This window comes from Ruegeria sp. CDSC068, from assembly GCF_059610545.1.
In genome coordinates this window covers 164803-221242 of sequence record NZ_JBXWNV010000007.1, presented here as the reverse complement: position 1 = coordinate 221242, position 56440 = coordinate 164803, and the positions used below count along the sequence as shown (strand labels likewise).

The 56440-nt window shown below is 53.1% G+C and carries 57 protein-coding genes (1 of these 57 cut by a window edge); 28 read left to right on the top strand and 29 right to left on the bottom strand.

Features of this window, described 5'->3' with window-relative positions; translation table 11 throughout:
• Nucleotides 1–211 precede the first annotated feature (211 nt).
• Nucleotides 212–568 carry a hypothetical protein gene (locus tag AC2FID_RS15850; RefSeq protein ID WP_496698301.1) on the top strand — a complete coding sequence of 119 codons (357 nt, stop codon included), beginning with the start codon at nucleotides 212–214 and terminating at the stop codon, nucleotides 566–568.
• 54 nt (nucleotides 569–622) lie between these two features.
• Nucleotides 623–751 carry a hypothetical protein gene (locus AC2FID_RS15845; protein WP_496698302.1) on the top strand — a complete coding sequence of 43 codons (129 nt, stop codon included), beginning with the start codon at nucleotides 623–625 and terminating at the stop codon, nucleotides 749–751.
• A 33-nt stretch (nucleotides 752–784) separates the two neighbouring features.
• On the opposite strand, the gene AC2FID_RS15840 is transcribed toward AC2FID_RS15845, so the two are convergent.
• The 8 genes from AC2FID_RS15840 to AC2FID_RS15805 all read right to left on the bottom strand — a co-directional run bounded on the left by AC2FID_RS15840 (nucleotide 785) and on the right by AC2FID_RS15805 (nucleotide 5891).
• Nucleotides 785–1393 (bottom strand): transmembrane anchor protein, encoded by a 609-nt coding sequence (locus tag AC2FID_RS15840; RefSeq protein ID WP_496837626.1) that lies wholly within the window; start codon nucleotides 1391–1393, stop codon nucleotides 785–787.
• A gap of 12 nt (nucleotides 1394–1405) precedes the next feature.
• Entirely contained in the window at nucleotides 1406–2059 is a 654-nt protein-coding gene (locus AC2FID_RS15835) for a HupE/UreJ family protein (protein WP_496698599.1), read from the bottom strand.
• A gap of 123 nt (nucleotides 2060–2182) precedes the next feature.
• Nucleotides 2183–2500 carry a hypothetical protein gene (locus AC2FID_RS15830; protein ID WP_496698306.1) on the bottom strand — a complete coding sequence of 106 codons (318 nt, stop codon included), beginning with the start codon at nucleotides 2498–2500 and terminating at the stop codon, nucleotides 2183–2185.
• A 363-nt stretch (nucleotides 2501–2863) separates the two neighbouring features.
• Nucleotides 2864–3232 (bottom strand): c-type cytochrome, encoded by a 369-nt coding sequence (locus tag AC2FID_RS15825; RefSeq protein WP_282120658.1) that lies wholly within the window; start codon nucleotides 3230–3232, stop codon nucleotides 2864–2866.
• Nucleotides 3233–3309: 77 nt separating this feature from the next.
• Nucleotides 3310–4176, bottom strand: a complete 867-nt coding sequence (locus AC2FID_RS15820) for a CopD family protein (protein WP_496837624.1) — start codon at nucleotides 4174–4176, stop codon at nucleotides 3310–3312.
• Between the two features lie 2 nt (nucleotides 4177–4178).
• A complete protein-coding gene (locus AC2FID_RS15815; protein ID WP_282120582.1) occupies nucleotides 4179–4520 on the bottom strand; it encodes a copper resistance CopC family protein in 342 nt (113 codons plus the stop codon).
• 11 nt (nucleotides 4521–4531) lie between these two features.
• On the bottom strand, nucleotides 4532–4963 hold the full coding sequence (locus AC2FID_RS15810) for a c-type cytochrome (protein ID WP_496837621.1): 432 nt from the start codon (nucleotides 4961–4963) through the stop codon (nucleotides 4532–4534).
• A 538-nt stretch (nucleotides 4964–5501) separates the two neighbouring features.
• Nucleotides 5502–5891: a MerR family transcriptional regulator gene (locus AC2FID_RS15805; RefSeq protein ID WP_282120584.1), complete on the bottom strand. Its 390-nt coding sequence runs from the start codon at nucleotides 5889–5891 to the stop codon at nucleotides 5502–5504.
• Nucleotides 5892–6062: 171 nt separating this feature from the next.
• Here AC2FID_RS15805 and AC2FID_RS15800 point away from each other — a divergent pair, with 171 nt between their 5' ends.
• Complete coding sequence (locus AC2FID_RS15800) at nucleotides 6063–6311, top strand: hypothetical protein (protein WP_496837619.1); 249 nt, start codon at nucleotides 6063–6065, stop codon at nucleotides 6309–6311.
• A gap of 4 nt (nucleotides 6312–6315) precedes the next feature.
• Nucleotides 6316–6534, top strand: coding sequence for a GDCCVxC domain-containing (seleno)protein (locus AC2FID_RS15795; RefSeq protein WP_496837618.1), 219 nt, complete (start codon nucleotides 6316–6318; stop codon nucleotides 6532–6534).
• 463 nt (nucleotides 6535–6997) lie between these two features.
• Here AC2FID_RS15795 and AC2FID_RS15790 read toward each other — a convergent pair whose 3' ends face one another.
• Together AC2FID_RS15790 and AC2FID_RS15785 are read right to left on the bottom strand one after the other, a co-directional pair.
• Nucleotides 6998–7453 carry a luciferase domain-containing protein gene (locus AC2FID_RS15790; RefSeq protein WP_496837616.1) on the bottom strand — a complete coding sequence of 152 codons (456 nt, stop codon included), beginning with the start codon at nucleotides 7451–7453 and terminating at the stop codon, nucleotides 6998–7000.
• 149 nt (nucleotides 7454–7602) lie between these two features.
• Complete coding sequence (locus AC2FID_RS15785; RefSeq protein WP_496837614.1) at nucleotides 7603–8193, bottom strand: YceI family protein; 591 nt, start codon at nucleotides 8191–8193, stop codon at nucleotides 7603–7605.
• A gap of 111 nt (nucleotides 8194–8304) precedes the next feature.
• Between AC2FID_RS15785 and AC2FID_RS15780 the strand changes: the two genes are divergently transcribed.
• Nucleotides 8305–8886 carry a TetR/AcrR family transcriptional regulator gene (locus tag AC2FID_RS15780; protein ID WP_282120589.1) on the top strand — a complete coding sequence of 194 codons (582 nt, stop codon included), beginning with the start codon at nucleotides 8305–8307 and terminating at the stop codon, nucleotides 8884–8886.
• Between the two features lie 990 nt (nucleotides 8887–9876).
• Here the strand turns inward: AC2FID_RS15780 and AC2FID_RS15775 are convergent.
• Nucleotides 9877–11265, bottom strand: coding sequence for a hypothetical protein (locus tag AC2FID_RS15775; RefSeq protein ID WP_496837612.1), 1389 nt, complete (start codon nucleotides 11263–11265; stop codon nucleotides 9877–9879).
• A gap of 81 nt (nucleotides 11266–11346) precedes the next feature.
• Here AC2FID_RS15775 and AC2FID_RS15770 point away from each other — a divergent pair, with 81 nt between their 5' ends.
• Genes AC2FID_RS15770 through AC2FID_RS15745 form a run of 6 tightly spaced genes read left to right on the top strand, consistent with a single transcriptional unit; the run spans nucleotide 11347 to nucleotide 17098 of the window.
• Nucleotides 11347–11655 carry a hypothetical protein gene (locus AC2FID_RS15770; RefSeq protein WP_282170053.1) on the top strand — a complete coding sequence of 103 codons (309 nt, stop codon included), beginning with the start codon at nucleotides 11347–11349 and terminating at the stop codon, nucleotides 11653–11655.
• Nucleotides 11656–11659: 4 nt separating this feature from the next.
• A complete protein-coding gene (gene gntH, locus AC2FID_RS15765; protein WP_496837312.1) occupies nucleotides 11660–13114 on the top strand; it encodes a guanitoxin biosynthesis MBL fold metallo-hydrolase GntH in 1455 nt (484 codons plus the stop codon).
• A 38-nt stretch (nucleotides 13115–13152) separates the two neighbouring features.
• A complete protein-coding gene (locus tag AC2FID_RS15760) occupies nucleotides 13153–14307 on the top strand; it encodes an HlyD family secretion protein (RefSeq protein WP_496837611.1) in 1155 nt (384 codons plus the stop codon).
• Nucleotides 14308–14336: 29 nt separating this feature from the next.
• Nucleotides 14337–15023 carry an ABC transporter ATP-binding protein gene (locus tag AC2FID_RS15755; RefSeq protein ID WP_496837609.1) on the top strand — a complete coding sequence of 229 codons (687 nt, stop codon included), beginning with the start codon at nucleotides 14337–14339 and terminating at the stop codon, nucleotides 15021–15023.
• Entirely contained in the window at nucleotides 15023–16426 is a 1404-nt protein-coding gene (locus AC2FID_RS15750; RefSeq protein ID WP_496837607.1) for an ABC transporter permease, read from the top strand. Before AC2FID_RS15755 ends, AC2FID_RS15750 begins: the two co-directional genes overlap by 1 nt.
• Before the next feature lie 18 nt (nucleotides 16427–16444).
• Nucleotides 16445–17098, top strand: coding sequence for a DUF3299 domain-containing protein (locus tag AC2FID_RS15745; protein ID WP_271950326.1), 654 nt, complete (start codon nucleotides 16445–16447; stop codon nucleotides 17096–17098).
• 795 nt (nucleotides 17099–17893) lie between these two features.
• Here the strand turns inward: AC2FID_RS15745 and AC2FID_RS15740 are convergent.
• Nucleotides 17894–18757, bottom strand: coding sequence for an MBL fold metallo-hydrolase (locus AC2FID_RS15740; RefSeq protein ID WP_496837605.1), 864 nt, complete (start codon nucleotides 18755–18757; stop codon nucleotides 17894–17896).
• A 17-nt stretch (nucleotides 18758–18774) separates the two neighbouring features.
• Nucleotides 18775–19380 (bottom strand): DsbA family protein, encoded by a 606-nt coding sequence (locus AC2FID_RS15735; protein ID WP_496837604.1) that lies wholly within the window; start codon nucleotides 19378–19380, stop codon nucleotides 18775–18777.
• Nucleotides 19381–19476: 96 nt separating this feature from the next.
• Between AC2FID_RS15735 and AC2FID_RS15730 the strand changes: the two genes are divergently transcribed.
• The gene (locus tag AC2FID_RS15730) at nucleotides 19477–20379 is read left to right on the top strand and encodes a LysR family transcriptional regulator (RefSeq protein ID WP_496837603.1); all 903 of its coding nucleotides are present in this window, start codon (nucleotides 19477–19479) and stop codon (nucleotides 20377–20379) included.
• A gap of 367 nt (nucleotides 20380–20746) precedes the next feature.
• Here AC2FID_RS15730 and AC2FID_RS15725 read toward each other — a convergent pair whose 3' ends face one another.
• The 4 genes from AC2FID_RS15725 to AC2FID_RS15710 all read right to left on the bottom strand — a co-directional run bounded on the left by AC2FID_RS15725 (nucleotide 20747) and on the right by AC2FID_RS15710 (nucleotide 24333).
• Complete coding sequence (locus AC2FID_RS15725; RefSeq protein WP_496837601.1) at nucleotides 20747–21757, bottom strand: DUF2955 domain-containing protein; 1011 nt, start codon at nucleotides 21755–21757, stop codon at nucleotides 20747–20749.
• Complete coding sequence (locus AC2FID_RS15720) at nucleotides 21747–22811, bottom strand: HlyD family secretion protein (protein ID WP_496755635.1); 1065 nt, start codon at nucleotides 22809–22811, stop codon at nucleotides 21747–21749. Before AC2FID_RS15720 ends, AC2FID_RS15725 begins: the two co-directional genes overlap by 11 nt.
• Nucleotides 22808–23887: an AI-2E family transporter gene (locus tag AC2FID_RS15715; protein WP_496837599.1), complete on the bottom strand. Its 1080-nt coding sequence runs from the start codon at nucleotides 23885–23887 to the stop codon at nucleotides 22808–22810. The genes AC2FID_RS15720 and AC2FID_RS15715 overlap by 4 nt, the downstream gene beginning before the upstream one ends.
• Before the next feature lie 176 nt (nucleotides 23888–24063).
• Nucleotides 24064–24333: a potassium channel family protein gene (locus AC2FID_RS15710; protein ID WP_233493465.1), complete on the bottom strand. Its 270-nt coding sequence runs from the start codon at nucleotides 24331–24333 to the stop codon at nucleotides 24064–24066.
• 422 nt (nucleotides 24334–24755) lie between these two features.
• Between AC2FID_RS15710 and AC2FID_RS15705 the strand changes: the two genes are divergently transcribed.
• Nucleotides 24756–27404, top strand: coding sequence for an AsmA family protein (locus AC2FID_RS15705; protein ID WP_496837597.1), 2649 nt, complete (start codon nucleotides 24756–24758; stop codon nucleotides 27402–27404).
• A 594-nt stretch (nucleotides 27405–27998) separates the two neighbouring features.
• On the opposite strand, the gene AC2FID_RS15700 is transcribed toward AC2FID_RS15705, so the two are convergent.
• From AC2FID_RS15700 to AC2FID_RS15690, 3 genes are all read right to left on the bottom strand, one after another.
• Entirely contained in the window at nucleotides 27999–28280 is a 282-nt protein-coding gene (locus AC2FID_RS15700; protein ID WP_282170040.1) for an HlyU family transcriptional regulator, read from the bottom strand.
• Between the two features lie 307 nt (nucleotides 28281–28587).
• A complete protein-coding gene (locus AC2FID_RS15695; protein ID WP_496837596.1) occupies nucleotides 28588–29772 on the bottom strand; it encodes an aminotransferase class I/II-fold pyridoxal phosphate-dependent enzyme in 1185 nt (394 codons plus the stop codon).
• Between the two features lie 1128 nt (nucleotides 29773–30900).
• Nucleotides 30901–31863, bottom strand: a complete 963-nt coding sequence (locus AC2FID_RS15690; protein ID WP_496837594.1) for a MurR/RpiR family transcriptional regulator — start codon at nucleotides 31861–31863, stop codon at nucleotides 30901–30903.
• 164 nt (nucleotides 31864–32027) lie between these two features.
• Here AC2FID_RS15690 and AC2FID_RS15685 point away from each other — a divergent pair, with 164 nt between their 5' ends.
• From AC2FID_RS15685 to AC2FID_RS15660, 6 genes are all read left to right on the top strand, one after another.
• Nucleotides 32028–32546: a TRAP transporter small permease gene (locus tag AC2FID_RS15685; protein WP_496755632.1), complete on the top strand. Its 519-nt coding sequence runs from the start codon at nucleotides 32028–32030 to the stop codon at nucleotides 32544–32546.
• Complete coding sequence (locus tag AC2FID_RS15680; protein ID WP_299888150.1) at nucleotides 32543–33826, top strand: TRAP transporter large permease; 1284 nt, start codon at nucleotides 32543–32545, stop codon at nucleotides 33824–33826. The genes AC2FID_RS15685 and AC2FID_RS15680 overlap by 4 nt, the downstream gene beginning before the upstream one ends.
• A gap of 36 nt (nucleotides 33827–33862) precedes the next feature.
• The gene (locus AC2FID_RS15675; RefSeq protein ID WP_299888147.1) at nucleotides 33863–34903 is read left to right on the top strand and encodes a TRAP transporter substrate-binding protein; all 1041 of its coding nucleotides are present in this window, start codon (nucleotides 33863–33865) and stop codon (nucleotides 34901–34903) included.
• Between the two features lie 88 nt (nucleotides 34904–34991).
• The gene (locus AC2FID_RS15670) at nucleotides 34992–36458 is read left to right on the top strand and encodes a M81 family metallopeptidase (protein WP_496704930.1); all 1467 of its coding nucleotides are present in this window, start codon (nucleotides 34992–34994) and stop codon (nucleotides 36456–36458) included.
• Entirely contained in the window at nucleotides 36455–37510 is a 1056-nt protein-coding gene (locus AC2FID_RS15665; RefSeq protein ID WP_496755629.1) for a D-TA family PLP-dependent enzyme, read from the top strand. Before AC2FID_RS15670 ends, AC2FID_RS15665 begins: the two co-directional genes overlap by 4 nt.
• A gap of 56 nt (nucleotides 37511–37566) precedes the next feature.
• Entirely contained in the window at nucleotides 37567–38871 is a 1305-nt protein-coding gene (locus AC2FID_RS15660; protein WP_496837591.1) for a PfkB family carbohydrate kinase, read from the top strand.
• 283 nt (nucleotides 38872–39154) lie between these two features.
• On the opposite strand, the gene AC2FID_RS15655 is transcribed toward AC2FID_RS15660, so the two are convergent.
• Entirely contained in the window at nucleotides 39155–40564 is a 1410-nt protein-coding gene (locus AC2FID_RS15655) for a sterol desaturase family protein (protein WP_496837590.1), read from the bottom strand.
• A 61-nt stretch (nucleotides 40565–40625) separates the two neighbouring features.
• Here AC2FID_RS15655 and AC2FID_RS15650 point away from each other — a divergent pair, with 61 nt between their 5' ends.
• Nucleotides 40626–41549 carry a helix-turn-helix transcriptional regulator gene (locus AC2FID_RS15650; protein ID WP_496837588.1) on the top strand — a complete coding sequence of 308 codons (924 nt, stop codon included), beginning with the start codon at nucleotides 40626–40628 and terminating at the stop codon, nucleotides 41547–41549.
• A 337-nt stretch (nucleotides 41550–41886) separates the two neighbouring features.
• Here AC2FID_RS15650 and AC2FID_RS15645 read toward each other — a convergent pair whose 3' ends face one another.
• From AC2FID_RS15645 to AC2FID_RS15635, 3 genes are all read right to left on the bottom strand, one after another.
• Nucleotides 41887–42243: a hypothetical protein gene (locus tag AC2FID_RS15645; protein WP_496837587.1), complete on the bottom strand. Its 357-nt coding sequence runs from the start codon at nucleotides 42241–42243 to the stop codon at nucleotides 41887–41889.
• Between the two features lie 33 nt (nucleotides 42244–42276).
• Nucleotides 42277–43443 (bottom strand): reductive dehalogenase, encoded by a 1167-nt coding sequence (locus tag AC2FID_RS15640; protein ID WP_496837681.1) that lies wholly within the window; start codon nucleotides 43441–43443, stop codon nucleotides 42277–42279.
• 609 nt (nucleotides 43444–44052) lie between these two features.
• Nucleotides 44053–44967, bottom strand: a complete 915-nt coding sequence (locus AC2FID_RS15635; protein WP_496837585.1) for a DMT family transporter — start codon at nucleotides 44965–44967, stop codon at nucleotides 44053–44055.
• 75 nt (nucleotides 44968–45042) lie between these two features.
• Here AC2FID_RS15635 and AC2FID_RS15630 point away from each other — a divergent pair, with 75 nt between their 5' ends.
• Both AC2FID_RS15630 and AC2FID_RS15625 read left to right on the top strand, forming a co-directional pair.
• Nucleotides 45043–45921: a LysR family transcriptional regulator gene (locus AC2FID_RS15630; protein ID WP_496837583.1), complete on the top strand. Its 879-nt coding sequence runs from the start codon at nucleotides 45043–45045 to the stop codon at nucleotides 45919–45921.
• Nucleotides 45922–46090: 169 nt separating this feature from the next.
• Complete coding sequence (locus AC2FID_RS15625; protein WP_496837581.1) at nucleotides 46091–46762, top strand: HAD family hydrolase; 672 nt, start codon at nucleotides 46091–46093, stop codon at nucleotides 46760–46762.
• Nucleotides 46763–46971: 209 nt separating this feature from the next.
• Here AC2FID_RS15625 and yghX read toward each other — a convergent pair whose 3' ends face one another.
• The 5 genes from yghX to AC2FID_RS15600 form a co-directional block, all read right to left on the bottom strand.
• Nucleotides 46972–47859, bottom strand: a complete 888-nt coding sequence (gene yghX / locus AC2FID_RS15620; protein ID WP_496755623.1) for a YghX family hydrolase — start codon at nucleotides 47857–47859, stop codon at nucleotides 46972–46974.
• 86 nt (nucleotides 47860–47945) lie between these two features.
• A complete protein-coding gene (locus AC2FID_RS15615; protein WP_496837579.1) occupies nucleotides 47946–49469 on the bottom strand; it encodes a malonate--CoA ligase in 1524 nt (507 codons plus the stop codon).
• A complete protein-coding gene (locus AC2FID_RS15610; RefSeq protein ID WP_496837578.1) occupies nucleotides 49466–50764 on the bottom strand; it encodes a malonyl-CoA decarboxylase in 1299 nt (432 codons plus the stop codon). The genes AC2FID_RS15615 and AC2FID_RS15610 overlap by 4 nt, the downstream gene beginning before the upstream one ends.
• Before the next feature lies 1 nt (nucleotide 50765).
• Nucleotides 50766–51431: a GntR family transcriptional regulator gene (locus AC2FID_RS15605; RefSeq protein WP_496837576.1), complete on the bottom strand. Its 666-nt coding sequence runs from the start codon at nucleotides 51429–51431 to the stop codon at nucleotides 50766–50768.
• A 42-nt stretch (nucleotides 51432–51473) separates the two neighbouring features.
• Nucleotides 51474–51860 carry a YciI family protein gene (locus AC2FID_RS15600; RefSeq protein WP_496837574.1) on the bottom strand — a complete coding sequence of 129 codons (387 nt, stop codon included), beginning with the start codon at nucleotides 51858–51860 and terminating at the stop codon, nucleotides 51474–51476.
• A gap of 84 nt (nucleotides 51861–51944) precedes the next feature.
• Here AC2FID_RS15600 and AC2FID_RS15595 point away from each other — a divergent pair, with 84 nt between their 5' ends.
• The 6 genes in view from AC2FID_RS15595 to AC2FID_RS15570 are tightly spaced (at most 33 nt apart) and all read left to right on the top strand, a layout consistent with a single transcriptional unit that may run on beyond the window.
• Entirely contained in the window at nucleotides 51945–52829 is an 885-nt protein-coding gene (locus AC2FID_RS15595; RefSeq protein WP_282121267.1) for a fumarylacetoacetate hydrolase family protein, read from the top strand.
• Nucleotides 52826–53491, top strand: coding sequence for a malonic semialdehyde reductase (locus tag AC2FID_RS15590; RefSeq protein WP_496837572.1), 666 nt, complete (start codon nucleotides 52826–52828; stop codon nucleotides 53489–53491). The genes AC2FID_RS15595 and AC2FID_RS15590 overlap by 4 nt, the downstream gene beginning before the upstream one ends.
• Before the next feature lie 18 nt (nucleotides 53492–53509).
• Entirely contained in the window at nucleotides 53510–53965 is a 456-nt protein-coding gene (locus tag AC2FID_RS15585) for an OsmC family protein (RefSeq protein WP_109312673.1), read from the top strand.
• A gap of 33 nt (nucleotides 53966–53998) precedes the next feature.
• Nucleotides 53999–55072, top strand: coding sequence for a C4-dicarboxylate TRAP transporter substrate-binding protein (locus AC2FID_RS15580; protein ID WP_058273383.1), 1074 nt, complete (start codon nucleotides 53999–54001; stop codon nucleotides 55070–55072).
• A 30-nt stretch (nucleotides 55073–55102) separates the two neighbouring features.
• Nucleotides 55103–55654, top strand: a complete 552-nt coding sequence (locus AC2FID_RS15575; RefSeq protein WP_496837571.1) for a TRAP transporter small permease subunit — start codon at nucleotides 55103–55105, stop codon at nucleotides 55652–55654.
• Nucleotides 55651–56440, top strand: the 5' portion of a protein-coding gene (locus AC2FID_RS15570; RefSeq protein ID WP_496837569.1) for a TRAP transporter large permease. 515 nt of this gene lie beyond the right edge of the window; the window shows 790 of its 1305 coding nt (coding positions 1–790); its start codon is at nucleotides 55651–55653; the stop codon falls past the right edge of the window. The genes AC2FID_RS15575 and AC2FID_RS15570 overlap by 4 nt, the downstream gene beginning before the upstream one ends.

The window sequence follows — 56440 nt, the reverse complement described above, 5'->3', positions numbered from 1 at the left end:
CTTGCCATTTTTGCCTCACTTCCTTCACCAAGCACCTAGACCGATTTCAATGATCCTGACTTCCCTATTGGGAAAATCAGGGCTGATTTGCAGATCAGAAGCCGAAGGCGCCTGTTCGTGCTGATCTGCCACGTGGCGAACGCGGGAGGCCGCTGTCAGTTTTTCCTAAAGGCAAACTACAAGCATTTGTTAAACTGCGAGGTGAAGAGACATGACTGATGGTCGAAATGATCTTTTTGAACGCCTCAATCCAATTTGGGAGGCCGTGGTTAAGTTGGGCGAGAACACCCCCGAACTCAGTAAGAAGGCCTACCTCAATGAGATGAGGGGTGAAGTGTACAAAGCACGGACCGCTTCATTTGGGACTGAAAATAGTGCGGATCGGTGTGACGAAAAAGTAGCGGAGGATCCTGAAGCTCAGTTCAAGATGATTGCAGTCGCCTATGCCACCGGAGACATGGATAAGGTCGATCAGGTGATAAACTACCTTGCTTTTATACGTCGTATGAAAAAACAGGGCATTTATGAATTGGGGCACTGGAGTGATGAGGACTCAGATGGGCAATAATACAACCAGAGATCGCTTCACATAACACCCCTACTGCGACGTACGCGGTTTGTTATGACGCTGCAATTCATGCGGCGCTCGCGAAACCCGCCAATCGAAATCCGGATCGACGAAGACCGCAATGCGGACAAAGCACCAATTCGCTGCGCTTGCGCCAAGGTCGGCTTTCACCAGCGCGCCTAGAGTTTTAGGCGCGCCCAGTTCTCCGACCTAATCCTACCGGACTATAGCACTGTAGTCGCCGCGCAATTGAAGCGTCACCGTTACCGCCTCATCGTCCCTGTTGCGCCAGAACCAGCCGTGATCTCCGGCGAAAGGAGTTTCAAGACTACCTTCGCCTTCGGTTTGACCGCGCCCTTTCTCATAGGTCACGTTTTGGTCGCCCGCGTGTGCATGGAGGTCGAAGTTGACCCGACCACCTTCGGCCACCCACGCGTAGATTAGGGTCGCTCCCTCTTCCATGGTTGCCTTGATCTCGGTGAACTCACCCGGTTCGAGCGTGAACGTGATTGTATCCTGCCACGCCTCCTGAGCGTGTGCTGTGCCAACGAACTGACCGAAGATGTCATCGAGTAAGTTCGATGACTGATCCGCCCCGTGAACTTGCTGATCCTGCTCGGCTTCATCTGCCAGTTCCTGCTTGATTTCGCCCATCTCAGTCAGGCCAAGCACGCGGCCTGCGCCCGTTGGGTCAATCCCGTATTCAGCAGGCAAAACGACCACAACGAGTATCGCCACGGCGCTGATAGCAGCGATTGTCGTGGATCGAAGAAGCTGGGCTGAGCTCGGTAATTCTTCGAGGCTCGGTTTCTTTGCGTTAAACATTTGAGGTTTTCCTTATGCGGCCACGAAATAGCCGGTCAGTTGGTATCCCATCAGCACAAAACCGATGGTCATCATGACGACATTGACGGTGTAGGCTTGTTCGAAAAATTTGGCGCTCTTTCGCCAGTACCCCATGACGATGAGGATCGCTGCGAGTGCCAGAAGTTGGCCGATCTCGACGCCAACATTGAAGGCCAGGAGGTTGGGTAGCAGCCCGTCTGGTGCGATCTGGTAGTCCAGTATTTTCGTGGCTAAGCCGGTGCCGTGAAACAGGCCGAAGATGAAAGTCGCTGCCTTGGTGGTAGGCTGGAAGCCGAACCACCGTTGATAGGCCCCTAGGTTGTCGAGCGCCTTGTAGACAACGGACAGCCCGATGATGGCATCCACAATGTAGGAGCTGATACCCCAGCCGAACCATACTCCCGCGAGCATCGTTATAGAGTGGCCAATAGCAAAGAGGCTCACGTAGACTGCAACGTCTTTCGACCGATAGAGGAAGAAGACGACACCAAGGAGGAACAAGATGTGGTCGTAGCCCGTGACCATATGTTTAGCCCCGAGATACATGAAGGGGATGATGTGCACGCCCCAGATTTCTTGGATGTATCCAGCATCGCCGGGCGTAACATCATGCGCCAATGCTGCGCTGGGCGATAGCAGCAACATGGACAGGACGAAGAACGCGAGACGTTTAGAATTGCGTCTGACGCCTTTATGGAAGGTTCTCATGGAGTAACTCCGCTAAATATTTGGATTGATCGGTGATGCGCGTGAGCCGCGCGGTGCCGATCAAGTTCGCGGAGGTCGATCTATTCGGAACTGACGATTAGGGCCGCGGTCTGAGTTAAGCCTTCGCCATGCCTCGTCCCTGTGCCATTCAGGTGCGGTGCCTGAAACACTGGCGAGAAACGGCTGCTTGTGGTCATGATCCGCCACGTCGTGGCTATGGCCGTGCATCGCCCAAAAGAGGTCTTTTTTGAACCCGTGCGAATGGCCATGATCCTCGACCATTTCAAGATGGTCTTGGATCGTCTCAATAATCGCCGGAGCATGCGAGAATGATGGTGTTACGGACCAAACGACCAACGCCAGAAAGAGGGCAGCCAAGCCAACTCTTTGAATGTGCACGTAAGCCTGTTTCATCACATCTGTCAGCCCGGTGATTGCAGCCTCTATGCGGCTGCCACGAATTTGTTCACTTCTACCGTAGTGTTTGCCACGTGGTCAAATCCACCTATCAGGCTCTTGCATTCGTCTGGTGATCTTGGAGCTGTTGAAGCGACCTAGACGATGACTGAATAATATCTCGGGCCGACCTGCCAGATGTGCAGGTTAGTGGTCTTGTCAGTATCGCTTTCGATTGCATCGCGCATCACCGACCTTCACTCAAAGACTTGCGCGCAAGGCTTTTTCACGAAAACCCGACATGGGCGCAATGTCCTTACCGCCACGTGGCGAAGGTTGCCTTTCTTAGTCATGCGGTGGGTTGCGGCCTGCTTGAATTTCCTGAACACGTTCAGGCCAAGTGGAACGGATATAGGCAAGAATATCCCAAATATCGTCATCGGTGAGGGTATCACCAAAGCCGGGCATGCCACTTGCAAAGCCGTCGACGCCACGCGCTGCCAGCGCCGCCTCGCCACCCAACTGGGTGTACTCGAACAGAAGCTGGTTGTCGTGGTGCCATGTATGCCCAGTCTCGTCATGGGGCGGCGCAGGCAGAATGCCGTTGTTGTCAGGCGTCTGCCAATCCGGCTGCCCTTCGAGATTGACGCCATGACAAGAAGCGCACTGTTCGGCGTAGAGGGTCTGCCCATTGGTCAAGTCCCGGTCGTCCATTTCGTGACCAGCAGTTGCACCCGTTGCTAAGCTGAAAAATGGGATGATCAAAAAGTCCCGCACGTTCATGGGATACCTCAGTTCGGTAGGGTCAAAACGCTGGTGAGTGTTGCGGTTGCTGCAAGTACCATCAGAATGATCACAGTTTCGATTTCAATGGAGCGCGCCAAGTGGCGGGCGGCATTATTATCCCCGGACTGCATGGCCGGAACGAAGCGGAGCTTATTTGCGGCTGCCAACGTCAGGGCCACGCCCACAAGTGCAAGTTTGATCAGCAGGGTTTGCCCATAACTCGTTGTCATTAACGCCCGCATATCGCCCAGCAACATCCAGGCCATCAGCAGTCCCGCCAAAATCAACGCAGGGACAATGATCGAAGCTACCTGTCCAAACCGATGCCCCAACATGGCCGCGTTGTTCAAATACTCTTGCCGTTGCGACAGGGTACGCAACGGTCCAAGGATACCGACCCAAAACGCAACTCCCAGAAGGTGCAAAAGCAATAGCAAACGGACGCCAGTTATCTCTAATTTGGGGACATGCCCGATCTGGGCGAATGACCACAGGGCGATCATTCCACCGGCAAGCGCGATCCATTGGCCGACTAGGGGTGTGAATATCCCGAAGATCATCAATACCGTCCCGACAACCCGGTAGAAGAGAACGTCGCCAACCGAGGTCTGCCACAGCAGACCGAGCATTTCTGGATCGGTCATACCATCAGCTCCGCCCGTCAAGGCTGCACCGCGCAGCATGAACCCCAGGAAAGAGCCCGCAAGCGCAAGCCCCGCCAACAGAGCAATCTGACCACGCATTCTATCACCCAGAGGCGACACCAATTCGGCAAAAGCAGCCCGAATGATCAAAAGACCGGTCGCACCACTAATGCCGACATACAGCATCAGCTTGGACAAAATCGCGCCTATTCCCCAGATATCGGGCATGCTCAGTCCACTGTGAAGGTGAATTCGCCCTGCATGGCGTGCCCATCCGCACCCAAGCCCCGCCATTCAATGCGATACGTGCCTTCGCCCATGCCTTGAAGCGGGAGCGCGAATGCGCGGCCAAAACTTGTCTGGCCTCCAAGATCGAGTGCGACGGTATGTGCCTCCTGGTGGATCATGTTGACTTTTGTCAGGCGAATATCATCCGCGAAATTGAAACTGATCTCAGAGGGCACTTCGGCAACTGTCGCGCCGTTTTCGGGTGTGGTGGTGTCCACGCTCGAATGGGCAAAAGCGCTTGTGACAAGCGTGGAGATCAATGCAACTATGCTGAGCGTTTTCATTGGGGTATTCCTCAGTTTATTCCATTAGCGCGCTGGATTTCGCGGATATAGTCGATGACCATAGCCACGTCACCGCGGGTTAAGCCTTCAACCGGAGGCATGTTGCCAAACTGCCAGTGGTGGCTTCTGACGCCCATTGCGACCGCGCGTTGAAAGGACTCGTCTGCATGATGGCTGGGTTCATAGATAACATGGATCAGCGGTGGCCCTGCGCCTTCAACGCCTACCGCGTTGCTGCCGTGGCATGCGGAACACGCGTTTTCGAATATGCGCTGCCCGATGGCCGCATTTCCTTCGATAGGCGGCATCTGAATTGTCACCATTGCATTGGCCTCGGTAGGTGCCGATTGCGCTGCGTCCTCAACAGTGGCGGGACGTAGGGTGATATAGGCAGCGATGGCTACCACGGCGCATGTGCCAATCAGGAGATATTTTCGGTTCATATACTGGTCCTAACCTTATGTAACAGAGTGGTGCCGCAAACAAATCGCAGCACACCGGAACGTGTTCACTGCCATGAACAACGTCGGAAACCTGTTTCAAGAGTTAGGTGGTCTGTCCGGGTTGCCCGGTTCATTAAGCGTGGAGAGGTTTGAGGCCTGCCATACCGCTACAATCACGGATCGGTTGGGTGTGGTTTGGAAATCCTGCACCGTGAGCGCGAGAACATTGCACAGGAAAGGATTGCATCCTTCATGTGCTGCGCTGTCCGGTTCATGCTGTCTGTCTTCGCTAGGAGCGACCAACTCGTGGTTAGCGTGTTGCACCTCAACACTTGTGGCCATGTGATCAATACAATGCCCGCCAACGCACTCACTAGCTAGCGCATGCGCGACGTTCCCAAGCCCCATAACAAGGATCAGACAAACCGTAAGAAGTGTCGTGGTTATTGGCCGAAGGTACTTCACGTGGCGAGGCTACCCCGGATGCTGAGCGAAGACAATGCGCGTACCAAAGGGTCGCGCAACACCCGATGTTCCACTACCCGGTACGCAATTGAGAAAGCAAAGGGCAGGAAACATTCCCGCTGTCGCAATTGGCTGTGAGTTCAGTCAACGCCGCTTCCAAACGCTCAAGTTCCTTTATCTTTTCGCGAACATTCAGGACGTGCTGTTCAGCCAAGTCCTTAACAGATTGGCAATCATCGCCATCGCTTTCAGATAGCTCGAGGAGCGTCCTCGCATCGGCAAGCGGAAAGCCCAGTTCACGGCATTTCTTTAGGAACCGAAGCCGTCCAATATCCTGCCTGGAGTACATCCGCCGATTATTTGAAGCGCGTTCCGGTTTAGGAACGATCCCTTCGCGTTCGTAGTAGCGGATCGTTTCAATGCCGACACCGCTTTGCCGGGATGCTTCCCCAATCGCAAACATGTGAGACTTCCCAGCTTGATCCTGTAGTGGCTACAGAAGTTATACGAGACAGGGTCACTTAGACAACTCCGCGCAAAAGGACCGTTGAAAACGAAAATGCAGAGGGTGCTCAAACTTAGTTACATAGGATCGTTGTCAGCACTTGGCGTGGCGACTTGCTGTGTACTACCCATGACGATGATGCTGCTGGGATTGGGCGGCAGTTGGCTGGCAATCTTTGGGAAGATCGCAGCGGCTAGCTACTACGTGTTGGCAATTTCGACCGCGCTCGTCGCGGTATCTTGGCTGGTATCTTACCAACACGGTTCCCAAAAGCAGTTGAAATGGTGGCTTTTGGGGGCGACCGTGATGGCCGGCTTGGCTTGGGTCGTCGTATTCTATGAGGCTCGGATCAACGATTTATTGATTATGCAGATGTGAGACAATGACGGAACAAATTGTTGTGCTTGAAAGCACGCTGACTTGCCCAAACTGTGGGCACAGCGAAACTGACGAAATGCCTACGGATGCCTGCCAGTGGTTCTATGAATGCAAGTCATGCAGAACAGTCTTGAAGCCGTTGGAAGGCGACTGTTGTGTCTACTGTTCCTTTGCCACCATTCCCTGCCCACCAATTCAGCTGGGCGATGGCTGCTGCGGATAGTGTGTCATGTTGCTCGCTAGGTGAACTTGTCACCAGAGAATTTCGACAATTTGCCCAACTGCAGCCCCGGTAAATGATCGCGAGAAACCTGTCATTCAGCGCTTGCGCAGCATGAGGTATTTTCGGCTCTCCTGGCACCTTCGCCGCGATCTGCGCCAAGGGGGGCTCTGATATGGATCGACTTTCGCTGAACGCCGCATGAACAAGCAAGACGCAAACTTTGCGGCCATTCGCATTTTTGGTCCGTAGGTCAGCAGTACAGCCCGAAGCGGACCTTCGACTCTGAGCTTTGCTAATTCAACTGCGCGGGACGGGAGCTACCATTGATGCGAATGGCTTGAACGTATCGAGCGCTTCGTCACGGCGACAATGTACGAGAGAATTTGACCGCTAATAGCAAGGCGGCTGAAACAGCACTTTTAAAGGAAGCAGGCGTCACCGCAAACTTTCGGGCAAAACAGGCTTAACCCAAGGTGTTGCCGGTGACGAAGGTGTACGAACTTTCGACCAGATCGATGACGACATCCAACTCTTCTGGTGTGGTCGGTGTGTATATCATCACAAAGCCGCTCCACCCAGGACGTTGCTTGGCCCAAGGGTGTGCAGCGGCCCAACCAGCCTCAATTGCCTGCCGCGCCATTGCGGGGTGCAGCGAAGCGTGCAAGCTGCCATCAGGATGCATATGCGCAAACTCAAACCCACCGACGATAGAGTTCGGTTGAGACAACAACATGTCAGGATCAAGCTGAAAGCCAATCGCGCCAGGTAATGATATGCGTGTTGGGCCAAGTGTGACCCCTGGGAATTGCGCAACACGCTCCAGCAATAGCCGGGACAAATCGGCATTAATTTCGACACCAATCTGAGTATGCGGTACGCCGCTTGTCGTTTCGGGACGGGGCGAGGTGCGCTCCGGCAAGGAGCGCTCTTGTGCGAATACCAAAGGGCACGTTAAAGCCAGTGCTGTCGTGGCAACCGCCAGTTGCCTCAGGAACACATTCATTTTGTTGTCAGCCCGTCAAAAGTAAAGATTGAGTGCTCAGCGCCGTATCGGCGCCCCTGCACACATCATTCAGCTTTTAACGCTTCGATATTGATCAAGAGCTCTATTTCGTCGCTCACCGCTGGTGCAAAGGCCCCAAGTCCGAATTCAGACCGCACGATAGTCGCCGTCGCTGCCAGCCCCAAGGTCGGCGTGCCCTCCTTTTCGCCAAAAGGGTATGGCGCTGACTTGTTAAGCGTTGTTTCCAGAACAACAGGTTTGGTGACGCCATTCATGGTCAGGTCGCCAGAAATATTCGCGGAATTGTCCCCGGTCACTTCAATGCTGGTTGAGGCGAATGTGACCACGTCACCGTCACTCGCGCTAAAAAAGTCATCGGACATGAAGTGTTGCAAACGGGCATCCCAGCCCGTGATCATGGATTTTACAGGCATAGAAACTGTGACAGATGAGGCAGACGGATCATCTTCGTCGAACTCGATCTCACCGCTAAAACCTGAGAACATTCCATATGTTTCTGAGAACCCGATGTGGTTGTAGCTGAACAATACCTGGCTGTGTCCAGGATCCAGCTCGTAAATGCCGCTCTCGGACAATGCGGTTGTCGCGCCCATCGATAAGAGTACCGCCAGCGGGGTTGCTGCCACTTTGAACATTGATACGCTCCCGTTTTGACAAGACGTGTTTGTGGGATTTAGGTTTTGACCGACCATACTTTTAGAACAAAATGTTCTACTATGCAACAAGATGTTCTATAGGAGGGACGATTGAAAGAAGACCCTAGGCTGATCGCCACACGACAGACCGCGCTTGATGCGGCGCAAAGGATACTGATGAATGAGGGCGTATTGCACGTAACTCATGGCGCAGTTTCAAAGGCAACGGGCATTTCGCGCAGCACACTTTACAGGCACTGGCCAGATGCGCGCAGTCTGCGTGATGCAGCATTCAGGCGCATCGCAACACCGCCGAACATACCGCCCAAAACCGATGGCCCGCTGCGATCTGACCTGCGCTGGTTACTCGGAATACTGATGGGAGCTTTGAATGACACACCATGGGGCCAAATCGCGCCACAGGTGGTCGCTGCGGCGTCCACCGATGCAGAAGCGCGGTTGGTGATCACTGAATTTATGAAAGACAGGTTCGCAAGTGTTGAAGCAGTATTTGCAGCCGCAATAGGTCGCGGTGAGGTCACCGCCGACGTTCCGGTTGATCAGCTTATAGAACTAGCAGTGGCTGCACCTTATTTCCGCAAACTCATACGTCACGAAGCACTGAACGAAGATTGGTTGGATCGACATGTTGATCTGCTTTGCAGTATCGCGAAAACCAATTCGGGACAGTGACCATCGCCTGACTTTGCAATCAAAGCGACCCGCAACAGGCGCGAGATTTCGGCAGAACAGCAAATTGTGATCAATAGCTTGTCCAGCCAGTTCCTAATAGCGATTGCTCCAAAAGGTCTCGGCAAATGTTTGCTATGATCGTCCGCCGAGGTTTGAAAGGTCAGCTTTCTGTGCACTGCCGAGATTGATGCACAGTGCAGCAAGTTGCACTTTGGGCTCAATTGAGGCCTAAGCCGCAGCGTTGATGAGTGGCCGCTCTTCGTGCTGGGTCAGAAATGCTTGACGTTTGGGTTAGAATTGAATGAATCGATTTGTTCGTTTCTTGAGGTTTTGGCGGCCGATTGAGTCAAAGATCAGTGATGTTCCACATATCTGTTGAACGTCGCACGAACCAGACCCAACCGCCACAGTTGGACCAGAAAAGCAGTGAACTTTCGACATCTGATGGCGCCCCCAAAGTTGGACATCAGTTGAATTTGATCTTTGCGTCATCAACTAACACGCCGCACCATTTCATACTCCCGCAGACAGTTTGGTTTGATCTGACTTCCCTTTCGGAAAATCAGAGCTGATTTGCAGGTCAGACAGCGAAGCTGCCTGTTGCCGCTAATCTGCCACGTGGCGAACGCAGAAACTACCTTGTTTTCATACGTCGTATGAAGAAACACGGAATCTATGATTTGGGTCGTTGGAGTGATGAGAGCCAGGGTGGGTAAAGATTCAACCAGAGATCGCTTCACATAACACCCATACTGCGACGTACGCGGTTTGTTATGACGCTGCAATTCATGCGGCGCTCGCGAAACCCGCCAATCGAAATCCGGATCGGTGAAGACCGCAATGTGGACAAATCTGCCGTTAGCTACAACAATTTCCGATGACCGCTTTCGGCGTACATTAACACTACCAAGGTATGTTCTCTTGTGTTGGCGGTAAAACACACTTTACGCACGTGGGCCTGTCTCTCGCCATGGCTAGAAAGGGTATATCTTAAAACCGCCATCCCGCATCTGTTAAGGCTGAAATCACCCCTTCCGGTAAATCTGGGCTGGAGTAAAACGCACCCAGAACTAAATCTGGCCTGAACTCTGGCCAGGACTGTTTCAGTTGGTTCAGTTTTGCCTTTGCTTGGTTGATTTCACCCAACCTCTGATGGGCAGCCGCCAGATAAACCAGTGAGAGAGCACTGACAGGATCACCATTATCACTCGCAAATTCCAGAGACGAGATCGCCTCCCTAAACTCTCCAATGTGAAAGCTTGCAACTGCGTGAATGTTTCTGTGAGCAAACCGATGGCTTCCAATTTCTCGCGGATGGCTTGGGTCACTGACGTCATACGCTTCTTCAAAACGACCCAAAACCAGTAGTATCAAGCTACGAAAATCTAGGACATTTCCATCTTTGGGACGTAGCGACTGCGCGAGTGCTGAATACTCCAGTGCATTGTCATAGTCGCCAGAGACATATGACACCCATGCCAGCGCGGATTGGCTCCAGCCGTTTGAGGGTGCAAAGTCCACCGCTTTCTGTGCCATTTGTCGTGCATTCAGTATCAGCGCGTCACGCTCTTCCACGCTTTGCGTTTGAAGGGCCCGGGTTCCCAGACTATGGGCCAATCCGGCATATCCACAGTAAAAATCGGGAGCCTCATTTATTGCCATTCTAAATATGTCGCTGGCCAGGATCTGGTTATCGATAGTTGCGATTGGAAAGAGCAGGCCCCGAGCTTGATCGCAGTAGTTTGACGCCTGTACTGCAGCGGGTGATTTAGCGGATAGTGCCTGTCGCTCAAGTGAGCGCGCGGATGTCTTTGGGTTTAGATCAACAATCTGTTCCATGCGCCCGCCCAAGTTGTAAGCAAGAGCAATGATCGCTATGGTGACAGCAGGGATGCCAATCAGCCAGGGTAATCCTGGCCTGAATGGCGTGTGATCGACATTGCTCTGAATTGTACCAGAGCGGTCCTCGAACCAAGGCGCGTAGCCGCCGCTATCAATGTGAATGCGCAGATCGTCTTCAGCACCTGCCGTTTCATAGTACTGCTGAAGTTTTCGCCGTAACCGCCCCGCATCCACACGAACAACGTTGATGTGGCCGTCATCACTGGCAAAACTCTTGAAGTAAACATCCTGAGCGATTGTTTTGCCAAGAATAGCCTCGGATCTACCCGCAATGGCCTCTTCGACAACGTAGCTCAGAAAATTCCGAAGGCGTTCCGCCTTGCTAAACATGTCACTCGCCAATACCTGGTCCAGCGCGTACTTCACACGGGTCGCGTGACGTTCCGGATCAAGGGTCAATTCTCTGTCGGGCATCTGAAACTTCAAGTTTCTCTGTATTTTCAACTCCATACTGTCAAATGAATATTTGAATGTCACCCTAATTTCACGGTGTAACCCTTCCGCGCTGCGCGATGTGCCCTCAGCCTGGTGCCTAGAGATGGACTAGGCGCCAGGGCAATGACGGACATCAACTTACTAGAGCTCGCTTTTCCGGACCAAATCAGCCGCATCCGAGTCATGCGAAAGAACCATCATGGATTCGAGGCACTTTGCGGTGACTTCGAGTTGCTCTCAACCGAGTTGGAGAGGGCCCGGAAGGTCAATGAGCAGACGTCACCATGTCTGATCGATCCTGTCACCGAAAGCCTAGACGGGCTAGCCGAGGAAATCGCCGAGCATCTCTCTCGATTTACCAATTCAGAGATTGTCCCGAAAGCCATTTCAGAAGTGGTTCCCATATTCACCCAGGCTCGAACAAAGGACTGAAAATATGCTGCAAAACAGACAGAGGAAGTCAATTAAGTCACTCAGCGCACTCGCCGTCGCAGCGACATTGTTCGCCACAAATGCGTTCGGTCAGGCTCCTCCGGTACAGGAGCCCTCATCCCAAGAAGATATTGAGGCTGCACTGACTGGCGGCGTCCCAATGGGACGTTGGAAAGAGGGTCTGACCTTTGAGGGCATCTCTCCTCAACCGTGGTTGAAAAGTGCGGCAAACTGGTTCCCACGCACCGAAGATGTACAGCCCAACGAGATGAGAATTATCTTCATGGGATCTGCTCCGTTCATTCGCCCTGGACAAATGAACACGGCGATTCTTGTTGAGCTGGGTAACGGTAAGATTTTCATGTTTGACATTGGTGAGGGCTCACCAGCGAACATCATTGCCAGTGGATATGCACTGAATGAAATTACCGATGTATTCATCACGCACCTGCACGTAGACCACTTTGGTGGGCTGCCGTACCTGTGGATGTTCGGAACCTGGGCCGGTGGATGGCACGAGCAGTTGACGGTCCACGGCCCATCCGGCCGCACCAAGGAGTACGGCACCGCAACTATGGTAGAAGGCATGAAAATGATGACCGGCTGGCACCGGGATGCGTTCAGCGTCTTTCCAGTTGGCAAAGGTTGGGACATCGAAGTCAACGAATTTGATTTCCGTGACAATGGCGGCGTGATCTACGATGAAGACGGGGTCAAAGTCACACACTGGCAAAGAAGCCATGCCAAAGACGGTGCGTCCGGATACCGGATGGATTGGAATGGCATGTGCTTCATCTGGACAGGTGACGGTCGACCCAACATGATCGATATTCCTTTTGCCAAAGGCTGTGATGTCTTCGTCACGGAACAGCAGCAGGAAATCATCGAAATCTCATCTGGTGTTCAGGGCGTGCCGCCATTTCTGGGGCGTTATACAGTCGATACTCATCACACACCCAGCTATGCTGCTGGCTACATTGCCAATCTGGTGCAACCCCGGCTTTTGATGAATACGCACATGAGCTATGACCCCTATCAGATTGAAGAAACCGTCGCGGAGATCCGCGAGCACTGGAAGGGTCCCTATCACTTTGGCGCGCCAGACGGCATCGTAGTGAATGTGACCAAAGATCAGATATGGGTTCGCGAAGGCATATTGCCCGAGTTTCCAAACTCACGTGCGCCGCAGTTTGACTTTAGCAATGGTCAATTGATCGTGCCGAAGCCACCCCATCGGCGCGAAGACATTCAAGAACCCTACGTGCGCGATATGGAGATCGATCCTAAGCTGTACTATCCCGAGGGATATCATCCTGAGCTGCTGACCGAGTGGCCAGTTGATGACGATCTTGTTGTTCCTCTGGAAGCGCTTCCCGAAAACCTGAAGGAGAGTATGGGCGCGGCGTGGCGCCATCGTGAAGCCAACCGCAAAGTGTTGGAAGAGCAAGTTGACAACTAAGTCATCATGACAAACAGGGCGATCACTCGTAAGTTCGGGTGGTCGTTCGAGCTTTTCTGGAAACATCACGAAGGAATGAAGTCTTGTTAATCGTACTTGGCCTCTACTTTGGAATAGTCTGGCTGGTCTTTTCCAAGTTTCACCTTCTCCCCTGGAATGGATTCTGGAAAACTCTAGTTTACGGAGTAGCCGCTGTTATCGCTCTGGTGGTCATCGGTGCGCTGAACCACACAACTCCGACTGGCCCGGTATCCATTCAGGGTGTTTCAACGAATATTGCTCCGAACGTGGCGGGCACGGTTACAGAAGTCGTTGTGGAGCCAAACCAGGAAGTCGCAAAGGGCGAGACCCTATTTCGGATAGATAATGAGGTTTTCAAAGCCGAGGTTTCCCGGCTCGAAGCTGTCTTGGAAACTGCAAAGTCATCTGCCGACCAACTGGTATCAGATTTATCAGCTGCCGAGGCCGAGATTGAATCCTTGACTGCTCAGCTGACTTTCGGAATTCAGCGTCGTGATGACATCATCCGTTTGGAAGAACGCGGGGCATCAACCACGTTCCAACTGCAAGAAGCTGTCTCAACCATCGACCAGTTGACCGCGAATATCCGCGCAGCAGAAGCCCGGAAGACAAGCCTTGAGCGGCGTATCGCCGCGAAGATCGACGGGCGTGACGCAGGTGTTGTGGAGGCCGAGCAGACACTTGCGCAAGCTCTTTGGGATTTAGAGCAAACAGTTGTAAAAGCGCCGGGAAACGGCGTTGTCACGGCTGTATCACTACGGCCAGGTAACCGCGCAACTCCGCTACAAGGGGCAATAACTTTTGTCAAACCTGGGGACTATGCAGTAATTGCTACTCTGCCCCAATCTAGTCGCGCTAATGTTTCGGTCGGTGATGAAATCCGGCTTGCTTTTAGAACGGAACCCGGTGGAGAAATTACCGGCCGTATTTCCGATTTTCCGGTCGGAACTGTCGAAGGTACTGTTGATCTAAGATCAGGTCTTCCCTCATTGCGCGAACTAGCCGGGATATCCAGCTACATCGTATTGGTTGAACTACCTGCAGATGCAGACAGTAATTCCTTGCAATTTGGAACGTCAGGAACAGCTTTGGTCAAGACAGACAAAGCCGGAGCCATTGGTGTTTTGGCAGAGATCCTTTTCTGGATCACTAAAAAGCTCAATTATCTTTGAAAAACCAAGCCAAAGCATCTGTGTCATCAATGAAAACTGTCGAACTCAAATCCTTGGTGTTTCGGTGGCCCGGTCAACCTGACCCGGTGCTCTCAGTCGATAGCTTCGATCTTGAGGCCGGAGAAAGCGTGTTTATGAGAGGCCCCAGTGGCAGCGGAAAGACCACGTTGCTCTCGGCAATTGCTGGCGTGATCGATGTACCGCAAAGCGCGGTTCGCATTGCAGGCACGGATGTAGGGGCTTTGGCCGGAGGTGATCGTGACCGTTTTCGCGTGGATCATTTGGGGATTGTTTTCCAGGTCTTTAATCTCTTGCCTTGGCTCAGTGCGCTTGAAAACACGTTGCTGCCCTGCCGGTTTTCAGCGCAACGGCGCAATCGGTCGGGGCCAGACCCCAAAGCTACCGCAACACGGTTGCTAAGTCAGCTGGGTCTCGAGGATGCTGAGCTGATCAATCGACCTGCCAGCGCACTGAGTGTTGGGCAGCAACAACGCGTTGCGGCGGCGCGTGCTCTGATAGGGGCGCCTGAAGTAGTTTTGGCGGATGAACCCACCTCGGCTTTGGATGAGGAAGCGAAAGACACGTTTGTCCAGTTGTTGTTGAAGGAATGCAAAGCATCAGGGGCGAGTTTGTTATTTGTCAGCCATGATCGCAGCCTAGAAAAACACTTCGATCGGAGCGTTGACTTGCCGATGCTGAACGCAGGCAAAACGTGATGTTCAATCTTTGTTATAAAAGCCTTCTCAATCGCCGCTTTATCGCTGCGTTAACTGTTCTTAGCATTGCCTTGAGCGTGGCTTTGATTGTTGGGGTTGAACGACTGCGAACAGAGGCACGAGCGGGTTTTGCCAATTCTGCATCAGGGATCGACCTGATCATTGCGGCACGCGGAAACGATGTGCAGATCCTGATGGCAACGGTTTTTGGTGTCGGCACAACTGGCGCTGGTATCAGCTGGGACAGCTACGAGATGATCGAAGATCTGCCCCAGATAAGCTGGACAGTGCCAATCATGATGGGTGACAACCATCGTGGATATCCCGTGATCGGAACGTCCGAGCAATATTTTGACCACTTTCGTCATAGTGGCGGCCAGCAACTGATATTTGCTGAAGGTGTTCCGTTTAAATCTCCAGATGGCGCAGTGATTGGAGCAAAAGTTGCTCAGGCTTTCGGGTACACGTCAGGTACTGAAATCGTGAATGCCCATGGCTCAGGGGAAGTCGCCTTTGATGTGCACGACGAAGCGCCATTCACAGTGACCGGCGTGCTGGGGCATACCGGGACGGCCGTCGACAGAATGGTTTTTGTCTCACTCGAGGGTTTTGACGCCTTGCACGAAGAACCTGCATCAGAGGTTGCGGACCCATTCGTTTTGATCGAAGCACCAGAAGTCGCCGGAGAACACGAAGACCATGACCATGTGGAGTTAGACGAGCCTGACGAGCACCAAGAAGGGCATCAGGAACATGACGACCGTCATGCTCATGGAAGCGGCCATGAAGACGAGGGGCAAACTGTCACGACCTCTGACGGGCACGATCACGATGGCCATGATCATGAACCGGGGACCATCAACGCAATTTTTGCCGGGCTGGAGGAGAAAACGGCGGTGCTTTCAATTCAACGGCAACTGGCAGACCATCGCGACGAGGCACTGACCGCTGTTCTTCCTAATGTTGCGCTGTTGCAGCTTTGGTCGATTACCAGTACGGCCGAGACTGCGCTGCGTCTGATGGCAGGCGCTGTGGCAGTGGCTGGAATGATCGGCATGGTGGTCATGTTGTCTGCTTCGCTCGACAACCGGCGGCGTGAATTTGCGATCCTTCGATCCGTGGGCGCAACACCAGCCGGCGTATTTTCCCTGATCTTGCTTGAAGCCGTTTTACTGTTGTTGGCCGGCATCGTGCTTGGAGTAATCGCGCTCAGCGCTCTCACGCTCGTGATAGATCCGATTCTTGCCGCAAATTTTGGGCTTCGCATCGGTGTTGGCCTGCCGAGTTTTCGCGAGGTTCTTCTCATAGCCCTAGTTTTCTGCTCTGGTCTTCTTGCCAGTATTATACCTGCGTTAAGGGTGTACCGTATGACGCTATCAGACGGACTGTCGGTGCGGCTTTGAATAAAAGGATCCGCTGAAATGAAGACCATTGCGCATTTTCTGAATATCTTATTCGCCTTTGCGATTGCGGGGCCTCTTCTAGCAGCGGATCCGCGCAACATAAGTTGGCAGGATCTCCTTCCTGAAGAGCGGCCTTACCACGATCCTTTTGCCACCCTAGAATATTCTCAGGTCAATGCGTTGGCCATGCTTTATCGGATTGAGATTCTGCATGCGGACACTGCGGATGACGAGAAGCGCGCCGAAGCGTTTCAGATCCGCGAAGACCTCGTATCTCAAGGTCTTGACCCAGATTGGTTGTTTGAACAACGCGAAATTGTGATGAACCAACGGTTGATTGCCGCGCGCGAACCGAACCTTGACCTTTTGGGGGAGAACGTGCGTCTTCCCGGCTATCTCCTTCCCCTGGATATTGTCGACCAGAAGGCGGTCGAATTCCTTCTGGTTCCTACAGTTGGAGCCTGCATTCACACACCACCACCTCCAGCCAATCAGATGGTTTATGTGCGATACGAACAAGGCTTCGAAATCGACGAGTTATATAAGCCTGTCTGGATAAGCGGGGAAATGCGGGCACTGAGCAGGTCCCAGTCACTCAATTACGTAGACGGCCAGGCAAATATCGAAACCTCATATGCGATGGATGCGCTGTCGGTAGAAATCTATGACTGATCAGTCAGACTAGAGGTCCGTTCTATGGCTTCACCGGGATAAATCTTTGCACCGCACCCCTGTATCAGGATCTTTGGTTCGTGAAGATGTGACGCTGCAAATCTCATCCGAAGCTCCTTGATGATCAATAGGGCGATTTTTTTGTCACGATCCGCCATTTCGTGACCACACCAATCCGCGCGTACGGGTTTCACAAATACACCCGGCAACCCTCGCTGGTTAATCAGCTTTTCATAAGTAGCGAGAACTCTTTTTCATTGCTCTTGATCGATCATGTTGTCTCTTTGACCTATTGATCAGAGTTCTTAATCGCATCGCATACCGCGCTTGTAAGCCGCCTTTCGTGCGTGTCGCAGCATCCGTTAGTTTGGGCTCACAACAGACCTTAGCCGCAACGTGAATGAATGGTGGCTAGGGAAAACCCGCTGCCTCGGTCCATTTGGCATCAGGAGCCAAATGCGCCTGAAGGTTGCGACCGTTTTATTCGGAGGTTTCGCCCTCATAGGTGCTTTTGACAATTTCCAATGGAGTCATGTTTTGCTCCTGAGCGTTGACGGCACTTGTTGTCGCCGAAACGAACGCAAACAGGACAGCACCAATGATGCTGTATTGCGTAATCTTGGTATTAGTGAACTTGCAAGACATGAAATTTCTTCTCTTCGTCGCGGCGAATGCGGTGTAGTTCACAGCAAACTGAGTTTTGAACTGTTGGTGATTGGGCGCCGGATTTGGTGGGCCAGCGCCCCTTTCGTAATACAGAGACCGAATTGGACGGCCTCTGATGCCGGTTTAGACTTACGGCCAGGAACGCTCGCCTTCGATAACCTGGGCGCTTAGCTCCAGATCGCTCACGTTCTCAAAGTCGGGATAGGCTGCCTGCATCGCGGCGATCAATTCTGCGGAACCTTCCGCTTTGTCCGCGGCGGCCTCGAACGCGGCGACATATTCCTTTGTGAAATCAACGATGCTTGCGTTTTCTGCGCTGTCCCCAATGACATGACCCGGGATGATCCGTTCGGGGTTAAGCGCAAGAAGCTGATCCAACGTTGCACGCCAGCTGTCGCGGCTTTCCGGGGTTTGGTTGTCGGCCATCCAAACATGCACGTTTTCATAAAGGACAACGCCGCCCAGCACAGTTTTTTCCGAAGGCACCCACAGAAATGTATGAACCGGATCGTGCCCATCGAGGCCTATCACCTGCACGGTTTCACCATCGACCGTCAGGCTGTCGCCTTCCAGAACCTCAGGTACAATCAATTCGGATGGGGCGTTCGCGTCCAAGATCGGGCCCCAGAAATCGAATTTGAGCTGGATGGTTTTCTCGATGCCTTTGACGGTCTCAGGTGTCGCGACGATTTTGACATCCGGGTAAGCTGCACGGATCGTATCCAACCCGAAATAGAAGTCAGGATCCTTGTGGCTGATAAAGACGGTCGTCAGGGATTTACCCGTCGCCTTGATCATATCAACCAGTTGCTGGGCATCGTCCTTTTCAAACTGGGCGTCCACCAGGATCACCTCATTCGGGCCTTCGATCAGGTTCGATGAGGCCGGGAACAGGCTGCCTTCATTCGGGCTGAAGACGGTGATGGTGAGATCAGCCGCAAAGGCTGCGGTGGACAGCAGCATGGCTGCTGCAGAAGTGAGGATCGTCTTCATAGGGATGCTCCTAGCATTTAGGCGGCCAATGCCGCGATCTCTTCAGGAAAGTGGTAGTAAGTTGAGACGTCGACTTGGGTTGTTCCGTCGTCGCTTTGCATCACCAGAGTCGGGACACCTTGCGACCCGAACCGTGATTGCAAATTTGCAGCGTCCGTACTGATCTGCCGGGCGAGGCTTCTGCCTTCGTCCAACGAATGGTTCACGCTGAATTCAATCAGGGCACTACGAACCGCTTCGCTGTTACCTGCGGAAATACCGTCGACATAACGCGCCCGTTGCAAAACATTTGCCAGCTTCATCTCAGCGCTAGCGCCCTGATCATGAACGAAAGCTGCGGCGTATGTGGTCAGGCTGGAATCCAGCACTTCATCAGGGTTTCCCAGAATGTCTTGAACATAAGTGTCACTGAACACTTGCCCGGTCAGCTGTTCAATGCGTCGGTCGTATTGCAGAGCCATTCGGGCGTAGCTATCGCCCATTCGGTATGCGTTTGCGCCCTGGAACAAATAACGATGCATAACGGTGACATCAGCACCACTCTCAACCAGCGCGTTGATCACCGGTGCCGCGCCATAGCACCAGCCGCAATAGGTATCGTAGATATAGGTGAAGCGCGTCATTGCAGTCTCCGTATTGGTAAACCACAAGTAGTGCGCCGCTAATGTTGACTAAAGATAAAATATGTAGACACAATGTCAGTTAAAAAGTGACGAATGATGAAGAAATCGAACTTAAATCGCCTAGAGTACTTTGTTGCCATCGCGGAAGAAGGAACGATTACTGCGGCCGCTGATCGCATGCGTATTAGCAAGGCGGTCGTCAGCAAGCAGCTTCAGCTTTTGGAGGAAGAGCTTGGTGCAACTCTTGTTGTGCGTAACTCTCGCCATCTAAACCTCACGGAAACCGGACAATCCTTCTATGAGGCCGCACGTGCATCAGTGGCGCAGGCCGAAGAAGCTTATGAAATGGCAAAGCAAGGGCGCGCAGAACCGACTGGAAACCTGCGCATCACCGCCCCTCTCGATATGGGCGTAACATACGTTTCACCGGTCGTGGCCGAGTTTCGCATCGCCTATCCGGCTGTCACGATTGACTTGACGCTAAGCGATACGCGGTTCGATCCGGTCGAGGCACGATTTGACATTGCATATCGGGTAGGCTGGCTTGCCGATTCCGCCAACGTTGCGCGCAAGTTGGCCGACTTTCAGCAAATCGTAGTGGCGTCGCCTGATTTGGTTGAGCAACTTGGACGGCCAAACCATCCGGAACGATTGGCAGCGTTTCCGTTCGTCGAACACAGAGCCCTGCCAAACCCACTGAGTTGGAAGTTTAGTAAAGCTACCGGTGAAACCTGTGACGTAAAAATGAACCCCGCGTTGCGAGCAGACGTAACACCAGCGATCAAGGTAATGGCAGTCGAAGGGGCCGGGATCTCTATTCTGCCGGATTTTTTTGCTAAGAGAGAAATCGAAAACGGTGGACTGATCCGGCTTGTACCGGACTGGGCGCTTCCAACAGGAGGTATCTATGCTGTCTACCCCCCCACGCAGTTCCGATCAGCTGCGACGAAACAGTTTGCGGAATTGTTTGCAGAAAGACTTCGCAACAGTCTGGCGTAAGAGAAGAGTGGTGAAACTCAGTTAACGTTCGTGTCCGTCTGACATTGAAACGAGTGAATGCTTAGCAGCCCTTAGCGCGGTTGCCGCGAAAGTCGGCTTTGTCCGCGAGGCAGCCTTTCGTACTCGTACCATTGAACGGCCATCACTCAGCCAGAGATCGCTTCACATTAAACCGCTTCAGCGACGTTCGTGGTTTGTTATGACGCTGCAATTCATGCGGCGGTCCCGAAATCTGCCATTCGAGATGCCTTTCCGCGAAAAGCGCAACGCGGACAAAGCTGATTTCTTTCGGACCGGATAAATCAAATAAATGTGGTCACGCTGGAAACTTTACTTCTTTCAGAACCATGCCACATCGCAATTGACTTCATTGAGCCGTCTGGCGCTCTTTTTCCGGCCAGAATTCATCCACCACGACATATGCGATGATTACAAAAAAAGCGGCGCTGGCAACTTGCAAAACTCGAGTGATGCTTTTGACGTCAGCCTCGTCTGAAAACGGTGCAACCGACCCACCGTATACAATCAGAGCCGTTGTAATTGCTGAGCCCGCAGCGGCGGCGAGCGGGGCTTGAGATTTACCAAGTGCTCCGAGCGTCAGGCAAAAGAAAAAACACAGCAAAATGGGGGTGAGAATAACCGGAGCTATTACGTTTATTTCATAGCATATGATGGAAACTGCCGCCCCAAGTAGGTTGGCCGTCAACATAGCTTTTGCAACAGTTTTACCCGCGGCAGGCATCGCCGCAAGTTGCTGGCTTAGTAGCGCGACAAAGAACAGAACCAGCAACGCAGACGCGCCAGAAATAAAAAACGCCATAGCAAAAGGCACTGTGACAAGAGACATCCTGACTATTCGGCGATGTGGATCGAAGTTCGCTTGCGCCGCAGCTTTTTTTTGAGCCGCCGTTTGTGGTTCAGCGGGTATCAACACAAACATCAACGTCGATACGAAGCCTGCGAATAGAAGGTTCAACGGTATCCAATACACGAGTACCAAAGCCAGGTCCTGTGATTGCAGAACCAGGTTCGGAATCATCAATGCCCCCATGAGAGCTATGACACCCGGTAAAACTCCGGCGCCTGAAACTGACCATATGAAAGACAAGATTATTCCAATTGCCACCAAAATTAAAAACACAAGCGGATATGGTGAGAAGATTGACGACAACAGGAACGAAATGAACATCAATCCAATAGAGAAAACAAACAGCTTAGCAAATGCTGCCAGAGGCAATGCGGCAGGTGCTTGTAGGAAAAGGGCGGCGAACACCGCCCCAATGACGGCGAGGGGCCACCCAAGAAACAGGCCCAATGAAAAGACGCCGGTAACACCCAGCGCAAGCCGGGTGACAGAGCGTTGGTCCTCAGTACGCATAGGACAGAATTGAAACCACGCGGATGTAGGTTCGACCTACAAGGTTCAGCAACGAGTTGTCACTTAGGTACATGATCACATCGGCTTGCCCATTCAGCTGGAAGCGAAGGTCATCTTCGGTGCTTCCTGCTTCATAGCCAGGTAAAACGATCCTGACCGGGAATCTCTCAGGCTCCCGCAAAAAACCTTTAGTGCTTGGCGGGCTCGCCAATTGCCCGGGCACATCACCGCCACTTAGGGAAACAGCCGCACTAAAGCTCTCAATGACGCCCGGAATAATCTGACCTGGATGCATATCCAACACCACGTCAACCGGAGAACCTATCGAGGCTCTTCCTAGGTTGTTCTCGGTAAAATACGCCTCGATCCAGACGTCAGTTGCGTCCAGAAACGTCAATAGATCCTGGCCGGACCGCGCATATGTTCCGGGGGCTATAAGCAAGTTAGAAATGACACCCGTCGCCGGAGCACGTAGTACAGTCCACTCAAGGTTTAGCTCTGCATCTGCCAAGGCGGCCAACGCGCGCTGGATTTTCGGGTTTTCAATCCCATCTTCACCAAGCCTCTGTTTTGCTTTTTCCAGATCCGCTTTTGCGTTCTCATAGTTTGCCTCAGACTCTGCCAGTTGCCCTCGCGCATCATCGGCCTTTGTGACGGCAATCAACCCTTTCTTTTCGAGCGCAAATACGCGTTCCGTCTGAATACGCATCGTATCCAGATCGCTTTGCGCCCTTGCTAGTTTAGCCTGTGCCGCTCTCACCTCTGCCGAAGATGCACCCACTTCTTGAGTGGCTGCTTCGAGATCAGCTTCAGCCTTGTCGCGCTGAATCTCGTAGGGTCGGGGGTCGATCCGGACAAGGACATCTCCGGCCGAGACAATCTCACCATTTTCGACCAAGACTTCAGTCACAGTGCCGGTTACCTGCGGGACGATTTGGGTCGCCACGGCTTTTACTCTGGCGTTCCCAGTAAATGGCGTTTTCCGATCAGCGACCAGGTACCAAACAAGAAAAATCAGAATGACGGCCAGGGTTGTCCATATTGTCTTCCTCATTTCGCCGCACCTTCAGCAGTGCCTTCGGCTTCGGGCGAGGTATCAATCCAAACCTTGAATAGCTCATAGAAAACAGCGAAGAGAACGGGGCCCATAAAGACGCCGATTAAACCGTACGCCATCATACCTCCGAGAACACCGATGAGGATGACCAACATCGGAGTCTCAAGGCCTTTTGAAATGAACACGGGTCTCAGGAAACTGTCCATTATCATGACGGGAACGGCCAATATGGTGAAGATCAAAGCAGTTCCGCCGGACATGGAACTCCAAGCGTAGATAATTACCGGTATTAGAACCAATCCGGGCCCGATTTGGATAATCGAGAGTATCAGGCAGATAAATGCCAGAGTGGCGGCCGAAGAAATCCCGAACAAAGCCAACAGTATCCAAACGAAGACTGCCTGAATGGCTGCCACGCCAATTACGCCTTTTGTCACGTTCCGGATCGTTGCGCCTGCCAGTGTTACGAATTCACCGCCGCGTGGTGCAAAGACGCGATTGGCAAAGCGCTGAAGACCCTGGACCAAACTTGGCCCGGGGCTGAACAAAGCCCCCATAATCAGTACGGACAGAGCTAAGCCAAGCAGCCCGATTCCGATGCCCAGCACCTTTCCGAAGAGCGATTTGGTGATCTCAAGGATTTGCGTGCCGTATTTTGCAAGCGCGCCGTCAAGATTGCGCTCAAACATTCCCCAGACATCGGCTATTTTGTCTCCCACCAAGGGCAACTCCTTGAGACCCTCTGGTGCAGGTGGGACTTTCAACTCACCTTTGTCTGCTTGTTCCGCGAATTCAGACCCAAGTTCTGCAGCACCAGACACCGCGGTAGCGACTGGCCCGAGGGTCAGAACAAGACCCAATAAAACCAAGATCGTCGTGGCAAGTTTTTTCCGCCCTCCCAGCTTGGACTGAAGCCAATCAAATACCGGGTAAAGCGCCACACAGAGGATCGTTGCCCAGATAACCACACTTGCAAGCGGGGCCACCATGACCAGGGCGCTATAGAGGAATAGTCCGAGAAAGAGCAATCGTATTGCCAGATCGACAATCTTTGCGTCCTGAGTCTTTTCCATTCCATCCCTCCATGTGTTTTTCGAATGTTACACTCAAAAAACATAATATGTATATTTTTTTGAATTTTAGTGATCATCTATCAGCTTGAAGACACAAATGAATCCGGGCCACGGCTTGAGGTGCCCAGTCAAACCAATGTCTGGGCGTAAACTCGATTTGGTCAAATTGGGATAATCTACTTGTCCGCTTTTTTGTCGTCCTGGGACAATATTGTATCCGCCACTGTGGTCGCCGCGGTCACGAAGACACCGAGGCCCACGATGATGTAAATCATTGTGAAGATCTTCCCTGCCGCGGTTTCGGGTGAGAAGTCACCAAACCCCACGGTCGAAATGGTCACGACAGAAAAGTAGATTGAGTCGAGCCAACTCCAACCTTCGACAAAGTGATAAAAGACCGAGGCCCATAAAATCATTCCAACTGTGAAGGCAAGAATGCCTTTCACTCTACCGTCCTTGAAAGCGACGCCTATCCCACGTGTTATTCTGGTTAGTGAATTCATCATGTCCTCATTGCTTGATGAATTCACACATAGCAGTAATTAGATGAATATGGAAAATCGGATGCACTTGGCTGCCTGTCGGTTGAAGCTTACGTCGTGCCGCCATGTTCAAAGCTCATGCAGCGCATCCGTTTTGGCTGGTAAAACTCTCTTCGAGCCAGCTGTTTAGTAACCGGGCGTGCAGCACTAGCCGAACGTTTGTCATTTACCCGCTTCTTGGTGGTTTGACTAAATAGGCGAGAAATTCAGCAATTTGGTCAAGGTAATTCAGAGTTCAGATCATTTACCGACCATATATTCCATTAACTTGATGATTAAATGGTCTAGGCTGCCCATTGGATGAATCGGAATTTTAGGAGAAGAACGTGCGATACGTTGCAAAAGGTATTTTGATTTGTTGCGCTGTCGCGTTTGTCGCTGTGTTTGCAGCTTGGCTTTTCCTGTCTTCTGCGTTGTTTTCCTCGGTCAGGACTACTTTCGTCGAAAATCTGATCTCCAAAAAACTTGGCCAAGAGGTTAGAATTGAAGATGAGGTGCGTCTGGGTATTGGCCGGCAATTGCAGGTGTCAGCGGCAGGGCTGGAATTACCCGGTTCTCCGAATGCTGATGTGAAACTTGCAGCAATCGATGAGATCGAGTTTGAAGTTTCCGCGCGCGACCTTTGGAACAGTAAACTGTCACTGAGTGGTCTTTCGCTCTCAGGTGTTCATCTGAACCTAATCACAGACAAAGACGGCTTCGGAAACTGGCAGTCCATTTCCCAAACGGAAGACGAAGCCGGGAAACCTGCAAATTCCCCGACGCCGCTGTTAGCCGGAATTCTAACGGACCGCAAAATTGATCTGACTGATATCGCCATTCTTTATCAGAACGAGTTAAACGGACTTGAGTTGGATCTGCAGCTTCCTGAGCTGCTTTTAAAGCGCGATACGGAAACCGACGTCGCGACGGCAGTCGGGGCCGGTTCGCTGAACGGAGAGAGGTTTGATCTGAACGCGACATTCCCCGCAGAAGACCCATTTCAGTTGGCGATGAATTTCGAACAGATTTCGATTGTCGCCGAGGAAGTCCCTCAAGAAAACGGTCTGCAAGTGGCAACGACCGTAGAGATTGCCGAACTTGGCCAGCTTCTCGATATCTTGAAGCTCAATCGCGTTTTGGAAGGTACAGGGAATATTGGTGCAACGTTCACATCAGTCGACGGTGTAGCACGAATTGACGACCTATCTGTATTGGCTGAATTGGAAGGCGGACAAAGCCTTTCGTTGACGGGGCAGATCGGGGAATTGGGAAATCCGGAAGACGTATCGTTGACAACCCGCATTCGGTTGTACCCTGAAGACGCTGAACCAGCCCCTGCCGCATCGCGATATGATCTTAAACTTATCGCGGTCGACATGGTTATCGACAGCGTGCCCGGGCAGGTACCGCAGCGACAAATGGTCATTAAGACCAACGGTTTCACGTTGGACACGTCCGGCGAAGGCCCACCCCCGATTAAGTTCTCCGAGCTTTCCAGAACACCAGAAGGCGCCTTAAAAGTCGGAAACATCAACCTTAGAATTGGGAACCCTGCTGATCCGTTTGTCATTTTGAATGGTTCGGTCGATGACGCGCTTCAGTTGCAAGGCATATCAGCTGAAGGCCTAATGGATATTCCGGCCGCCAGTTTGATCTCGCCAGAATTGTTGGGACCAGACGACCAGCTTGGCAGGTTTTCTGGTGACTTCCATTTGAACGGAGACATCAATCAGCTTTCGCTGACGAACTTGGATGGAAAGACAAGCGATACGGACGTCTGGAACCTTGAGGTGCATGGCACTGTCAAGAATGTACTCAAATTCGAGGACCTGGATTTGGCAATTGACGTCGCAGTCCCATCCGGGGCGGACCTTTTGGAGGCACTATCGCTTGAACGTGTGGAAACTGGGCAGGCTCGCCTTGAAATCAACCTCGCTAGCGAAGGCACCGATTGGAACGCGAATGCCAATGTCGAAGTTGCTGAATCTGTCCTGGAAATTGTCGCCGATCTTGATGATGCAACAAGTGACCCTGTGCTGAAGGGTTCCATTGAGAGTGACCTAATAAAGATAGATCATATTCGAACTATCATTCAGGCCGCTGCACAGTTGCGGAAGCTAGGCGGTGCGGAGCCCAACGAGGAAGACGTCAATCAAGAAGCAAGTGACACTGGCCCTTTAACTGATGTGACGCTTAAACCTATTGGGCGTTCAGTTCTCTTGTCCGGTATGGATATGGATGTCGACATTGACCTTCGGCACATAGAGGGTGCCAAAGGCATCAGCAGTTTGCAAAGCGAACTGACGCTCAACAAGAATGAGCTTAAGGCTGGGCCTTTGAAATTTGAATACGGAGGCGCTCATTTCGACGTCACCGGGCAAATGGATTTATCGAACGACGCGCATCTGCTCACTTTGACCGGCAAGGCAGGTGGCTGGCAGCTGGATGAAATTCTTCATAGCCTGAACTTCAAAAAAGGCGCAAGCGGTACGATCTATGCAGATTTTTCGGTGACCGGCGGAACCGATTCACCGAAGCATTTTGCAAACAGCATGAGCGGCAATGCTACTGTTTCAATGCGTGATGGCTCGATCGAGACGCAGCTTTTGGATCTGGCAGGGTTAGGGGTGCTACCTTGGGTGTTTACCAAAGAGAAGCAAAAGGTTGCTCCAATCGTATGTTTGCGTGCTCCGATTAGTATTTCCAATGGAAGTATTTCGACGAAACAAACCACATTGGAGACAGATCATGTCCAAGTTGTCGTCTTTGGCGGCGTCGATGTGGCCGGCAAGGTTTTGGATTTAAATCTACAGCCCCGCAAGATTGGCGAACCACTTTCGAAGAGCCCTTGGCCCGTGACCTTGAAGGGCCCACTAGCAAAACCGAAGATCAAGGTCAAAGACGGTCCGAAACGACTGAAACGATCGGATGGTGCGGACAAAATGCCAGCAAAAAGAAAACTTTGCGTTCCGGACATTTTACAACTGCAGTAGTGGCGGAGGCAGTCGATAAAAGAACACTTTTAAAGTTCAAACGGAATGACATCGCTTTCTGCAAGCGTTTTTTGCATTGGGTTTTCTCTCGATGTATTCCGCACTCGAGGCGAATGGAAACTCTCGTGGAGTTCAGCCGACACGACGGAAAACCTTTGAGACGCAAATGGAAAAACGTGTGCACTATTGAAATGGAAGATAAAACGAAGCCAATAGCTTAGTTGAGCGTGAGTGGCAAAACTATGTGTTGCCCGACACTCTGATTTGATTGAAGAAATTGGCGGTATCAGCCAGCTACCCGCCATAGCTAGAATGGCTCATACACAAGAAAAACTGTTCCAAGGTGATACCTCGTCAGAGAACTCCTCTTAAGAATAGGGGCATGACGCAGCAACCGGTATTTCGAAAGCACGCTGATAACGAAATTATTGAGAACTAGTGTGCGTGAGCTCAGAAGAACTCACGCGCAGAAACATTGGATCGTGGGTCTTTGTCACGTCGTCTTTTTCGTTTTCAGCAACTGGACCTTTTCGGTTGAAGCGCACATTAAAACTCGCTTCCTGACCTAACTTAAATTTGTCGTAGTCTAAACTGCTACCGGTTTCCTGAATCGAAAATGAATTCGCCTTGCTCATCAATCACCTGCTTTGCCTTCGTGAGGCTGAAGCTCTCGGCCTGATCCCGGCTGTCAAAGACATCCGCCCGGACCATCGCATGAGTTTTGCGCTCTCCATCGATTGTCTTTTCGATACGTGCCGAAAGGCGGTACTTTCCACCCTCGGCAATCAGGTCGGGGAAGATGTCGAACCCTTTGTATGCGACCGGCTCAGGATCCGACTTTTTTCCGCCGCCGAAGAGTTTTGAGAAGAGTGACATGGACCGGCTCCTTTCAGCGTTGCTCGGATCGGAGACTAACGCTGCTCGGGGCGGGTTTGAAGTGCCCTGTGTGGTCGATTCACTGGTTCCTCGACCCAATTGCACTCTCGCTGTCTACCGGAAGCTAGAGTGCGCCCACTCAATACGGGAAGCCGCCCTGAACGACAAATGCTGCGCTCATCACCTAAGTCGTCTCTGGACTCGTAGCGTATATTCGAAGTCAACACTAAGGAGCGTTTGGTTTCGGGTATGCGCAACAAAGCTGTCACACAATCGAGATGCCTTTAACTCGATCTGATGCCAGCCTTCATTTCAGCATTTGGTTTGCGGCCGCCTGAAATGCAGGCATTGCGTTTTCTATCATTTCGTCAGTAGCTGTAAGGCAAATACGAAAATCCGTTGGGCGGTCGAAAACTGTTCCTGGCATCACATATACGCCTTGCTTTTGAAGACATTCAGCAAAGGCATCGCTATCACCGCCCGGGGCTCTCCCCCATAGATAAAAGGTGCCTTCTGGTCTTGTCATCCTGTATCCCCACTGACCCAAAGCACCAAGCATTCGTTCGCGTCGGCGAGCCAGGGCGGCAATGTCGATTGAGACGTTTTCAAGGTCCGGCAGCGCATAGATCAACGGAGCATCCGGGACATTCCAACCATCCGCCATCTGCACGGCAAACCGCAGAGTCTGAAGCTCTTTTCGTTCCGCTGCAGGCAAGGTTGGAGAGATCGCAAGGTAGCCAAGGCGCAGGCCGGGCACGAGGAGAATTTTCCCGTAAGAATAGTCGATCAGTGTGTGCGGATAGACGGCTGCTGGTGTCGTAAAGCCAATGTCGTCGAACCGAATGCGGCGGTAGGGTTCGTCAGACAATATCCAAATTCGATGACCGATCTCAGCTGACTTAGCCTCGAGCAGGTCGGCAAGCTGTTGCAGATCAGAACGCGAGTATATGCGACCCGTCGGGTTGTGCGGCGTATTAACAACCACGATTTTGGTACGAGAGGTTATGGCGCTTGCAATAGCCTCCAGGTCAAGGTCAAAATTGTCTGGATCCAGAGGCACCTGAACCTCTTTGGCATCGGCTGCGGCTAGCATTGGCCCATAGCAGAACCAGCCCGGCAGCGGCACGATGCATTCGTCTCCGGGCTCAAGAAGCATGGTGAAACACATCTTGATGGCCCCAAAAGCGCCTTTGGTCAGCGCAATGTCATCCGCCTCGAATGGAAGCCCCAACTCTTTGGATAAGGCATCTGCCAGAAACGCGCAGGGGTCCGCTTCGTTGGTCTTATACGCAAACCAATCCACACTCTGAGGTTCGGCGTGGGTCTTCAGCGCATCGACGACACTGGGCAAAGGCATTTCGTGGGGATTGCCAAACGTGAAATCTGCGACAGCTGGCGTTTCCTTCACCGCAGCATTGTAGGTTGTAAAGAAGGCTTCGACTTTCTGGATGGAATGCACAGCAGTGTTTGCACGGCGGGCCGTCATGGACATTGAACTCTCCCTACTAAGATGTCGGCATTGCGAGCACAGAAGGAATACTGGTGTGTCGAACAACATATAGATACCCGATCCACAATATTTTGCAGCCTTTTTCGCTATTTGACTTGTGCGACTTCGAAGCCAATGGCGAAAAACCAATTCCATATTTGTCTCGGACCCGGCCTCCATATCATTGAGCGGTAACGGTCATTGCCGGACAAACTTGGCATCATCGCTTTGGCGATCTTGACCGGTGAAGCTCTAACCTTTCGAAAATAGCCAGGGAGTTTTTGTTAGGTTGAAGGATGTGTTCACCAATTCCAATTAAGCCTAGGGCTCATTTGTGAAACTCACTTCTGATGGTCGTCCTGTTGCAAATTCAACCGACGCAAACGGTGGTTCTAGCTCAAAAAGGGCGTCAAATGTCTGCAATGAGATCCGAACCTGACGAATGCAGACGTAGCGATCACATAGCTCTGAAACGGCAGGTAAGGGCTCAAATCGGGCTAACGACAGCGTAGCAGCCGGACGTGCCGCATTGGGGTGGCAAATGGAGGCAACCAGGACAAAGCGCTTTTTCAACGCAAATAAGCGTTAGTTCGAAATCCGGCGAAATTCGACCAGAACATTTAAAGGTTGTTGAGCCGAAGCTACCCGTCTGGTAGCTTGCGGGACTGGAAACCCTGACAAAGGAGAGATCAGATATGCTGAATCGTCAGACTTCAATGCTTCGCGCGGAAGGCGCAGTAGCCCGTTAAAGCGGTCTGACAGGTTTCCGATCTGAAGGCCGCCTCGTGAGCGGCCTTTTTTGTGTTTTTTCACGTGGCGGCTTTCCATCATTCATGGAGAGAACAATGCCAACCTTATCACTATATATCCCCCTCAAACGGTCGCGTGGCCTCTTGCTGCGGCTGGATGCTGTATTTGCCTTGCAACCCAGCAGAGAACGGCCGGTTCTGCGCAAGTTAGCTGAACTGCCGGATTACCTTAGGGAGGACGTCGGCCTCCCGCCACAGATTGAACGCCCACCGCCTTCGCATCACCGGGTGCCATTCTGAACAGCCGACCGAGCAGGGGCAGTTCGCTGCCCTTGCTCTCAACAATCGCGCAATGTCGGGTACTCGTCTATTCGTACATAGATTAATCGCCCAATGGCTGTGGGCCGGTTCTGCCGTGGTAGGCCGTCAATGATGCGCGAATTCGCCGGAGATTCTCTTTCGTTTCGTCGGTCATCTCTTGCGCCACGGTCATGGCTAATGCGTCAACAATGGCGAGGTGGGCATATCGCGAGGCTGTAGGTTTGTAGATGTCACTGTCCTCAGGCAGCTCCGTGAGAAGAGCAATTTTAGATATGTCGGACAGTCTTGTATTGGGCTTTGTGATACAGATTGTGGTCGCGCCATAACCATTAGCGACTTCGGTCGCACTTACGATAGCGTCGGCCTCACCACTCGCCGAAACAAGGAAGAGTACGTCTTCGGTTCCGAGCGCGGCAGCACGCATTTGTAGAGCATAGCTGTCATTTACAAAGAATGACGGAATCCCAAGTCTAAAAAACCGGTTGGAAGCTTCCTGGGCGACGAGCGAAGAGCCCCCGCCTATTCCTGAGAACAGGATTTGTCGTCGACCCAGGCAAGCGTTCTTCGCTTCTTCGAGTTTCGCCGTATCGATTTGACCGCGCATAACATCCAGGGTCGCAAACAAAGCCCCAAGAACTTGGTCAATCGCGGTATCTGCGTCAGGGCTTTCGTCATCGGCGTTTCTATACAGATATTGTGCGCTGACAGCGACGTTCTGGGCCAGGCGGAGTTTGAAATCTCGAAATCCTTCGCAGCCGAGGCTGCGGCAGAATCGAACCACGGTTGGCTTGCTGACCGAGCAGCGTTGCGCGAGATCCCCGATGGTCATGGCGCTGATTTCGTTGAGGTGGTCCTTTACATAATCGGCGACCTTCTGCTCCTGAACTGCCAGTTTGGTTTCTGAATTGTGCAGTGCCGGAATCAAATCGACTGCTCCAATTCTGCCCTTAAGTGGAGGGGCACTACCATCTGATATGGGGCGAGATTCGTTCGGCAAGCCGGTAAATTCCTTATGATTGGTCATGAAACTTAGTTACATGCATTGATGCATATGGGCAAGAAATTCGTCGTGAGATCTCTTCTTCGCAGCGATCAACGAAACTAAGTTACATTTTTTCGTTGATATCTCATCAAGCATCACGCATTGTGTAACCAAGTTACAGATTCGGATCCTGGGGAGGAATACGAATGTCGGACTGGTTCGCCAGCGCAAGTTCAAAGATAAATTCAGTCGTTGAAGGCATTGTCGCAGCTTTGATGCTGTCTCTGGTTCTGGATGTCTGGCTTGGCGTAATTGACCGTTATTATTTTCACTGGCAACTCCCGTGGCCAGAAGTGTTGGCCCGCTATCTGATGATCTGGGCCGCGTTGCTCGCGGTCTCATCTGGTATTGCGCGCAGAGATCACATCGGTCTCACGGCATTCGTCATGATGCTCCCAATTCGCTTGCGGCGAGCTCTTCTTATCGCGATGGATGTATTGGCGTTGGCTTTATTTTTGTATGTTGCGTTCTTTGGTATCAGTTTCGTGGAAAGCGGAGCGCCAAGGCAGGCAATGATATTTGGGGCAAGCCTTGCTCCGTTCTACGCAGCCATTCCCGTCGCAGCGGCCTTGTCATCTGTGCAGCTGATGCTTGTCCTGTTTCGTGACTTGGGTACGCACATTGACGAACCGCCCTTTGCTGTAAAGGCGGAGGAAACACTGTGATTGTCGCAATCGTATTTGTTGCACTCATTCTGTTTGGAATGCCTATTGGTTTTGCTATTGGCCTTGCTGGCGTTGTCGGGTTGATCGAAATGGGAGGAACGCAGTTTCTTGCGATTGGTCCCAGTAAGATATTCAACGGCCTCAACATCTTTCCCTTCCTAGCCATGCCGTTCTTCATTCTGGCCGGTGAGATCATGAATGATATCGGGATCACCAGTCGTTTGGTGAAACTTGCGCAGGTTTTGGTCGGACGGTTTCGGGGTGGGCTGGCCCATACTAACATGTTGGCGTCAGTGTTCTTTGCCGGATTAACAGGCTCGGCGACAGCGGACGCGGCGGCCTTTGGCCGGACGCTTGTGCCAGCAATGGTGAAAGAGGGCTACAAGCGCGACTATGCCTGTGCGGTCACGGCCGCGGGTTCCATCATCGGCCCGACCATTCCGCCATCGGGGCTAATGGTTGTCTACGGGTCTCTAATGGGCGTTTCCATTGCCGGCCTGTTCGCGGCCGGAGTTCTGCCAGGCCTGGTGATCTGCATGGTCTGCATGGCGGTGATCGCAATTGGCGGCAAACGGGAAAACCTACCCAAAGCGTTGCGCGGAGCGACCCCGCGCGAGATCTGGGAAACGTTCGTTTCCTCTCTGACCGCCCTGGCGATGCCTGTGATCATTCTGGGTGGCATCCTGGGCGGTATCGTCACCCCGACGGAGGCAGCATCGATTGCCGTGGCGTATGCCATGTTCATCGGGGTTTTCGTCTATCGTTCCCTGACCTTCAAAAGTTTCTACGCGATGCTTGTGCGTACCGCGCGTATCACCGGGGTAATCTTCGTAATAATCGCCTTTGCCGGAATCCTTGGTTGGTGGATGAGCTTTGAACGCATTCCGCAACTGATTGCCGAAACCGTTCTTGGGCTTTCTGACAACCGGTATGCCGTAATCGCGATCATCATTGGTTTGCTTCTGATTGTCGGCATGGTGATGGACATCACAGCCATTCTGATCATCCTTGCACCTGTCCTAGTGCCGCTGACAGAGCAAGTCGGACTGGAGCCGATCCACGCCGGCATCATATTTGTGCTGGCTCTGAACATCTCACTGATGACGCCACCGGTGGGTGCTTGCCTGTTTGTTCTGTCCTCCGTGACCGGCGAAAAGCTGGAACGGATTTCAATCAAACTGTTCCCGTTTCTAATAGCAGAAATTGCGATCCTTTTCGTCTTTGCTTTCTGGGAGAACGCAGCGCTTTGGCTTCCCCGGATGTTGGGCTTTGCCCAGTAGTTTCGCCACAAAAACCAAACCAACAGGAGAACTATTATGAAAAAAATTCTGACAGGTGCGGCGCTGACCGCGACCATGCTTGCTGGCAGCGCATTGGCCGAAGGTGGGGTGATAAAATTTGGCCACGACAACAAAACTGACCCGTTTGAAAACCCAGCTCATGCCTGCACGGCAGTATTTGCAAATCTTGTTAACTCAGGCACCAATGGCAGTGTTTCGGTTGAGGTCTTCGGGTCCAACCAATTAGGCTCCGCAGCAGAACACGTTCAACAGATGCGGGACGGGATCATTCAAGCAACCTTGACCTCAACTGGTGCGTTGGCCAGCTACTACCCGCGTATCGATGTGCTAAACCTGCCCTTTGCCTTTAACGGCAACGCATCAACTTACGAGGTCTTTGATGGCGAATTCGGTGAGGCGCTGGCCGCTGATATCGAGGCAGAGATGGGCGATGTTGTGGTTCTGGGCTTCCCGGACACCGGTGGTTTCTTTGCGGTAACCAACTCGCAACGCCCCATCGCGGACCTGAAGGATTTTGATGGCATTCGCATTCGCACAATGACCTTGCCGTCACATCAGAAGATTATTCAGGCGTTGGGTGCGGAAGCCTATCCACTGTCTTGGGGTGAAGTGTATTCCGGGCTGCAAACCGGAGTGATTGACGGTCAGATGAATCCTGTACCGATCATTTCGTTCGCTAATTTTGCAGAGGTTCAGCAATACATGACGCTGACCAATCACTTGTTCTCACCCTACACCTTCATGATAAATCGTGCCTTCTATGAAAGCCTGTCAGAGGCAGAGCAAGCGACGATCCGCACAGCCGCCGAAAACTGCGTGACGGCCAGCCGTGGCTTGTCGCGTATCATTGAGGCGTCAGATCGCGGCCTTGCGGGTTTGATGGATCAGATTGAGGTCACTGCTCTAACTGACGAACAGAGAAGCTCCATGGCAGCTGCAACGCAGCCTGCATTTGAAGCACATGTTCAGGAGAACCTGGATGAAAAGGCGGCAGAGCTACTGACAAGCTTCAAAGCTGCGGTGGAGAACGCCAACAACGCGTCCTACCTCGATTGATCCTCCCTGACTGCTAGAACCAACTGGCAGCACAACTCGTCGGAGGCCAACTTTTGGTCTCCGACCCAAGCAACAAATTGGATTGAACATGCGGGTCTTCTGTGCGTCCCTCGCAACCGAAACGAACACTTTTTCTCCCCTGCGCACGGACTTTTCCGATTTTGAGCAGAGCTTTTATGCACCTCCCGGCAAGCACCCCGAAACCCCAACGCTTTGCAGTGCCGTATTTCCTGCATTGAGGAAAAGGGCGCAGTCGAATGAGCTGGAGTTGATTGAGGGAACCGCCACATGGGCAGAGCCAGGCGGATTGTTGAATCGCGAGACATGGGCACGCTTGAAACAAGAGGTGCTGGACCAGGTGACAGCCGCAATGCCTCTGGATGGTGTTGTTCTAGGTCTGCATGGGGCGATGATCTCCGAGGATTGTCTGGATTGCGAAGGCGATTTGATCGAAGCAATTCGAGCAATTGTCGGGCCGGAATCTGTTATCGGAGCGAGCTTCGATCCTCACAGCCACCTCAGCGACAGACGAGTAACCAATGCTGACGTGATCACTGTGTTTAAAGAGTTTCCACATACTGATTTTGTTGAAGCAGGAGAAGCCTGTGTCGACCTGACGTTGCGAACCATCAAGGGCGAAATCCGGCCCGTCACTTCGGTTTTTGACGTGCGCATGTTGGATATTCTGCCGACCAGTCAGGAACCTATGCGCGGGTTTGTCGATCAACTGAAGCAGATGGAAGCAAATGGCGAGGTTCTCTCTGCTTCCGTCATTCATGGATTTATGGCCGGAGATTCTCCGGACCTTGGCGCTAAGATTGTCGTTCTGACCGACGATGACCAGCCCAAGGCGGATTGCTTGGCTCAGAAACTGGGGGCTGAACTGTTTTCCTTCCGCGGGCAGACAAAGCCAAATTACCTGTCGCCCAGTGCAGCACTGAGAGAGGCAAACAAAGCAATACATGGGCCAGTGGTCGTAGCGGACGTTTGGGACAATCCCGGCGGAGGCGTAGCGGGGGATTCAACGCTCATTATTGAAGAAGCTATTGCTCAGAAGCTCACATCCGTAGCATTCGGCACGATTTGGGATCCTATGGCGGTTCGCCTTTGCCATGCAGCCGGTGAAGGCGCAGTGTTCGACCTTCGCTTTGGCGGTAAAACATCAGCTCTGGCGGGGAAGCCAATTGACGCTACGGTTACGGTGGTTCGAAACCAGCGCAATGCGGTTCAGAGTTTTGGTGCATCCGTTGTTCCGATGGGGGACTGCTCTGTCATACGTTTGGGTGGGATAGAGGTTGTTCTGAATTCAAACCGAAGTCAGGCATTTTCGCCAGACCTGTTCACGAACCTTGGCATCGACATCACCGACAAGAAGATATTGGTCGTAAAGTCCACAAACCACTTCCACGGCGCGTTCTCCGACGTTGCTTCCAAAATTATCTATGCCGCCGTCGAAGGCCCCTATCCGAATGATCCCACCAAAACACCCTACAAAAACCTGACACGTCCAATTTGGCCCATCGTCAATAACCCTCACAAGGAGGTTGTGGAATGATTTTTCCCGATATCGACACACCGGCTGTCCTGGTCGATCTGGATATCACCGAGGCGAACATCGACCGTTTTCAGGGGTATTGTGCGAAACACGGACTTAGCGTTCGACCGCACATCAAAACACACAAACTTCCCATGCTGGCTCGACGGCAGTTAGAGGCTGGTGCCATTGGCATTACCTGCCAGAAAATTAGTGAGGCTGAGGCAATGATTGCCGAAGGTGGCATTGATGATGTGCTGATCACCTTTAACATCTTCGGTAAGGCCAAGCTGGCTCGTTTGCGTGCCCTCTCGGAAAAGGTGAGATTGTCTGTTGTAGCGGACAACACCGATATTGTTGACGGCTTAGCACGGTTTTTTGCGGATGCACCTAACCCGCTCGGAGTGTTGGTTGAATGTGACACGGGCGCGGAACGATGTGGCGTAACTACACCTGAGCAGGCAAGGGACCTCGCGCGCTACATCGATGCCCAGCCGGGCGTCTCGTTTCTTGGTCTCATGACCTACCCGCCTGTAGGACAGGAGGTGAAGGTTCAAGAATGGCTCACCCAGGCCAAACATGAAATTGAAGAGATCGGGCTGCCAGTACACGTCGTATCCCATGGTGGTTCACCGGGCATGTGGAAGGCCCAAGATGTTCCGATTGCAACAGAATATCGGATTGGTACCTACATCTATAACGACCGTTCCTTACAGGCACGGGGTATCTGTACCTGGGAGGATTGTGCGTTGAGCGTTCTTGCTACGGTGATCTCAGTCCCTGCCGACAATCGTGCCGTAATAGATGCGGGATCAAAAGTGCTGACTTCAGACTTGTTGGGATTGGAAGGCCACGGACACGTGTTAGGTAGACCGGACATTTTGGTCCAGGGCCTATCAGAAGAACATGGTGTGCTGAAGGCTGCCAAAATCGATCTGAGGGTCGGAGATCGTATCCGGATCATTCCAAACCATGCCTGTGTAGTCACCAATATGGTGGATCAGATCGAAACCACTCGCGGAGACAGCGCGCTGGGGTCCGTGCCCGTCGCAGCACGGGGCAAGATTCAGTAAACAGCGTAAACTTCGCCAATGACTGATGACGGCGACGGGTATCAACAAGGTGCGATATGACTGACCTCATATGTTTAGGGGAACCCCTGTTCGAGTTAACCGCTTGCCCGGATGGTTCGTTTAAAGGCGGGTTCGGTGGTGACGTTTCTAACGTCGCCGTCGCGGCAGCGAGACAAGGGACGAAAGTTGCTTTGATCACCCGCATCGGTGGCGATCAATTTGGTAAAAAGCTCAGGAGCCTGTGGTCCAAGGAAGGTGTAAACCACGAACATGTGGTAACGGCCTCTGGCGAAGATACTGGGCTGTACTTTGTTTTTCATAATGATGACGGTCACCATTTCGTCTATCGCAGGAAAGGCTCCGCTGCGAGCCGGATGCTCCCAAATCAGTCTCCGGATGATGCGATTTCCGGCGCAAGAATGTTCTATACTTCCGGCATCAGCCTTGGAGTAAGTCCTGAGCTACGGTCAACAACTCTACATTCAATCCAAACAGCGTATAGGTCCGGCACACCATTTGCCTTCGATCCCAATTTACGCACAGCCCTTTGGCCATTGGACAAGGCACGACAGGTTACCCACGATGTAATGAAGAGGTGCAATATTGCGTTACCAGGGCTCGATGATGCCCGCCAGTTGACGGGTCTTCAAAGCCCTGGGGAAATCATCAGCTTCTACCACAATCTGGGCGCAGATATTGTGGCACTTTCACTGGGCGCGGACGGCGTATCCGTGTCTGAAGGGCAAGGCATACACACTATCCCCGGCGTGATGGTTAAAGCGGTTGATGCCACCGGTGCCGGAGATTGTTTCAACGGAATATTTCTGTCTGCCTACCTGAAAAGCAAAGATGTCCTGAAATCAGCTGAGCTTGCGAACCAGGGAGCAGCCCGATCAACCACAGGCTATGGCGCCGTGGATCCAATTCCTTACGGAAAAACCCAACAGAAGGAAATCACTTCAATGACAGAGAAAAAGATCGCGCGTTTGGGCGATGACAGAACCGGAGCAGGCGGGCAACCGCTTCCCTTTGCACCTGCGGTAAGAGCCGGAGATTTTGTGTTCATTTCCGGACAGGTTGCAATGAAAGAAAACGGCGAAATCGAAGCGGGTGGTATTGAGGCGCAAACCCGGAAAACGATGGAAAACCTGATGGCAGCTCTTGCACTGGCTGACTGCACCCTGGATGATATAGCAAAAGTTGGTGTCTGGCTGGATGATCCCCGCGACTTTTGGACGTTCAACCGGGTCTATGCAGACTATTTTCCCAACGGAGGCCCGGCGCGCTCCACAGTCCGTTCACAAATCATGGTAGACGCCAAGGTCGAGATTGATGCGGTCGTATACAAACCGCTTGGATAATCCACACGATTCTCACACCAATTGTATAGAGCTGGCGTTTTTCGCCAGCCTATTTTGTTTTAATTGAACAGATCAACATTTTAGAGATGCGTTTCTGAGACGCTCAGGGGCAATGGGGACATTTGAAGTTGAGAAAGTAATGACCGGCTTTTTGCGCATACTGTGAGTGCGGTTAGCTACTGAGTTTGCGTTGCAGCGAGTGTCTGGAATGCGGGTGCAACCGCAGCATTGATGGGCACCGGTCAACGGCAGCTCAGAGCCGTCTTTGGAGACGGCCTTGTACCTAATTCTCATGACGTTTGAGCACAGTTTTGAGGTACTGGGTCGAATGCCAGGTTTGATGTGCACAGAATACTCCAGCGCAGCCTTTAAGTGTCAACTGGTGCTTGGCCGATTGCCGGATGGATCCACGATATGTCCGTCCTGTTTCTGGATCGCGTAGTGTCCCTTCCCATACCGTGCCGTCAAAGACCAATTCGGTCAGGATCATATCACCAATCTGCGCATGAGGCGTATCGTCCTTGTTCCAAACCCAAACAAGACGTCCACACTTCATTGCTTCATTCGATGCGCAGTCTTCAAAAGCGACAATCACGCCGAGCCCGGGGGATGCGTAGTGGCCTTTAAGGTCAAAGGCATGTCCTTGGCTGGCCAACATACCGACGCCAACCACAATCACCAAAAAAGCTGTTTTGACAATTCGGACGGGCAAACGCGGTGCGACGCGGGCGAATTCGGTCAAGTATCTTGGATGCTCCGTCTTCATAAGCCGATCCCACCAAGAAAAATAGAGCCCGTGGTTATAGCGCGCATGCGCATGATGCATATCGTGATGAGTAACGCTCGTGAGCCAGCCAAAGACCGGCTTGCCTTTTGCGTTGGCGGGGAAGATTTCGATCCCGCAGTGCCCGATTGCATTGCGCAGCATCATATGGGTCACAAAGATGAACAGAGCGACTGGGTGTGTTGGCAGAATGATCAGAACCAAAGGCAAGTAGACAGCGTTCACCACGGCTTCGCCAACGTCAAAGCTGTAGGAGGTGAAGGGAGTTGGTTGGTGTGATTTGTGATGCAAGCGGTGAAACCGGCGAAACAGGGGCGGGTAGTGCAGGGCACGGTGCGTCCAATAGAACCACGCATCATGAAGGGTAATCAACACCGCGATACTGAACGCGAAATAGGTCCAGCCAAATGCGGCTATGTCTTGGTAGATTGTGATGACACCTGCCCTTGCACCAAGCACGATGGATGTCCCTGCGGCAGTAAAAATAAGCACTGTGCGCAGGCTTGTCAGTATCTCGCGGAGGATTTGACCTTGTGGCACTGCAGAGAGTCGAATTTTCTGTGCAAAAAGATGCCGTGCCAGCATGATATTGATCAATAGATACGTGCCGCCGGCGCCAAAAATATAGCGTAAGAGGTCTCCGCCGAAGACATCCGTGTAGATGGACAGGAGTGTGGCTAACTGAGTCATTGTCTGCTCCGAATGCGAATTGACATGTGGCGGACAGTGGCCAGCGAAGCAAATCAGAGCACGCTGAGTTTGAAAGCCGACCCGTTTCTTGCAAAATCGGCGAGGATTTTTCAGTTTCAGCATGGCTATACCGTTGACCGGCGGGGTAAATCCGACTTCGATTGCGCATGTGATGTCAGACCCAATGATTTTGGATATCTTCCTGCGCGGCAGTGCCATCGGCACGCTCGTGCTATGCGCCGCTGTCTTCATGAGAAACGGGGGATTCCAGCGGAAAAGCATGGCAGTAGTCTTGCTGTGCCTCAGTTTTGGCCCCTACTTGATTGTGTCCTCGCCAAGCATTGATCTAACCGACGGCCCGGTTCGGATTGTGCTTGTGATGATCGCAGGTGTGATCCCTGTCTTGCTCTATTGGGCCGTGATTGAGCTGTTCCAGGATGACGTTTTTGTTCGACCTTGGCAGATCTTGATCGCTGTGTTGATAGTCGGATTGGCATGGCTTTCTCAACTACAGCTGCAACTTGGTGTAGTTCGCGGTATCTGCGTACTGATCTTCTTTTTCCATAGCCTGTGGATCGTAGTTTCAAGTCAGGCAGGGGATCTGATCGAGGCCCGTCGCCGGTTTCGGCGTTGGTTTCTGATCTGGATCCTCAGTTTGGGAATTCTCATTACCGGATTTGAAATCACCCATCTGGATAAAGCGCTTCCTGTCTGGGTATTTGCACTACAGGCAAGTACGTTTTTCCTGTCTGCAAGTGCGTTCCTGCTGTGGTCGGTTCGCGTGGTTCCAGACATCTGGATACCGCGCCCGCCAAAGCGGGGTGACCAAGCCAACCCAGCGCAGTCCGCGCTCATGACTCGTATTGAAACCGCGATGTCTGAGGGGCTGTGGCGCTGCGAAAGGCTGACCGTTGCTCAAGTGGCCGCACATCTTGGGACACAGGAACACCGCATTAGGTCCGCAATCAATCAAGGCTTGGGGCACCGGAATTTTGCGAGCTTCGTGAACGCGTTCCGCATTAAAGAGGCGCAATCCATGTTATCATCGCCCGAGCTGGCAGAGCGTTCGGTCCTGAGTATCGCTTACGATGTGGGATTTTCCTCACTGGGGCCATTCAACCGCGCCTTTCGCGCTCAAATTGGGATGACACCTTCGGAATTTCGGAAAACGCATTTACATGAAACGACAAAGTCACGTTTGTAATATTTCCGCAAAGCCGCCTTCTATGCCTGCTTTCGTTCGGGCTTGGGAGTGCGCAATAATTTGAGCCAACTTGTTGCGCTTGATCGCGTTGGTCAGCCTTTAGTTCACCCAAAGAAGTCGAACCCCGACGCATCTGTGTCGCCAATTCTAACAGGATGTGCGCTCTGACCGACGGTCCCACGCCTCTAAACCGTCTGTATTGGGTTGTGGCACCGATGTTGGCGGTCCCCGCGTTCTTCTTTGCCGCCAAGACGATGAAACTGCTTGTTCTTGAGGGGCATGGAACTCCTGCGCCGTGGGACCCACCTCAAAGAATTGTGGTCAGCGGACCTTATCGCTATGTGCGCGACACCATGCTTTCATCGGCCATTCGAATGACACTGGCGGAAGCAGTGGCATCGAGTTGCCACTCCTGCAGCTTTGGGCGATAGTCTTCTTTCTCCTCAACACACTTTATTTCAATTTGGTAGAAGAGCCGGGGCTGGAACGACGCTTTGGACGGACAACTTGCAGTACAAGGCAAGGGTTTCGCGATGGACTCCCATGTTTCGGCCGAATACCCCCCCAAGCACCAACGACAGTTGAATAGCGGGCTTTTTTGCGACGTGTGAGTTTGCATAGACTTGATTTCGCTGTTGTCGCGAATTCCTATCAAGACAAGCCTCGCCGAGGAAGCAACAGCCTTGCCATGCATGGAACTATCCTGTGGCCTCAGTCAGGTTTGACACTAAGGGCTTTGCCACCAATCTGTAGGCTTGGCGCGCTTGCCGCGGTTCCGGTCAAGCCAGAGAGCAAATTTGCGAAACCGTGAGAACGCCATCTTCAACCAAAGACGGTGGTGCCATTGCGTGAAGTCGCGGTTAAATGGGCAGACGCGCATGCAGATGGCACAATCAGAGGACAGTTTAGCCCAGAATCCGAAGCACTTGGCTGCGTCGGAAGTCCACTTGCGCACACCTTTTATGGCCGATGGGTCCTCGGAGGTCTCAGGCGGGCCGTAGGGGAGCGCATTGACTGGACAAGCATCAGCGCATTTGGTGCAGATGTTACAGAACGCACGCACGCCTAAGGGTTTGGGTGGATCATGGACTAATGGGAGGTTGGTGAAAACCTTAGAGAACCGTAAGCGCGGCCCGTATTCAGGTGTTATCACCATTTGATTGCGGGCATATTCGCCCAGACCCGCCTTGATCGCATAGGGGATCACGAGGCCGGTGTCGTTCATAGAGGCTGTGGCCTGATAGCCCAGGTTTCGGACATAGGCCGCAAGCTGCATCACGATGCTGGCCTCGTGGGAATATTCACGTCCGGTGGCGGCCCCCGCGAGCGCGGAAGGATAAGTGGCGACGAGGTCCTCATCCATCTGATGGCCCATCACAATGACAGATGTCATGCCTTCTGGCAGGTCGTTGGGCGCGTCGGAGAAATCACGGGTGTCAACGCGGGTTGCGTAAATCCAACGGTCATCCAGATCAGTGATGCCGCAGAGATCGGCACCAAAGAATTTGGCGATGCGTTTGATTTCCTTGGCCATCGCGGCGGGATCGTCAATCGGTTGCTGTGTCGGGGCGACGGGTGTGTCGTTGTCGATGGGGGCCTGGAAGCCCTCGCGCTTACCGGTTTCGCCAGCCCTTTCCGAGATCAAGTCCGAAATTAGCCAAGAGGCGTTTCTAAGCGCGAAGTCGCGCTGGGTGAATCCGTCACCACGACGAGGGATGGCCTCCATCCGGTACGAGGCAAAGAACGCGTCGGTCTGTTTGCTGCGGATACGCTCATCCCAGAAGGCGCGGGTAAAAATGTCATTACGTTGGTTGAAACGTTCGAATTCGTCCGTGACATCGATGCCTGCAGCAGCGTCGTCCGCTCGTTGGGGTTGGTTGGAGGGGTAGGCCATGATGAGACGATGCGGTGAGGTGAAGCCGTTGTCAAAGGTTAGCGTGCGCGAAAGGTCGGTGTTGGGGATCGGCTGAATGTTGATAGTCTCTGCCAAAGCCGCTTCGGAGCAGCGAAAGCGGCTGACGACGGTCACTTGTTCAAAATGATCCAAACGTTTTTGGGGGCGGTCCTTTCGTAAGCACTCATGCCGGTCACCAGCGAATTCTCTGGGAAGGTGTGAAAATTCGATCTCAAATAGAAGGTTTGATCTCAAATAAGTGAGCGGCTTTGAGATTTGAAAACAGAAATTGGTGGCGCGGTAGCGAAATCACACTCTGTCCAGCGCTGCTGACTTCTAGCAACGTTGGAACGGTGCACTTGCAGCGAATGGCGGCAATGCGGGCTGCAAGCGCAGCATGGCAAGACCCCAACGAATGACCGCTATGTGCCGGCTTTGCTTGGGCAATTTTTCAGTGGACACGAGTTGCTGCACCGCATCCAAGCTCGGCTGAGCACTGGCCTGTCTTTATTGCTGCGGATTTTTGAACACGTTGCGATCCGCAGTGAAAGCCAGCAATCGATCTACAAAAAACCTGTCTAACCGACTGTTTCTTGGCATTTGACATCATCATCGGTTGGTGAGTGAAACTCCGGCAATCACTAGCGCACCGCCCACCAGCATGGAAACCTCAACCGGTTCGCGCAAAATAGCAGCCCCAAGGGCTACCCCGAAGACGGGGACTAGATTGGTGAACACCGCCGCACGCTCAGGCCCAAGCGAATGTACCCCTCGATAGTACCAAACAAATGGCACGACTGTTCCACCAATGGCCAGGTAGATGATGGCCAAAGTGCAGGTGAATGTGGGCAACTGAGGCACTTGCACGGGACCGACCAACGGCAACCCCAATGCCAGAAGTAAAAACCCGATCAGCGCAGCCCAAGTGGTTGCCGCCAGTGGCGAGAGGCTTCCCAGAGCTTTGCGTCCAAGAAGCGTATAGCCCACCCAACTACCCACCGCTGCCAGCATGAACAGTTCTCCCTGCCCAAAACTCTGCCGGACGTCAGTCATCAGTCCGGCAACGTCCCCTCCGCTAATCACGATCACGACCCCGGCTAGTGCCACACAAATCCCGGCAACTTGCCCAATCGGTAGGAGCCGTTGCGCGATCAGTACCCCGACTAGAGCCACGGCTATCGGATTGAAGGCAACAAACAGTGCCGTTCGCGAAGCTGGCATCTCAGCCAGAGCGGCAAAGAAGAACAGGTTGTAAAGGCAGACGCCGGACAGTCCGAGAAGCCCCATCAACACGCTCTGCCGCCAAGTGAGGCGAGGCAAACCACCTTCCGCTTTCCAGACAAGATAAAGCAATACCAGAGATGCCAGGCCAAACCGAGCGGTTGCCGCGACCAGAGGGGGCATTTCACCCGAAACGACGCGGCCGGCAACAAATGTGCCGCCCCACAGGAAGGCCACCATTGAGAGCCGGACGTAAAGCAAAGCGTTCTGCGACGCTATGGGATATGACAGGGCTTGGGACATGGAAACACCTAAAACATCGGATTGCCCATGCCGAATTTCAGTTATACTATGTTATAGTCAAATGAGTATTTACTTATGACTTTTGGTCAGCTTGATATTTTTGTCACTCTTGCCGAAACGCGCGGGTTTACGGCTGCTGCATTGCGACTTGGGATAAGTCAGCCCGCAGTGTCTCATGCCCTCAAGAGTCTTGAGGATGAGCTTGGCATCACGCTTTTTAATCGCACCGTATCCCCAATCGAACTGACCCCGTTGGGCGAACGACTTCTATCCCGCGCACGCGAAATTCTTGGGCTAGCCGACGCTATGCATCAGGAGGCCTCGGAATATCGTGGAGTGCAGACCGGCAGACTGCGCATTGGGTCTTTTGGTGCCACGTCATCATTGCAGATATTGCCGCGCCTTCTCGAAGCATTTCATGCAGCCCATCCTGGTATCGAAGTACTGATTGAAGAAGCCGCTGACGATGAGATTATCCGTTGGATCGAAGACCGGCGCATTGATCTTGGTTTTGTCGTGTTACCAGATGAACGCTTTCGGACCTGGCCTGTGGCACAGGACCAGTTTGTCGCCTTGGTTGCTGCCGATAATACTTTGGCCAGGCAATCTTCAATCCGATTGGAGCAACTGTGCGAAATGCCATTCATCATGCCGGAATCTGGTTCTGCCCGGATCATTCGCCGTTTGTTCACGCAGGCCCGTCTTAGTCCAAATGTGCGGTACCGGACATCGCAGATGCTAAGTACGTTGACTATGGTGGCGCGCAACCAAGGCGTCTCGGTCGTGGCCGAGATGGCCTTGCCGCCAACGAATGGTAAAGAGGGCTGGGTCAGCAAACCGCTGAATTCAGTCAGGACACGAAAAATTGGTCTCGCGATGCATCCGCACGCAACGCCACCCCCTGCGGCGGTCGCTTTTGTTGAGGTCGTAGAAAAATGTAGAGACGATTTTTGACGACGTGTACAAAAGAAAGAAGCGACGTCGCGATTTTAACTTTTGAGTTCAAATCGGATATTAGAAATCACTAAGTGGGCGGCAGCAATGCCCGCTTAAGGCCTTTCCACTGCGCCCGAAAACGTTCATTCAAGCTACGCACACTCGAACCTCAGCACGGCCACACCTCATGCCTCTTCCTACTCCCCAAGCCGTCGTCTTCGATATGGATGGCCTGTTGCTCGACACCGAGCGGGTATACTTCGAAGGCTTCCGCACCACGCTTGACGCACTCGGATTGCCGCAAGACGACGACCTGTTCCGGCGGCTAGTCGGCACGAACCGTGTGCTAGGACGCCGACTTTTGACCGAAGGGCTAGCGGGGCGCGTCAATCTGGAAGAGTTTAATGCCGTCTGGGACGCCGAAATCGCGCAACGGCTGGCGGATTACATCCCCGTCAAACCGGGTGCGCGCGCGATGGCAGAACACCTGCGCGAGCGGGATATACCTTACATCATTGCCACCAGCACCCAGACGAAAAAGGCGCATTTGCATCTCGAGCGAGCGGGTCTCGGCGCGCTTTTTCGCGACGTCGTAGGCGGTGATCAGGTCGCTGCCAGCAAGCCCGCGCCAGATATCTACCTACATGCCACGGCACGTCTGGGTCACGATCCGTCAAACTGCGTTGCGTTCGAGGATTCGCCCAACGGCGTCCGCGCGGCCCACGCGGCGGGCCTCATAACGGTGCAGGTCCCCGATATCGTCGCCCCCGACGCCGAACTGCGTGCGCTCGGGCATCACATCGCCAGCAACATCATCGCCGGCGCCCACGCGGTTGGTCTGATGGTAGTTCCGAAATAGAAAGCTGACTTTCACGCAACTGCAGCGAACGCGCAGTTTGTCTGCGATCTGTGAATTCGCATGGCGAACGATCTTGCGAGCGCTGCGAAAGGCCGGTTTCTCTAATCACGAAAGTCAGAGTGCTCGGACTTCACGGGATTTGTTCTCGGAGAACTGTGGGCGTCCGCAAAGCGATACCAACGCAAGGTCGGCTTCGTAGCCCGCCGCAGTTACTTCAGATAGGTATTAAACCAATCAATGGTTCGGTCCCAAGCCAGGTTTGCCATCTCTTCATCGTAACGTGGCGTGCTGTCATTGTGAAAGCCGTGGTTGGCATTTTCGTAGATATAGGCTTCGTAAACCTTATCGTTGGCTTTTAGAGCAGTCTCAAAATCTGGCCAGCCCGCGTTGATGCGTTCGTCAAGCTCTCCCATTTGAACAAGCAACGGCGCCTGAATTTTGGCCACATCTTCGGCCGCTGGCTGGCGCCCGTAGAACGGGACACCAGCGGCCAGTTCGGGATAAGCCACGGCAATTGCGCTGACCACACCGCCGCCGTAGCAGAAACCAACAGCGCCGACCTTCCCAGTGCAATCATCCCGGTTCAACAAGTATTCGAACCCATTAAAGAAATCGTTCATCAACTCGACCCGGCCCACTGTCTTTTGCAGCTCGCGCCCATCGGCGTCATTGCCTGGGTATCCGCCCACCGACGTCAAGCCGTCTGGAGCCAGAGCCATGAACCCGGCTTTCGCCAATCTGCGCGCCACATCTTCGATGTAGGGATTCAAGCCGCGATTTTCGTGGATGACCAGCACTGCTGGCAGGGGCTCTTCAACGCCTGCAGGCCGAACAAGGTAGCCCCGAACGTCGCCGGTTCCATTTGGTGAAGGATAGGTGATGTAGTCTGCATGGATATCGGGATCGTTGAAGGATACCTGCTCGGCCGAAGCATAATTCGGGCTGAGCATGTTCAGCAACGCGACCGCAGATAAACCACCAACCGCGAACTTACCGGCGCGGTCCAGGAACTGGCGCTTGGTGATTTTGCCGTGCGCGTAAAAGTCGTACAGGTCCAGAAGTTCCTGGTCGAAGTCCTTTGCCGTCATGCGAGTCATAGTGAATCTCCTGATGAATAGGCAGTTCGAAGTGAGAGGTTGTCAGATCAAAGGGTCGTGGTTGGTTTGAGTTTTTCAGCGGGCTGCTAGGACACACCCATTGGCAGTTCTTTTTGCGCGTACTGTTCGCGCAGCACGTTCTTTTGGACCTTTCCCATTGTATTGCGCGGCAGGCCCGGGACGATTTCGTAGCGACGCGGATGTTTGAAGCGAGACAGCTTGTCTCTGATGGTCACCGCGATCTGTTCCATGTCAAGTTGCGCGCTAGGCTCGGCAACCAGAGTGGCAATGATAGCTTCGCCAAATTCAGTGTCGGGAATGCCAAAAACTGCCGATTCCAGGATGCCGTCGATGTCGTTCAAGACGTCTTCAATTTCTTTGGGGTAGACGTTGTAACCACCAGTGATGATCAGGTCTTTTGACCGACCAACGATCGACAGATAACCATCCTCGCTGCATTGACCCAGATCTCCGGTGATGAAGAACCCGTTTTCCCGTAGCTCTTCGGCGGTTTTCTCGGGCATTTGCCAATAGCCTTGGAACACATTGGGCCCTCGTACTTCGATCATTCCAACCTCGCCCCGGGGCAGCGGTTCTCCAGTTTCGGGTTTGGTAACGATCACCTCGGTGCTGGGAAGCGCCAAGCCGACAGTTCCTGCGCGACGCTCACCGTCATAGGGGTTCGAGGTGTTCATGTTCGTCTCGGTCATTCCATAGCGCTCAAGGATGCGGTGGCCGGTGCGCGTTTCGAACGCTAGGTGGGTCTCGGCTAGCAATGGGGCCGAACCAGAAATGAACAAACGCATGCTCTCTGTGACCTCTTTGGTGAAACCGTCATCCGCAAGCAATCTGGTGTAGAAAGTGGGGACACCCATCAGAAGGGTCGAGTGGGGCAACTCTTCCAAGATCATGCCAATGTCGAATTTTTCCATAAGCCGAACTTTGGCACCTGCGAGCAATGACGTATTCATCGCCACGAAAAGCCCATGTGTGTGAAAGACTGGCAGCGCATGAAGCAGGCGATCGGCGCTGGTGATGGCCCACAATTCCACAAGAGCTTGGGCATTGGACAGCAGGTTTCGCTGACTTAGCATTGCACCCTTCGAACGGCCCGTAGTGCCTGATGTATATAGCAAAGCCGCAAGGTCGTCCGGTGCGCGCTCCACGGTTTCGAATACGCAGGGTTGTACGTCAGCCTCTAGGCTTAGGCTTGGACTATCGCCGCCGAGGGTCAGCAGCTTTGCGCCCGATTGGGCTGCCAATTTTTTGATTTCAGCTTCATCGTCGCTGTCGCAAATGATCATCGCCGGTTGAGCATCAGAGATGAAGTAGTCCAACTCTGCCATGGTGTAGGCAGTGTTAAGTGGCAGGTAGACAGCACCTGCCTGAACCGAAGCAGCATAGAGCGCAATCGTATCAGCCAGCTTGGGGGCCTGCACGACGATGCGATCCCCAGGAGAAACTCCGCTGTTCTGCAAAACATGCGCGATCTGTGCGGCGCGCTTCAGAAACGCGTCATAGGAAACCACCTTGCCATCATCAAGTTGCAGGAATGGAGCTTTGTTGCCCTCGTGGAGGGCAAACAAGCTGTCGTAGAGGGTATTGGTCACGCTGTATTTTCCCTTGGTTTGATCGCAAGCGCCGCAGTTGAAGCCGCACGAACTGAACGCGAGGCTTGGATCGTGGCACGTGTCGCGAATTCTTCGTGGTGACGTTCGGTTTTGTTCAAATCGTAAAGGTAGTTGACCATCGCGCCTCCGGACTGGGCGCGCCCATTTGGCGACTGATCTGCGTCAGCGTGCAGCTCATGAAGTTCAGCGCCATTGCCCAGATGAAAGCGGGCCACGGGATCTAACGGCATCCCGTCTTCGCGCTTCGCAAGCAACAAATACCGGGCAGCCATCGCGCGCACGTCCTGCGCTGAGGCTGTCGCTGCCAGTACGGCCTGGGCGGTATGGCCGTGCTCTGGATGTTCTGTTTCGCCGGCCAGCCAACGGCTAAGCCCTGGTATAGGCGATAAGGTCACAAAGGTGTCGAGACCTCTAAGCTCTCGCGAAAGTTCGGTCACAACCTGTTTGATCAACAGGTTCCCAAAACTGATTCCTGCTAAACCCTTTTGGCAGTTTGAAATGGAGTAGAACGCCGCGACTTTTGCATGCTCGGCTTCAATCGGTTCTCGAGCTTCAGACAAAAGCGTATCGATCGCGCCCGGGATTTCAGTTGTAAGGGCCACCTCGACAAATATCAGCGGCTCATCGGGCATTGAAGGGTGGAAGAACGCAAAACAACGACGGTCAGGTGGGTAGAGCCTGCGCCTCAAGTCGTCCAGATCGTTGATCTGGTGAACCGCCTCATATGCGACGATCTTGTCCAGAACGCGGGCAGGCGTATCCCAGCTGATTTGCTTGAGAACAAGAAAGCCTCGATTGAACCAGCTTCTCAACAAATGGACAAAATCAATATCGGTTCGCTTGAGTTCGGCATCAGATTTGAGAAATCGCAGTAGATCAACGCGCATAGCCACAAGTTCTTGCGTCGCACCAGACGGCTGGTTCAAGCGACGCAATAACTCTTGCCGCCTGGGTTCTGCGGATTCACTAAGCTTTTGATATAGATCGACACTTCGATCATTGGCATAGAGGCGCGCCGTGTCAGTGAGTTTTTCTGCGTCTAACTCAAGCTGGTCATTCAAGTAGACAAAAAAGTCCAGTTTTCCCGCGTCATCTAGGGTCTGGTAGCGATCAAGAATGGTGGACGCGAGCGTGAAGCCTGATACCTCACCTTCTGTGGACAAAAGCGCCTCGCAAAGTTCAGCAATGGATCGTATGTCATCCTTGCCACGCCTTTTGTCAGGACGGTCCAGCAATTGGTTTAATAGATCGCCCAGAAACCAATTCCGTTGCATTTCAGGAATCCATCTGGCTGCTCAGGTACTCACCCGTTCGACGGTAGTGATCGATCAAGTGCTTGGTCGCGCTGTCTGCGTCATGATCTAATGCGGCGTCCAGAATGTGATGATGTTCGGCGGCGATGTCCCGCTTTTTATAGCTCGACCCGCCGGCCGCCAGATAGCGGTAGCGGATGTTCAGGTCGTAAAGCTGCGAGCAATATCGCAGTAGCAATGGCAGTTTCGAATTGTCCAACAACGCCATGTGAAACGCTTTGTGAGCGTCTTCAAAGTCGTGTGCCCCATTTTGGCTGGCCTTTTTCATATGGTGGTGACGCAAAACAAGCCGATCCTCCCAGGCCGCATCCGCGTTGGCGATGGAGGCACGCAACGCGGTTTCCTCGAGGTTGCATCGCAACAGAAGAATTTCCTCGAAGTTACACTTGCTCACTGGCGCAGCCCTAAACCCGCGCTGGTCCATCCGTTCGACCAACATGTCTGAGGTCAAAAGGCTAAGAGCCTCGCGAACTGGACTTGCGCCAGTGTTCAGAAGGCTGCGGAGTTGCTCGATCTTAAGTTTTTGTCCGGGTGGCAATTCGCCGGTCAGGATCATTTCGCGCAGCCTTCGATACGCGCCATGAGTGGCTGATGTCTCTTTGCCCTCGGTATCAAGCATGGCGTCCATATCCGACTGTTCCTTTTTGGCGGCAAAAACTCTTGAGTGCTCTTAACTGAGGGCGCTCGTGCCAGTCGATAGACCAACTGAAAGGTTCAGCGATCCTTCGTTTATCATCCAGCGCCGAAGTACAAAGCTGCGCGCCCCGCTTTTGTGCATGGGGTCGCCCTCGGCCAACTTCCGCGCGGCTTCAAGACTGTCAGCGCGATAGATGATCAGGCCAACCCCTTGCATATGCTCACCGGTCTCATCCGACATCGGCCCAGCAAAAGCCAACTTTCCCGCGCGTTCAAGATCCGCCTGATACGCCAAGTGATCCGGAAGGGATGCTTTTACGTCGTCTGGCGCTTTGGTCGGTGTGCTGAGTGCAACATAGAGTTCCAGCGCCAGCGCGCCACGGCTTTTCGCTTCTGATTTATAATCTGCCCAAGCAACCATCGTGGATCTCCAAAAATATCGATATTATTTGACATATTGCAAAATAGTCGGCAAAAATCAAGCGAACTGACATGGATGGTGAAAATGAAATACCTGGTGGGAGAAACCTCGGAAGGCACTGCGGTCTTTGCTGTGAACGGTGAAAACGCAGTGAATTTAACGGCTTTGGACGCTACCGTCGGTTCCGATCTGATGGGTTTAATAGCCAAGCCTGAGCTGGCCGACTCACTGTCTGACCAAATCGCCGCCGCAGACAGTGTGCCTGTGTCGTCTATCAAGCCAGCATTGCCGGTGGTCGCGCCTGGCACGATCATTTGTATGGGTTTGAACTACACGGACCACATCAAGGAAGGCGGATATGATATTCCGGAGTATCCGACGCTTTTCATGCGCGGGAAAAACTCGATCATGGCGGCGGGGCAGCCCATGGTGCGGCCTACCTGTTCTGAGAAGCTAGACTACGAAGCCGAGCTTATGCTGATCGTTGGAAAAAGAGGTCGGCATATCTCGGAAGAGGACGCACTGGCTTATGTCTTTGGCTACACCGTGTTCAACGACGGGTCGCTGCGGGACTATCAGCGCAAAACCGTTCAATGGACGCCTGGCAAAAACTTCGATGATACGGGAGCGATCGGTCCTTTCACCGTAACGCCGGACGAACTGCCCGAAGGGGCGTCCGGTCTGAAGATCGAAAGCCGCGTGGGCGATGAAATCCTACAAAGCTCGAACACCGCCAACATGATCTGGGGCGTTCGTCAGGTCATTGCGACGATTTCGGAATACACCACTCTGGAGCCCGGAGACTTGATTGCGTTGGGCACACCACCGGGTGTCGGTCACGCCAAAAAGCCCAATCCACGTTGGCTGAGGCCGGGTGAAACCGTCGAAGTCGAAATTGAAGGCATCGGAATCTGCGCTAGCCCGATCATCGACGAAAAGGACTCCAAGTCAAAGGTCGCCGCAGCATGAGCGCACCAACCGGGGCAGAGCTGGAGGCACTTCGCGCCAAGGCGCAGCAGGATCATCGCGATCTGCGCGAACGGATTCCACGTTTGTCGGATGACGCGATTGCCTTGATCCTGCGCGAATCCAGATCGCACTACGCGTGGACCGACAAGCCTGTTTCTGACAACATACTTGAAGAGATCTACGACATCACGATCAACGGCGCGACCAGCATGAACACGTTGCCTGCGCGCTTTATTTTCGTGAAAAGCGCAGAGGGAAAAGAGCGGCTTGCCAAGTCGCTAAAGCCGAAAAACGTGCCAAAGATGATGGATGCACCGGTCACGGCGATCATTGCCTACGACTTGGACTTCTGGAAGGAACTACCTTTTCTTTTCCCGCACGAAGATCGGCGGCCCTTGTTTGAAAACAAACCCGAATACGTAGCGGACACGGCCTACCGAAACGGCACTCTGCAGGGCGCGTACTTCATGATTGCGGCCCGGGCTGTCGGGTTGGACGTCGGCGCCATGTCAGGTTTTTCGAACAAGATCGTCGACGAGGAGTTCTTCGCGGGCACGACGCTCAAGTCCAATTTTCTTTGCAATTTGGGCTACGCAGACGAGACCGGTTTGTTCCAGAAGCTTCCACGTTTTCCATTCGAAAAGGTTTGCTCGTATGCATGAGGAGGTAACACCGTGGCCATGAAAGTAAAACCTGTCGTGACTTACCGAACGACAGCTCAATGCCCGACACATGCGCGTACCGAGATCCCAATTCGCGACCTTGATGTGGTTGTCGACGAACCCGTCGAACGCGGCGGAACAAATCTTGGCCCGTCTCCGACCGAAACCGCAATGGCAGCCTTGATCGCCTGTACGAACGTCATCGGGCACAAGAATGCACACCGGTTGGGAGTTGATCTCGGCGCGGTGACAATCGACGCGAAATGCAGGCTGGATCGGCGCGGTGTCCTGATGGAGGAGGAGATCGATGTTCCGTTTCCGGAAATCGAGCTCACCGTGAAGTGTGACACGCCCGCCAGTCAGGAGGAGCTGACACGGGTGGGCGAAGAGACAGCCAAGTATTGCGCCATCGCAAAACTATTTGAAGCGGCAGGCACGGACCTGACCGTCAACTGGGTCAAAACAAACCAATAAAGACAAAAGGCCCGACTTTCTGGGAGGAGAGAAATGAAAATCTGGACCAAACGCAGCCTTATCGGAGCTGCTCTGGCAAGCGTCATGGCGCTGCCCGCCGCAGCAGAGGAAACTATTTCTGCCGTTGTCATCGATGGCTACCCAGACCGGGCATTATGGGTGAAGGAGTTCACCAACTTCTTCATTCCGGAGGTGGACAAGCGACTGGCCGACGCCGGCAACTACAAGATGAACTGGCAGGAGAACTATGGCGGTTCAATCGTAAAGCCGAAAGGCGTTCTGGAGGGAATCCAGCTGGGCCTTGGTGACATAGGCATCGTCACAACCATCTTCCATTCTTCGAAGCTGCCCAGCCAGGGTATATCGGGATCGACACCCTTTGTGGCATCGGATTCCCGTGCCGTGGCCAAGGCCGTAGATGAAATCGCACGCGAATACCCGGCGATGCAGAACGAGTTTGCTGCGCAGAACCAAGTCTATCTGGCCACAGGTGTTGTCCTAGACACGTATCAAATTTTCTGCACGGAACCGGTTGCCTCGGTATCAGATCTAGAGGGTCGCAAGATTGCAGGTGCTGGCCTCAACTTGCGGTATCTCGAAGGCATCAAGGATGCGGCAGGTGTGCGCGGTGGGCTGACCGATTTCTACAACATGCTTCAGACGGGTCTGGTTGATTGTGGAATGCTGTGGCCCGAAGCGGCGAAGACGTTCAAGATCGCTGAAGTTGCCCCGTATATGCTCAAGGCCGATCTGGGTGCTGTGAACTCAAAAACCATCACGGTTAATGCAGACTATTGGGCAAGCCTGCCGGACGAAGTCAAAGAGGTGTTGACGGCGGTTGCCATCGATTACCGTGACCATGTCGCCGGTATCGCGATGGACAGGGCTGCTGCTTCGCGGGATGCTTACGTTGAAGCCGGTGGAACGATCGTTGAGGTTTCGGACGAAGACCGCGCCGCATGGGCAAATGCCATGCCGAATGTCGCGCAGGAATGGGCCGCGACGCTGAATGACAACGGCGAACAAGGAACTGAAATGCTGGCCGCCTACCTTGGCAAGCTTCAAGACGCCGGTTTCACCGGAGTGCGTGACTGGACGGCCGAATAACTGTCCGGCGATCCACGAAAGGGGCCTTTCATGCTGAAGACCGCAGTTGCTGGCCTGTCGCGGGTCGCCAATTCACTTGCAATCGCCGCCAACGCTTTGGGTACGCTCGTCGTCCTAGCGTTGGTGGTTGTTCTGAATGTCGACGTTATTGCTCGTGGCCTGTTTTCAGCCCCATTGCGTGGCACTTATGAGATGGTGCAGTTTTCGGTCGTGATGATCGTCTTTCTGCAGTTGGCGGACGTGGTCAGAGTAGATCGGTTAACACGCTCGGACGGGTTCCTGAACCTGCTACACCATCGTCGCCCGGGCCTGACAGCCAACCTGAGGCGCATCATCAATGCCATCTCGGCGGTCTTCATGGCATTGATTGCCTATGTGACATTCCCTGAATTCCTACACATGTGGCAGACACAGGACTACTTCGGAGTTCCCGGTCTTTTCACATTGCCATGGTGGCCGGTCAAACTGGTCATCGCGTGCGGTACTGCGCTTGCCTGCGTGATCTTCCTGCTCAAGGTCGTCACGGCGCAGGACCGTCCGCAACTTATTCGCACCCCTGAACATGACGAGGCCGCAGAATGACGCCGATTGAGATTGGCCTGATCTCGGTCGTTGCCATTGTTTTCCTGATTTATGCGGGCGTCTACATTCCCATCGCCTTAGGCGTCGTCTCGTTTGTGTCGATCTGGTTGATGCGGGACAACTTCACACTAGCGCTGAACCTGCTGAAAGTGGCGGTCGGCGACAGCGCGATGGAGTATAGCTTCGCGACTATCCCGCTGTTTACCTTCATGGGGCTCATCGTTTCAAAGGCTGGGTTAGGCAGGGACATTTACGAAGTCATGACCATGCGGTTTCGCAAGGTCAAAGGCGGGATTGGAATGGCGACGGTTGGAGCCAACGCCGTCTTTGCCGCCGTGACCGGGTCGTCCATTGCATCCGCATCCGTGTTCACCAAAGTCTCGGTGCCGCAGATGATGGCGCAGGATTACAACCCGCGCTTTGCTGTTGGCGTGGTGGCCGGGTCTTCGGTTTTGGGCATGATCATCCCGCCTTCCGCAATGCTGATCATCTATTCCTTTGTCGCCGAACAATCGGTGGGGGACATGTTCCTGGCGGGGATTATTCCGGGGATCATGTTGGCGATCGCCTATGTTGGCGCGATCTGGGCCATGGGCCGATTCACACCGGCGTTTGTCGGTGGCCGCATCGTGGCAGATACCGAATGGATGTCCGGGCGCGAGATCGCATCCAAAACCCTGCCGACATTGTGCATCATCACTATCGTTCTTGGCGGGATCTACACCGGCTGGCTTACTGCGGTCGAGGCAGGAGCAGCCGGGGCATTTGTAGCGTTGATCATCGCTG

What these genes read in the sequence shown, in the direction of transcription:
- AC2FID_RS15585 (WP_109312673.1), top strand. Translation starts at nt 53,510, where the DNA reads ATGAAAGTAAAACCTGTCGTGACTTACCGAACGACAGCTCAATGCCCG.
- AC2FID_RS15605 (WP_496837576.1), bottom strand. Translation starts at nt 51,431, where the DNA reads ATGGACGCCATGCTTGATACCGAGGGCAAAGAGACATCAGCCACTCAT.
- AC2FID_RS15725 (WP_496837601.1), bottom strand. Translation starts at nt 21,757, where the DNA reads ATGCGTACTGAGGACCAACGCTCTGTCACCCGGCTTGCGCTGGGTGTT.
- AC2FID_RS15715 (WP_496837599.1), bottom strand. Translation starts at nt 23,887, where the DNA reads ATGGAAAAGACTCAGGACGCAAAGATTGTCGATCTGGCAATACGATTG.
- AC2FID_RS15630 (WP_496837583.1), top strand. Translation starts at nt 45,043, where the DNA reads ATGACTTTTGGTCAGCTTGATATTTTTGTCACTCTTGCCGAAACGCGC.
- AC2FID_RS15695 (WP_496837596.1), bottom strand. Translation starts at nt 29,772, where the DNA reads ATGTCCATGACGGCCCGCCGTGCAAACACTGCTGTGCATTCCATCCAG.
- AC2FID_RS15580 (WP_058273383.1), top strand. Translation starts at nt 53,999, where the DNA reads ATGAAAATCTGGACCAAACGCAGCCTTATCGGAGCTGCTCTGGCAAGC.
- AC2FID_RS15785 (WP_496837614.1), bottom strand. Translation starts at nt 8,193, where the DNA reads ATGTTCAAAGTGGCAGCAACCCCGCTGGCGGTACTCTTATCGATGGGC.
- AC2FID_RS15670 (WP_496704930.1), top strand. Translation starts at nt 34,992, where the DNA reads ATGCGGGTCTTCTGTGCGTCCCTCGCAACCGAAACGAACACTTTTTCT.
- AC2FID_RS15700 (WP_282170040.1), bottom strand. Translation starts at nt 28,280, where the DNA reads ATGTCACTCTTCTCAAAACTCTTCGGCGGCGGAAAAAAGTCGGATCCT.
- AC2FID_RS15800 (WP_496837619.1), top strand. Translation starts at nt 6,063, where the DNA reads ATGACGATGATGCTGCTGGGATTGGGCGGCAGTTGGCTGGCAATCTTT.
- AC2FID_RS15745 (WP_271950326.1), top strand. Translation starts at nt 16,445, where the DNA reads ATGAAGACCATTGCGCATTTTCTGAATATCTTATTCGCCTTTGCGATT.
- AC2FID_RS15690 (WP_496837594.1), bottom strand. Translation starts at nt 31,863, where the DNA reads ATGACCAATCATAAGGAATTTACCGGCTTGCCGAACGAATCTCGCCCC.
- AC2FID_RS15625 (WP_496837581.1), top strand. Translation starts at nt 46,091, where the DNA reads ATGCCTCTTCCTACTCCCCAAGCCGTCGTCTTCGATATGGATGGCCTG.
- AC2FID_RS15805 (WP_282120584.1), bottom strand. Translation starts at nt 5,891, where the DNA reads ATGTTTGCGATTGGGGAAGCATCCCGGCAAAGCGGTGTCGGCATTGAA.
- AC2FID_RS15595 (WP_282121267.1), top strand. Translation starts at nt 51,945, where the DNA reads ATGAAATACCTGGTGGGAGAAACCTCGGAAGGCACTGCGGTCTTTGCT.
- AC2FID_RS15840 (WP_496837626.1), bottom strand. Translation starts at nt 1,393, where the DNA reads ATGTTTAACGCAAAGAAACCGAGCCTCGAAGAATTACCGAGCTCAGCC.
- AC2FID_RS15660 (WP_496837591.1), top strand. Translation starts at nt 37,567, where the DNA reads ATGACTGACCTCATATGTTTAGGGGAACCCCTGTTCGAGTTAACCGCT.
- AC2FID_RS15750 (WP_496837607.1), top strand. Translation starts at nt 15,023, where the DNA reads ATGTTCAATCTTTGTTATAAAAGCCTTCTCAATCGCCGCTTTATCGCT.
- AC2FID_RS15650 (WP_496837588.1), top strand. Translation starts at nt 40,626, where the DNA reads ATGGCAGTAGTCTTGCTGTGCCTCAGTTTTGGCCCCTACTTGATTGTG.
- AC2FID_RS15720 (WP_496755635.1), bottom strand. Translation starts at nt 22,811, where the DNA reads ATGAGGAAGACAATATGGACAACCCTGGCCGTCATTCTGATTTTTCTT.
- gntH (WP_496837312.1), top strand. Translation starts at nt 11,660, where the DNA reads ATGCTGCAAAACAGACAGAGGAAGTCAATTAAGTCACTCAGCGCACTC.
- AC2FID_RS15815 (WP_282120582.1), bottom strand. Translation starts at nt 4,520, where the DNA reads ATGAAAACGCTCAGCATAGTTGCATTGATCTCCACGCTTGTCACAAGC.
- AC2FID_RS15795 (WP_496837618.1), top strand. Translation starts at nt 6,316, where the DNA reads ATGACGGAACAAATTGTTGTGCTTGAAAGCACGCTGACTTGCCCAAAC.
- AC2FID_RS15640 (WP_496837681.1), bottom strand. Translation starts at nt 43,443, where the DNA reads ATGGCCTACCCCTCCAACCAACCCCAACGAGCGGACGACGCTGCTGCA.
- AC2FID_RS15835 (WP_496698599.1), bottom strand. Translation starts at nt 2,059, where the DNA reads ATGTTGCTGCTATCGCCCAGCGCAGCATTGGCGCATGATGTTACGCCC.
- AC2FID_RS15665 (WP_496755629.1), top strand. Translation starts at nt 36,455, where the DNA reads ATGATTTTTCCCGATATCGACACACCGGCTGTCCTGGTCGATCTGGAT.
- AC2FID_RS15850 (WP_496698301.1), top strand. Translation starts at nt 212, where the DNA reads ATGACTGATGGTCGAAATGATCTTTTTGAACGCCTCAATCCAATTTGG.
- AC2FID_RS15845 (WP_496698302.1), top strand. Translation starts at nt 623, where the DNA reads ATGACGCTGCAATTCATGCGGCGCTCGCGAAACCCGCCAATCGAAATC.
- AC2FID_RS15825 (WP_282120658.1), bottom strand. Translation starts at nt 3,232, where the DNA reads ATGGACGACCGGGACTTGACCAATGGGCAGACCCTCTACGCCGAACAG.
- AC2FID_RS15645 (WP_496837587.1), bottom strand. Translation starts at nt 42,243, where the DNA reads ATGCATGGCAAGGCTGTTGCTTCCTCGGCGAGGCTTGTCTTGATAGGA.
- AC2FID_RS15600 (WP_496837574.1), bottom strand. Translation starts at nt 51,860, where the DNA reads ATGGTTGCTTGGGCAGATTATAAATCAGAAGCGAAAAGCCGTGGCGCG.
- AC2FID_RS15810 (WP_496837621.1), bottom strand. Translation starts at nt 4,963, where the DNA reads ATGAACCGAAAATATCTCCTGATTGGCACATGCGCCGTGGTAGCCATC.
- AC2FID_RS15590 (WP_496837572.1), top strand. Translation starts at nt 52,826, where the DNA reads ATGAGCGCACCAACCGGGGCAGAGCTGGAGGCACTTCGCGCCAAGGCG.
- AC2FID_RS15770 (WP_282170053.1), top strand. Translation starts at nt 11,347, where the DNA reads ATGACGGACATCAACTTACTAGAGCTCGCTTTTCCGGACCAAATCAGC.
- AC2FID_RS15655 (WP_496837590.1), bottom strand. Translation starts at nt 40,564, where the DNA reads ATGGCACTGCCGCGCAGGAAGATATCCAAAATCATTGGGTCTGACATC.
- AC2FID_RS15575 (WP_496837571.1), top strand. Translation starts at nt 55,103, where the DNA reads ATGCTGAAGACCGCAGTTGCTGGCCTGTCGCGGGTCGCCAATTCACTT.
- AC2FID_RS15735 (WP_496837604.1), bottom strand. Translation starts at nt 19,380, where the DNA reads ATGACGCGCTTCACCTATATCTACGATACCTATTGCGGCTGGTGCTAT.
- AC2FID_RS15730 (WP_496837603.1), top strand. Translation starts at nt 19,477, where the DNA reads ATGAAGAAATCGAACTTAAATCGCCTAGAGTACTTTGTTGCCATCGCG.
- AC2FID_RS15685 (WP_496755632.1), top strand. Translation starts at nt 32,028, where the DNA reads ATGTCGGACTGGTTCGCCAGCGCAAGTTCAAAGATAAATTCAGTCGTT.
- AC2FID_RS15740 (WP_496837605.1), bottom strand. Translation starts at nt 18,757, where the DNA reads ATGAAGACGATCCTCACTTCTGCAGCAGCCATGCTGCTGTCCACCGCA.
- AC2FID_RS15675 (WP_299888147.1), top strand. Translation starts at nt 33,863, where the DNA reads ATGAAAAAAATTCTGACAGGTGCGGCGCTGACCGCGACCATGCTTGCT.
- yghX (WP_496755623.1), bottom strand. Translation starts at nt 47,859, where the DNA reads ATGACTCGCATGACGGCAAAGGACTTCGACCAGGAACTTCTGGACCTG.
- AC2FID_RS15610 (WP_496837578.1), bottom strand. Translation starts at nt 50,764, where the DNA reads ATGCAACGGAATTGGTTTCTGGGCGATCTATTAAACCAATTGCTGGAC.
- AC2FID_RS15755 (WP_496837609.1), top strand. Translation starts at nt 14,337, where the DNA reads ATGAAAACTGTCGAACTCAAATCCTTGGTGTTTCGGTGGCCCGGTCAA.
- AC2FID_RS15820 (WP_496837624.1), bottom strand. Translation starts at nt 4,176, where the DNA reads ATGCCCGATATCTGGGGAATAGGCGCGATTTTGTCCAAGCTGATGCTG.
- AC2FID_RS15635 (WP_496837585.1), bottom strand. Translation starts at nt 44,967, where the DNA reads ATGTCCCAAGCCCTGTCATATCCCATAGCGTCGCAGAACGCTTTGCTT.